This window comes from Mucilaginibacter sp. (assembly GCF_041660805.1).
Taxonomy (GTDB): Bacteria; Bacteroidota; Bacteroidia; order Sphingobacteriales; family Sphingobacteriaceae; genus Mucilaginibacter.
In genome coordinates, this window is record NZ_JBAZVP010000006.1 from 171,842 (window position 1) to 229,512 (window position 57,671).

Sequence of the window (57,671 nt, forward strand, 5' to 3'; positions counted from 1 at the left end):
GAAGCATACCGGCGTAAAGGCCAACACCTATACGCAATACCAGCGCTGGGGCTCATATGTGAATCCATGGCGTGCTATTTTATCATGGGTGTTCAACTGGTCATTCTGGTATTTAGTTTTTTACCTGATAGGCGGTCATGCGCTGGCTTTTTGTTTGTTCGGCGCTGCAGGTTTCTGGGCAGTTGGCGTTCGTACCTTTAATTATGAGGGGCATGCCAAGGGTAAGGACAAACAAAATGCAAGTACAGATTATAACCAAAAGGATAAATCCATTAACCAGCTATGGCCGGGTATTGTTGCCGGGGAGTGGCATAATAACCATCACCTGTTTCCAAAGAGCGCCAGAAGCGGTTTTAAGCCTTTCCAAATTGATTTTGCCTGGTATTACATTAAATTGATGAACTGGCTGGGCGCGATAAGCCATTACAGGGATGCAAAAAAGCAGTTCTATGAAATATATTACCGGCCTTATTTGCAAAGTAAAAGACAATTAAAGAGCTAATTAAAAACGGCAGCGGTATAAGACCACTGCCGTTTTTTGTTCATTTACTTTTGCCGCTTTCCCTGTTTTTAAGCTCAGCAGCTACACTGGATTCGGCCTGTTCCGGTGATATCGTTGTTTTTTCTTCCGTTCGTTTTACTGCGGTTTCGTCTTCAGTTACAGGGAGTTCTGTATAAAGGTTCTTTTTCTTGCCCGCACCGCTTTCCGCCGGTCGCTTTTCTTTGAGGCTATTCATAATTATATTTTTTAACAATTCAGGTTTTACAACAATCTGGAAAAGAGGACTGATGGAAAAACCGTTACTGCATGGTCATATGGTAAAAAACAACCATAATTAACCATGGTTTTAATTATTTTCTCGAAAGGTAGCCTAAGAAATGATTGACAAAAACGATCAGGCAAATGTGAACGGGCTTAATTAAATAGAAAGGTGTAAGGTTATTCCATGCTCATAGGAAAGGAATTTACCACCATTTAAGCGGGAATTCAATTTTATCAACCGAGCCTACAATCAGATCTGGCTTGAATGCATAATAACCCAAATGCTCTTTATCTGCTATTCCGGATAATACCAGGATCGTTTTATAGCCCATTTGAACACCTCCCTGTATATCTGTTTCCATTGTATCTCCAATAACAGTTGTCTCTGCAGTTTCTAACCCCAGGAACTTACGTGCCGACCGCATCATCACAGGGCTTGGCTTGCCGGTAACAAAAGCTTTTCTTCCGGTAGCTTCTTCAATCATTGCTGTAGTTGCAGCAATGCCTAAATTGTTCCAGCCCGGTTTTTTAGGCGATGGGTCCCTGTTGGTTGTAATAAATTTAGCACCAGCCAGGATCATATCTACAGCTCTCTGTACCATTTCTAAAGTAAAATTTCTTCCTTCGCCTAATACCACAAATTCCGGGTCGCTATCTACTAATGTGATGCCATTTTCATGCAGGCTGCTTAATAAACCGCCTTCTCCCAAAACGTATGCTGTGCCATTAGGGCTTTGGTCTCCTAAAAATTTTCCTGTAGCCATTGCGCTGGTATAAATATGCCTGGCTTCAACGGTTATGCCCAGTCTTTTTAGCTTCCTCACAACCTCTAAACTTGTTCGCTGGCTATTATTAGTCATGAAAGCAAATGGTATGTCTTTCTCAATTAAATGCTTTATAAATCTGTCGGCACCAAAAATCAGTTCTTCACCGCTATAAATAACGCCGTCCATATCAATCAAAAGTCCTTGTTTCATACTTTGTTTATTGTTGTTTAATCCCCAATACAATCTTATTAAAAAATAGTTTAATAAGATTAGGTATTGTCCTGTATTAAATGCCGGTAAAGAAACGGCATCTGGCAATCAGATCAGACGACCCTGGTACTTTCTTAAAACCTTTTGCAATCATTCCGCCCAAAATAAAAGAGGGTGCCATAAATGTTGGCACCCTCTTTTTAAATAGCCTATCTATTATATTGGGGCTACCCGTTATTAAGATGTTTTTTTAATTCGGCCGCCGCGTGTATGAATAAAGATTTAGTTTGTGGTATTTCTGCTAAAGCGTTCAGCAAGCCAAAATCATGAATAGTGCCATTGTAGCGTACAGTAGTTACAGGCACCCCAGCTTCATCTAATTTTCTGCCATATGCTTCGCCTGCATCCCTTAGTATATCGTTTTCTGATACTTGTATAAGTGCCGGCGGCAGCCCTTTCAACTGGTCAACCGTGGCCAGTAAAGGCGATGCATAGATCTCTCTTCGCTGGGCCGGATCAGTGGTGTATTTGTCATACATCCATTTCATTAGCGGAGTAGTTAAAAAACGCTGATCGCCAAATTTCTGATAAGAAACAGTTTCAAAATCGGCATCTACAAGCGGCCACATCAAAATTTGCAATTTAATTTTTGGTCCGTTATTCTCTTTAGCCAGCAGTGTTGTTACGGTAGACATATTGCCGCCAACGCTGTTGCCAACAATCGCCATGTTTTTGCCATCAACGTTAATTTCATCGCCATGCTCAGCCACCCATTTTGTGGCGGCATAAATTTCATGAATAGCTTGTGGGTACTGCGCTTCAGGAGAGGGTGTGTAATTGACAAAAACACCGGCAAAGCCAGAAAGCACAGCAAGGTCGCGCACCATGCGTTTGTGGGTAGGGTAATCACCCAGGATCCATCCCCCGCCATGAATAAATATAAAAACAGGCAGCTTTTCTTTAACACCTTCGGGGCGTACAATATTCAGTTTAATTGTAAAACCGTCGGCCGTTATGGTTTTCTCAGTTTCTTCAATCCCTGAAAGGTCAACGTTCACAGAAGCCTGCGCGTTAACTAACACATTCCTGGCATCCTGGTTAGCCATGGTTTCAAGCGGGGTACCTCCCGAATTTAGGGCTGTTAAAAATTCTTTAACTTCCCGGGACAAATTAGGGTCAACTTTAAAGTCTAAGACCTCTTCTTTTTCTTGATACGTTTCCATAGGTGAATTTTTAATAATTATGAATAGATTGTTTTTTACGGAACCGGATTAGATGGAGTTTCAATCATACCACAAATGGCTCGTGGTTGCGACTGGAAATTCCTTTTAATAAAGTTATGAAGATCAAAATGAATTTAGTTACACAAAATGGAAATTTATTATACACTTTTATTGCAGGAGGGCCGTGTTAGGTGCAACAAAAAGCTGTTGCCAAAGGGACACTACTTCAACCAAAAAGTACTACTTTAGCCTGGTATCCCAAAATGTTTAATTTATGCTGAAACAAACCGCTAAACAGTTCCTTACAGTAATTACTTTTATTGTTATTCTATTTGCATCATCAATAGCTATCGCGCAAAAGTCAACTCCGGATACTGTTTACAGCGGCGTTTATATTACCAGCATACATGATATCAACTTTAAGGATAAAGAGTACAATGTTAGCCTGTGGCTGTGGCTAAAATACAAGAATAAAAAGTTCGATTTTCTGCATAATCTTGAAATACCGCAAGCTAAAACATTTACTACATCATACTCGACTGTTGACTCCAGCGATAACAAGATCTATATATTAATGAAGCTGCAATGTGTGATGAAGGATTCATGGGCGATAAATAATTTTCCGTTCGACCGGCAGAAGCTGCGTTTTTCTATTGAAAATTCTCAGTTTGATTCTAAATCACTGGTTTTTGCCGCTGATACGCTCGGTAAACATTTCGATCCGCGATTTACCCTCCGGGGATGGCGTATTGATAGCCTTGACATATCTACCGGCATTAAAATTTATGAAACGGGTTTTGGAGATGAAAGTTTAAAAAAACCACATACCGAGTATAGTAACTTTAAAGTAAGGTTACAAATTGACAGAGATGCAATGGGCTTGTTCTGGAAAATGTTTCTGGGAATGTATGTTGCTTTTTTAATTGCCTACATGTGTTTTTATATCCATACAGATAGCATTGATTCGCGGTTTGGACTAAGCGTTGGTGCTTTGTTTGCGGTTATTGGTAACAAGTACATTATAGACTCATCGCTACCAGAATCTACCACGTTTACACTGGTTGATACGTTGCATGGCATTACCTTGCTGTTTATCCTCACCGTTATCATTTGCACTTCGTATTCTCTAAAACTTGTTAAACAGGAAAAGATCGACAAGGCTAAAAGATTTGATTTAATTTGCGCGCAGGTTTTATTGGTTGTGTACCTGTCGCTAAACGCTTACTTTATTTATGCGGCAAGTAGAATTTAAAATTGCTTTTATTTATTAATGAGTAAAAACTCTTAAAACTTTTACAAGCACTTTCCTATTAGTATAATACCAAAATACTGTATGAAAGATATAATCAGCCTGTTTAAAATAAAGCCCGGAAAGTTTTCTCTTGATGATCATGACACTGCTTACACTGCCGATTATCAAAAGCAAGACGCAGAGGAGATTTTAGAAGATCTGATAAAACAAACCTCAATACTACAAACAGAACTTTATGCAGCCAATAGATATTCCCTGCTTATAATATTTCAGGCTATGGATGCTGCAGGTAAAGACAGTGCCATTGCCCATACCATGTCCGGGCTTAACCCGCAAGGTTGCCAGGTTTTTAGTTTTAAGCAGCCAAGCACTGAAGATTACGAGCACGACTTTTTATGGCGGCATTATAAAGCATTACCCGAACGAGGCCGTATTGGCATTCATAATCGATCGCACTACGAAAACGTCTTGATAGCCAAAGTACATCCCGAATTGATATTGAAGGAAAATATTCCAGGTATTACTGATGTAAACGATATAAGTAAAAAGTTTTGGGAGCAGCGCTATGTGAGCATTCATAATTTTGAAAAGCACTTGAATAGTAATGGAACTGTGATTATTAAGTTTTTCCTTCATCTTTCTAAAAAGGAACAAAAGGAACGTTTGTTAAAAAGAATAGAAGATCCTGAAAAGAACTGGAAATTTGCAGCAGACGATTTAAAAGAACGAGAACGATGGGGTGATTACATGGAAGCCTATGAAGCAGCGATAAAAGCAACAACAACAGATAACAGCCCCTGGTATGTAGTTCCCGCGGATAAGAAATGGTTTACGAGGATTGCAATCTCTACCATTATTTTGCAAACACTTAAAGATCTAAAACTAAGTTTCCCTATAATGCTAAAAGAAAAGGCAGAGGAACTGGAAGAAGCACGGAGAATTTTAGAAAAAGATTAGATTATTAAGATAAAAAGAAAGGCTGCAATTAATTGCAGCCTTTCTTTTTTAAGAACGAACCCTTATTGGTATTCGTTCTTTTTTTGTTGAACCTGATCTACGGCCATATCAACCTTGTCTGTGGCGTATTTTTTTGCTTTATCAAACCATTCAGGTGCATTCTCGGTCAAATCATCAAGTATCGATCTTCCATTCTCGCCTTTTTTGGTGATATAGTTTATTCCGTATCCAATGGCCGCGCCAACCGCTATAAATTTTAATAAGCCCATAATTTTAAGTTTTTAATTGTAACTGTGTATACTAACATTTACAACTATAATGCCAATAGTGATCAATTGGCATTGGCTTCATATTCTTTAATTAACTTTTTGGTAGCCCGGTTACTCCAGGCGGTAATAAGCAGTTCTTTCAATTCTGCAGGGTCAACCTTTTCGAGATTTATCAGCATGTAATCATAATTGCGGTAGTGGTCGGTAATGTAATAGGTGTCAGGATTGGCCCGCATCCATTTATCGCGTTCAAGTGTGCCGATGACAAGGTTTTCACCATCTTCTTTTATACGGGCGAATAGTTTACCACCTACATAAAAAGCGGGGGTATTAAAGCACATTTTTTCGGTAACACCCGGCATGCCCAACAGCACTTTACGCAGAAACTGCAGATATATAAATACATCGGTACCCATAACTGCAAGTTAATAAATTGTGATTGAAGCGAGAAGTGTTTACCGAGCGAATGATTTGCCTGATTTTTTTATATCGACGCACGCCCTAAACAGGTTTGTGGTTTAGCGCATAAATAATTACGCTTATATGGAAAATGATTGTTTTGATTAAAAAGAGTTCAGTGCGTATCAAATAAGGTACAAAACAGCGGTATATAAATGCAGCCGATAAAAATTGATGTGCCTTATATGTAGTCCGGTTAATGGCCGGGTCTGAGACTGAGTATATTGAAAATTTAAAATGACTGATTAAAATATTAAAACATGTAGTTTTTTCATTAAACATTTATATTTTTGCGTCAAATAAAAAACAGAATAATGGAATCAACAACTAAAGGCGCAAATTCAGAAAGTCACTATATATTTTTAGTTATTACAATTATTGCAGGTTTAGTAGGAGTATACTTACGCTTTGCAGATTTCCCTCATAGTACTTTAGTTTCAAATATTATATTGCTTATCGCATCAATAGTATGTTTAAAAGCTGTTTTCGGGATCCTGAAATAGTTTTTAATAAAATATAGAAAAGGCGCTCATGACATTCATGAGCGCCTTTTTTGTGAATAATTTATTGTATTTATTCGTCATCCTTTGGCCTGTATTTGGCCTCGTTCAAAATCTTTTGGGCATCAGTTTCGGCCATTAGCTGCGGCAAGGTAATGTTGGGATGTTTTTCCATGTATTGTTTAACAATCTGCCAGCCTGTCCAAATGGCCAGCTTTGGTGCCGATTCATTGTCTTGCCCAAGACCGGGGGTAAACGGGGCCTCGGTTAAATATTTCTGGATCTTTTGATAATCACTTTCATACAGCAGGTTCTCTTCTAAAAAGAAACGCCAGATGTTGCTTTTATAATCTGCACACCATTTAATTTGCTGGTTGGTATAACCTATTTTGGTTGAATCGGGCACATCAGGCAATACCTGATCCATAAAATACATGATCTTACCGTTGTAGATCATTTTTGATAACAGGGTAGTGTTTTTATCATCTTCAGGGAACATGTCCTCGCGGGCTATGCCTTCAACCACCCGTGGCGTAATATTACCAGGCGTAAACCTGCGCGATATGTAAAGTGGAAAAGTCTCTATCAATGAGGGATAAAACCTGGAATCGGCACCCAAAAACAGATCGAGCCCAATGGCGAAATAGCCATCACCAATGGATGTTTGTGCCTGGAAACCTGATATGTAGGCATATACTTTTGGCAATCGCTTTTGCGGAAAGTAGTATTTAATACGCCTGAAAGCGTCAGTTAGTTCTGCATCCTGCTTATCGGTGTTTTTATAAACGGCATCAACGTCGTGCTTAAGATCTGTATAGGCTTTGCCCGCAAAAACATCATGCAGGTTTTTATAATAATTGGTGTCGGCTGTGCCGCCTATCTTAATTATGCGTTCAACAAAATCAGTATAAAAAACACCATACTTTTTTTGCAGCGCGGCTATATGCGGAGTAAGTGGTTTTGTACGCAGTAAATCAAAGTCATTATCAAAACGTTCTATCTTTACATTAACGGGTATGTTGCTCACATCCACCTTTTTATTATGTGTGCAGGCTGTAAATAACAGGCATGTGTAAAAACTTAGACAGATTAGTCGTGTTTTTAGGGAATATGACATCATTTTTAACGTTTTAGCAAAAATAATTTTTTTATTTGCATTACGCGTAAGCATTACCATTGTACCTATGAAGATCGCATTAGCCCAGCTTAATTATCATGTCGGCAATTTTGAATCAAATACCAATAAGATCATTGCTCATATTCATGAGGCAAAAGAAAAAGGTGCCGACCTGGTAGTGTTTTCTGAACTGTGTGTTTGCGGTTATCCGGCCCGTGATTTTTTAGAGTTTAAGGAGTTTATTAACCTTTGTGATGAGGCCGCCAAAAAAATAGCTGCAGAATGTATTGATATTGCCTGTATTATTGGCTTGCCAACATTCAATAACAATCCCGAAGGTAAGGACCTGAACAACTCCGCCTATTTTATTGAGAATGGTGAAGTAAAAGCTGTAGTAAACAAAGCGCTTTTACCAAATTACGATGTGTTTGATGAGTATCGGTATTTTGAACCATCAACATTATTTAATTGTATAGATTTTAAAGGTAAAAGGATTGCGCTCACCATTTGCGAGGATTTATGGAACACCATAGAAAACCCCTTGTACATTACGCGGCCAATGGATGTACTGATCAAACAGCAGCCCGATGTAATGATTAACATTGCGGCATCGCCATTTGCATATAACCACGACGAAGAGCGTATTAATATTTTAAGTGATAATGCCAGCCGGTACAAGCTGCCGCTGTTTTACGTAAACCACGTAGGCGCGCAAACCGAACTGATATTTGACGGCGGATCATTAGTGTTTGATAATACCGGCAAGCTGGCCGATGAAATGCTTTATTTTACGGAGCAGATGGCTTATTATACTTTGGATGATAACGCGCAAATTACCTTTGAGCACACATCAACCCTAAGGACCGAAAGGCAAAGTGATATTGAACAGATACACCAGGGGCTGATATTGGGCATCCGCGATTATTTTTATAAGTCGGGATTTAAACAGGCGATATTGGGTTTATCCGGAGGGATAGATTCTGCCGTGGTATGTGCCCTGGCTGCCGAAGCTTTGGGTGCCGCAAATGTGATGGCAGTGTTGTTACCGTCAAAATTTTCAAGCGACCACTCTATTAAAGATGCCGAAGACCTGGTGAATAATTTAGGTTGTATGAGCCAAACGGTTGCAATAGCTAAAATAACCGAAGCATTTGAAGAACAGTTGCACCCGCAATTTCAAAACCTTCCGTTTAATATAGCCGAAGAGAATATACAATCGCGCAGCAGGGCTGTTGTATTAATGGCTATGTGCAACAAGTTTGGTTACATTTTATTAAATACATCAAACAAAAGCGAGGCCGCGGTTGGGTACGGAACACTTTACGGTGATATGTGTGGCGGTATATCTGTTTTAGGTGATGTTTACAAAACACAGGTATTTGAGCTGGCCAGATATATTAACAGAGATAATGAGATCATCCCTGTCAATTCTATTATTAAACCACCATCTGCCGAATTAAGGCCTGGTCAAAAGGATACGGATTCGTTGCCGGAATATGATATACTTGACAAAATAATTGAAGAGTATGTGGAGCGCCGCTGCTCATCTGCCGAGATTGTGAAATTAGGATATGACGAACATACCGTTCAGCGTGTAATAAAACTGGTGAATCTGGCCGAACATAAACGCTATCAAACACCACCAATTTTGCGTGTATCGCCAAAGGCATTTGGGATGGGCAGGCGTATGCCAATTGTAGGGAAGTATCTATCGTAAATTTAACTTCGATAATTGTTGTTCCGTTCCGCTAAAAGCGGAACAGAGCGGATCAAACCGGAACAAGGTGCTAAACATTATGCATATTGGTGGGTTAATTCTTATTGTTTTTAAGGGCTTATATTCTTAATAATCCTAAATTTCTTTTTAAAATTATTCTGGTTAAACCTTTGTAGATTGCATAGTCTAAGTCTATATAATTTATATCTGACGTCATGAAAAAGTATGTTCATTTAATGCTGGCGGTAATGTTTATATCTGCACTGTCTGCCTGCAGTAGTTACAATTACTACACAGCTGCTGCTAATAAAACTAATTTAACCAAATACCGCACGTTTGCATGGGCGGCTCAAAAAACTAACCCAAACAAGCAATGGCGACCGCTGAATGAAATAGGTAACGGTAAAATACAGGAAGCTGTAAAAGTGGCCCTTACACAAAAGGGATTAACCCTAGAACAGCAAAATCCCGATTTATTAGTTAGCTATGCTACAGTTACCGGCCGGGGTACAAAAACCGAATACTATTCACCTTATTATGGTTATGGTGGTTTTGGTGGCTGGGGATTTGGATATGGTGGTTTTTACCGCCCCTGGGGCTTCGGCTGGGGTTGGGGCTGGCCCGGATATTACGGAGGTGGATACGGATATGGTTATGGACAGAAAGTACACTACAAAGAAGGTACAATTATTATTGACCTGATAGATACCAAAACCAATACGATTGTATGGCGCGGTTACGGTGTAGGTGAACTGCATAACCCAAAACAAACTATGAAAGACATCCCTAAAGTGGTTGATGGTATTTTAAAGCAACTGGAGTTAACCCCTACAACAAAAAGATCATAAATGGCAAAGGCCAGCATTATCTGGCCTTTACTATTATATAAAGCCTTTTCTGATTTAAGCAGAAAGGGCTTTATGCTTTTTGTATAAATGGTAAGCGCCAAAAATAATGGCAACTATAACTAATACATGTAACCAGTTATCGAGCGGGACGTAGCATGGAGGGTCCTCCGGATCAATAGGGATTCCGGGATCATTTGGATCACCGGTACATTGACTAAATACATTTAAGCTGAATATTTGTAAAGCCCCCAGCACTACCACCCTTGTTTTAAATTTCATTATCTTAAATCCTTTAATTATTTTTTTGTGAACTTATTAGTGCCCATAACGGCTTTTGTAGTATTATTAATAACTTGTATAAAGTAGGTTCCCGGTTTTAAATTACTAACATCATCTTGCCAGGTAGGTTGTTTTGAATTAACTGATTTAACTAAAACGCCAATACTATTAATGATTTTTATAGTGTAAGATACCGTACTTGAATCGGGCGTAATAGCCACATTAATAAGGCTATTTGTTGGATTCGGAAATATGCTTATGTTATTTATAATAACGTTACTTGCGTTTTGTGAGTACATCAGATTAACAATGCTGGAATAAGTAATTAGTCCATTTTTATCTTGCTTTAAGCGGTATTGATTTAGCCCCATTACCGGTAATGGATCTAACAGATCATATTTGCCTAAACCATTTGATTGAAAACCACCAATTACTTCAAAGCTTTTGCCGTTATTTATGCTTCGTTCAACGGTAAAATTTAAGTAGCTTTTTTCATTTTCCATTATCCAGGTTAGCATTGATCCTTTGGTTACTTTTTTAGCATCAAAATCCAACAAGCGTATTTTCATTGCCGGATCTTGTTTTATTATCAAGCTGAATCTGTTTGCTCCGTAAGTAGCGGCATTACTCCTGATAATATTGAAATTATAAGTTGGATTTGCAGTAATTTCAAGGGAATCTTTAGTGAAGCTATCCTTTAAAAAGATACGATAAAGTTTATCAATAGAATTCATACCAGTGAATTCCATTTTATATATTCCGGTTATTCCGCCCTCTGCAAATAAATTGACAGGAGCAGTGATCTTGTCCAAACTGCTCATCCTGTTAATTATACATGGTATTCCTTCTGCTGTAGTGCTATACATAAATATTTGCTGGCCCGCGCCATTTAAATATGATGCGTCATCATTATCAAATTCATTTTTATGTTTACTACTGAAAGAAAGTATGCTTTCATTATAATACGTACTGTCCTGAATCAGCTTAATTTTAATCGAAGAAATATTACTACTTAAAGAATCAGAAGTACTTGTTGAGGAAAAGACCGTAGGGATTGTAGAGGGTGCCGTGCCTGTAGGATAAGTGGTTTTTGCACTTTCCGGGAAAGTAACCGTCCTAACGCCGGTGGATAATGCTTTTACAAAAAAGCCTTGTCCTGATAATGCAAATCTGCTCGCACCATTAGTTACAGATTGGTCTGTACGGCTATAGGTACCGTAGGTTTGCAAAGTGCTGTTTAAAATATAAATCACAGGAGATATGCCAGTGCCAAAAGTAACTGATTGCAAGTCAATAGTTGACGGGAAAGGGTTGCCAACAAGATTAAACCCGTCTGTGGCAGCGCTATTATTAGTATAAGATAATGTTGAAGAAAATGCAGTAACAGTTTTTGTATTGCCTGGTGTTAAAGCAGCATTCCTTACATTATAATAGGTTGCAGAGCTTGTGAATACCGGAACAGATACAGCAACAGGCCCGGCTATTATATTTCCTGAAAATTTAAGTGTAGTAGCCTTCGCATACGGGTAAGGAGATGTAAATACGTTACCACTATTATTGCCTGATTGCGCCATAGTCCTGTCTCCTCTAAAAAAATACAGTATGCCATTTCCCATTGGTATATATTCGCTCTTATTTGCGAAACCTTTATAATCGCTTATAGTAACATTTCTGTTTGCCGGCGGAAGATCAGATTCTTTATAGACAAAAACAGATGGATTGTTAGGAATAACTGTAGTAGATGTAACATCAAAGCCATTTGAATTGGCTGTTGTACCAACAGTGCCGCCAGTACCCGGCCCGCTAATGTATGTACTGGTAATCAACGTGTTTAAATCATAGCTATTTAACCCGGCCGGGGTTGCAGGTGATGCTGATACAACGTTTGATACCGGTGAAGACAGTAATCTGTAGCCGCGGGAGGTGGAAACACCGCCAGGAACATACCTTTCTGCATTTACAGTACCCGTAATACTTGTTGCAGTTATTGGGCCTACAGTTGCAGTTAGCGAAGATGTACTTTTTAAGGTTAAAGCACCATTGCCGGCGTTATCAATGTTCAGGCTTCCTGCGGTTAAAGTTAGGGTGTTATACACGTCAACAGGGCCGCCGGTTATATTGACCTGGCCGGATGACGCTGTGTTATTTACTTTAAAATTACCAAACTGCGCGGTATTTGCTGCATTGGTACCTGTGTATAATTGCGGGGTAAATGTTCCCTTCCATTCAATGGTTGATGCGTTGGTAACACCGGCTGCATTTATACGCCCACTATTATAAACATTACAACCAACGGTAAGTTTCTTTCCATTTAAATCAATATTGGCGCCCGGTTCTATGGTTATGCCATAAAAAGCGGCATCTGCGGCTAACGCAGGATAATTGGCTAAGCCGGCGGGAATTACAATGCTGGTGGTGCCATCAAACGGAGGGGCAACGGCAAGGCCCCCGGATGCGGGTGAGGCCCAGTTTTCCGCTAAGGTAGAAACAGTTGACGCGGCCCCTGTCCACATGTATGCAAGCGATCCACCTATCGCGGCTACATTAGCAGGAACAGCTGTAATGGTTGAACTGCTGATTGTAAATGTAAGCGGGTTATTTTGGTTGTAATATTCCGCTTTAATCCAATCGGCCGTTTTAACGGTATTAGATACACGTACCTCATCCAAAACTCCATTTAAAAAATTACCCGCCCCGAAATCAGAACCCAAATAAATATTTTGCCCTGTAGTACCTGAAACAATGGCGCCTGTCATGGTGAAATTTTGTTTGCCATCTAAATAGGTATAAAATATGCCCGTGGCGTTATTATAAACGCCCTGTACATAATGCCATCCATTTACTGTAACTGCGGTTTGCAAAGTAGATGTATTTCTGGTGGTGCTTGCCGGGTCCCCGGTGTTAGGGCGTGTCTCTACTTCGGGGTATACAGTTGTTGGGGTACTTCCGTATAATCCTAACTTGTAACCTCCGGTGGTATAATTGAGGGCCTCATTTGTAATTAATTTATAATCATACCCACCTGATGATGATAAGGTATAGGCCGTAGGTTTTACCCAGGCAGACAAGGTAAAAGAACCGGTTATATTGTTTGCCGTACTGGTACTAATAATTTTACTGCTTGAACCATTAAACTGATAAGCACCGCCTATTTGACCGGCAGCAAAAGTTGTATTTGTTTGAGCCGCGTTTTTACTATTGCTTGTGGCATCTATAACAGTAGTGGCTGCCGAGCCTTCATTTAAATGATAAACGGTCTGGTAATCACTGGTCCAGGTGGCTTTGGCAAAACCGGCTGTATGGTTAGGTGATAATGAACCAAAATAAAATGTTAAAGCAGTATTGGTAGATGTTAACGCGGGTATTTGTACCCACGCCAGCAGTGTACCCGTTGCAGGGTCATAATTTTCTACCTGGTAAAATAATTCTGTGGTGTTGCCATTTAGTGTAAATGCGAAATCATAGCCGTTAACCCCGCCTGAAGTGTAACTAACATTGTTGGCGCAGCCAAGGCCTATTTTTAAAGCATCCTCTTTTATATAAACCAACGCCGGGAAATTGTTTAACGTAGTTGTTATGCCCCCGGTTATTGCCGATGTATTTAATGTAACCTGCTGGCTAAAAGCGTAACTGGCTGGCACAGCCTGGCTAACCAGTATGGTTTTTGTAGATGAGGTACTACAGCCGGTTGTTGTGTTTGTAGCCGTACAGGTTATTGTTTTTATACCGCCCGATGCCCATGTTATGCCAATAGAACTTCCTGTTGCAGTTGCAGGGGTGCCTCCATCGGTATCCCAGCTATAGGAAATACCGGCTACCAAGGCTACCGATACAGGGGCATTTACGCCGGTAGCAACCGTAGCCGGTGCCGTAATTACCGGCGCCGTGGGTGCCGCGGTAATTGTTACAGCAACCGACCTTCGGGTGCTTTCAACACCATTTGCGGTATAAGCAACATAATAGGTGGTGGTGGCAGTAATTACAGGTGTTGTAAGTGTACTGCCTGTTGTAGTTGATAATGCCGTACCACCTGTAGCTGCAGTATATAAACCATAAGTGCCCCCGGCGGGTAAACTGCCCGAAACATTAATTGTTGCAGTAGTATTAATACAAGTGGATGTAGCAGGCGCAGTTGGGGTGGTTGGCACAATGTTTATTGTTATTTGATCCGATACAAATCCGGCCGGAACAAAGAAGCCTGCCGTATAATTATTAGTTGCTTTTAATATGTAAATTCCGGCAGCCAACGTACTTATTGATATGCCGCCAGCTGGTGTGTAAGGCGACGTATTATCGGTTACGGTAACTATAGGAGTATTAGGGGTAGCCGCCAATGCTAATGTAAAAACAACATTAGTTACACTACCACCAAATGCAGGGGCCGCAGTTGCTGTTACCGGATTTATACTGGCTGTACTCACCGGAAATAGAGCAGGATCAGTGGCAGGGGCGGTAATATTTACAGTCTGCGCCATGCCGGTATTAACCATCAAAACAAATAAAACAAATACGCTTAGCCTTTTTATTGATTTTTTTATGCTAATAATATCGCCCATATATATTAATATGCTGATTGTTGTAACAAACCATGTATTAGGCTATAGATATATAAATATCTGATCCTGTTTGAGCAAACGGACGTATTGCTAAAATGTACAAAACTGCTTTAAATGAAAAAGGTGTGTAAATAGTGTTCAAGTTGCGGATATGTATGATACAAAATATAATGTACTGTTGCCTTATACGAATAAAGTAATAAAAGGTTGTTTAATAGTTAATTAAATAATTAACATTTTAGCGGTTCCCAAAGAGAAGATTATATGGAAGAGAATAATTGCTGACAAAAGGGATCTATGCTTTTATGCATATGGATAAGCACTAAAAACAACAGGAGGTATTTGGTTAAAGAACCCTATAAACTACTTATACAGAAGAGGCTTCTGTTTCTTGTAAAGATGATAAACGCCAAAAATTACAGCGGCTATTACTAAGATGTACACCCAGGTATCAAGGGGGACCTCGCACGGAGTTGTGGTAATATCCGGGTCACCATTACCGCCACAAGGGAGCTCAATATCGTCGTCCTGGGCATAGCAGATTGCTATATTAACAAATAGCAACACGCACAATGAAAAAAACTTTTTTATCACGCTCACTATCTTTTAGGTTTATAGTTTTATAAACTTTCCATTGCCAACAATGGCTTTTGTGCTGTTATTAATTACCTGTACAAAATATGTCCCGGGCCTTAAACCGCTCACATTATCCTGCCATGTGGGTTGGGTAGAAGTAGCCGATTTTACCAGCGTGCCAACATCACCGGTTATCTTAATAGTATAAGATGCAGCGTCGCTTTGTGGTGTAATAGCAATATTTACGGTGCTGTTTACCGGGTTGGGGTATACACTTAAATTATTTATAGTAATGTTGTCTGTAGCTTTTGAGTACGTTAAGTTCACCACCTTTGAGTAGGTTATAGTGCCGTTAATATCATCCTGTTTTAACCGGTACTGGTTAAGGCCCTTAACCGGCGCGTTATCTAACATGCTGTATTTGCCAAGTTCACTTGATTTAAAGCCGCCAATCACTTCAAATGCTTTGCCGCCATTTGTGCTTCTTTCAACTGTAAAGTTTGTGTAATTGCTTTCATTCTCGGTAATCCATGATAGCAGTACACCTTCGGTAGTTTTGGTAGCTGAAAAGTCAAGCAGGCGTAATGCAATGGCAGGGTTTTGGCGTATAACTATTTGGAAGCGGTTTTTACCAAATGTTGTAGTTTTTGTCTTGTCAATATTGAAATTATAGGATGGATGGATACGGAGGTCAAGTGAATCTTTCTTAAAATTATCTTTAAGCCATACTTCATAAACAGGAGCCAGGTTTTTCAACTCATTCAGGCTTAGTGAATATAAACCGGATGCGGTTGCATTAACCATTAACCCAATTGCCTGTTGTTTTTTTACAAATGGTGTTGAGCTAATAGCTAAAGCCACACTGTCGCTTGATAAAACCGACAAACTTTCATAGGCACCGCTTCCGCCTAAATCAGTAGCATCTTCCTGAGTATTAAATTTTTCACTCGCGCCATCTCTAAAAGCTATAACTACATTGTCGTGATTTAAACTATCTAATGATAGTCTTAGTCTGATGAACCCAGCTGCTTGTTCTGAAGCAACAGGCATGCCTAAAAGTAAATTCAGACCTGATAGTTGTGAGGAAGATTTTGCAGATTCATTAAATGTAAGTGTCCCGGTAGTTGGCGTTGTTGCGGGTGTTGCTGTGTTTTCAACCTTTACAAAAAAGCCTTGTCCGCTTGCAATAATATTTTGAGAACTGCCCCCTGTACCTACTCCGTTATTTCCCCTTACATATGTATCAAATTGATTTGTAACCGGGTTAAACAAGTATATAGTACTTGATATATTAGTAGTTGTAAAACCTGCTGTATTATCCCAATTTATTGATGAAGCATATGGGTTACCCAATAAATTTATACCATACGAAACAGATGCAGCTGTTGCAGTACGTAACAATGTTGTACTGCCGGTTTGCCAGTTTTTTGCAGCAATTGATCCCTGGTTTAAAGTGCCTGTATTAGCAAATACAACACTTTCTGGTGCAGTAAAAGGAGTAGTAGTTTTGACGGTGAGGTTGTTTAGTTTATCACCCCTGAAATAAAATAAGAAACCCGTACCTGGGTATGTATTGGTAGAAACATCTGTTACCGCCCTGAAATTTCCGGATGTAAAAGATGTGCTTGTGCCTGCAAAATCCTCACGATATAAATATAAAGTTGGGTTTGCGGTAGTTGGCCCGTAACCGCCCGTAGCCCCTGTTACAATAGCGCTGTTATTTATATAATTAAAATTATAAACATTAGGGCTTGAACCTGTTGTATACACAGGAGAAGACATTACCCTATAATTCCTGTAAGTGTAATTTGACCTGGCTTGATTGTAGCCCGAGCCACCCGTAACATAGCGTTCTGCAATAACATTACCTGTAATTGCAGCGTCAATGGTACCTTCAGTTGTTTGGTCAAGCCTTGAAACACTTGCTGTAGCCGTGGGCGATGATTTTAATGTGAGCAGGCCGGCTGTAGCTAAAGTAGCGTTCTGTAAATTTAGGGTGCCCGTTAAATTTAATTTTGACGAATTACTTGAGGCTAAAGTTAAAGTGGTGCTTTTAACTGTTTTTATAATACTAAGATTAGCCAAATTGGTATATGCACCCGCATTAATAGTAAAAGTATTAGGCACACTTCCCGTAAATGCAATAGTACCGCTGCTACTTAACAGGTTAGAGACTGTAAGATTAACATCAGATAAGGTAAGGGATTTGCCCGCATCAATTGTTAACCCCGCTATATTAACATCTGATAATGAAGCTGTCGGGTTATTAATTGCTGTACCTGGTATATAAACATAATTGCTTGCACCCGGGGCTAAAGCTGGTGTAACTGCATTATTATTTATTTGCAATAACCTCCAATTTGAAGCGGTATTAAAACTGGTACTTGTTCCCCCGGCCCACGTGTAAGCTTGCGCGATAGTGTAAGCAGTACCATCTGTTGCAGGAGATACCGCTGTTACATAACCATTATTGTTATCATATTGTACTTCCAGGTCTTTAAATTGGAGAGAAGTGATTTTGGCATTTGGTAAAAGATCTATCGTATAAAAAAAATTATACACTGTGCCTGCTTGGTCTGTACCCCCTAAGTTTAAAGTAGTTGTAGCATAATTTAATGCCCCGCTTGAAGGTACTGTATAGGTATTAAGAGGCAGATCGGCAGTTGTAGAAAAGTTATTATCCGCTGATGAATATAGTTTAGCCCCGGAAAGAATCAACAGTGAATTGCTTAAGTCGTTATCTATATCAATTTCCTTAATGTTAAAAGCGCCTCTTGATACAATACTAAAACCATAAACGATGGCATCATCTTGCCCCTGAGATAATGTGCTGTTACTTAAGCCGTTTGATGGCGCTGTAATTGAGTTAACTGTAAATGTTGGAATATAAAGTTTAATATCGTCCCATTGGCAGTGATAAGTAGCAGACCGGGCTTCATTCGCTTCTAATACGGTATAACTATAATTACTCATTGTTATACCAAAGTTTGTTTGCAAAACTTTGGTGGATGCTTCCGTTTTCAAAGGCGAATAAGCATTCATATAAACAACAACCCGGGCACCACTAATAATTTTTAATTTAATGCTATAGGTTATATTAGGTTCAACTGTTGTAGTATAAATTACCCCCTGGCTTGGAGCGCTAATTCTCAATTCTTTACCCACCTGTGTCATAAAAAAGCCATCGTTTTGAACACTTGGTGTTGAGGTTTTTGCCGCAAACCAATACCGCCAGCCACACTTGCCGGCAACAACACTTGGATAATCGACTATATCGCTTGAGTTAGCTGCATCACTTGTTGAATACTTATAAAGAATAGCCCATTCGTAAGTTGTGCTGCCGTTGTAGCTAACACCGGTACCAAGTAATTGCTTTGAAATACCGTTTGCTACTGTCGCCACATTGCGGTTAACGGTTGATAGCGAATAAGAACCATTTAGTGCGGTTTGTGAATTGGTAGAGGTGAAAGTATAATTAGATGCGGTTGTATTTCTGTAAACAAAAGATCCAATATCACTGGCTGGTGTTGCTGTTTCAAATGGGTTCCAGTAATAGTTTAGCCCGCCGTTTGAATAGGGTACCTCCTGCCCAAATCCCTTTACAAAAGGGAAAAAGCATATAAGGATAAAAAAAATATATTTTAGTAAACGTGTTTTCAAATTAATGGGGGAAGTGTTATATCACTTACCCAGGTAATACAAGAATTATGCAAATAGTATAAAAGGAGAAGCTTGTACTATTATTATATGTTGCCACACGGAAATGGGTTTAAATAAATGTTTAGGCGTCACAACGAAAATATTCTTAATAATTAAACGCCTGAAATGTGTGGAATTATTTACACAAATAGGGCAATTTATTGCTCGTTTTTTATTGATAGATTTAATGCCAGAAATTGTAAATCAGAGAGTTATAGGAGATAGGAGCAATTGTGGGGTGCAAGATCTGTAGCTCTGCTTAATCACACAAAATCCACACCAGAGTATTTTTATTTATGCTATTTAATGCTGAACTTGCTTGGACTGATTTTCTATCAATTTATGGGTAAATTCTACACAGCGGTTCTATTTAATTTCTTTTTAATTTGCTGTGTATCACAAGTGTTTGCCCAACGGCAACTGGTTGATGCAGTTAAAAAAAAAGAGCTTGATCAGCTTGCCATAAGTGCCGGTCAAAGCTTCACATCGGGCTACCAAAAAGCGCTGGCACTGGCACCATCCCGGGGATGGGCTATCCGCAGAAAAACAAAAACAGGTAACCTGGTTTCTTTACAAGGTATAAATAGGTTGGGTTTCCCGGTTTATCTTATCACACACAATAACACCATTGCTGCAGCTACTGTGGGTACTAATACAGTACAGCCGGGTGGCGCTTTAGGTTTAAATCTTTCAGGATCAAGTACTTTATTAAATAGTAAATTAGGTATTTGGGATGGTGGGCAGGTATACAGTCTTCATCAGGAGTTTGCAGGTAAAACTATTACGGCTAAAGATGTCGCGTCTGTGCTTGATCACTCAACGCATGTTGCGGGCACTATGCTTGCCAAAGGCGTGTACGCCCCGGCCCGGGGAATGGCATTTAATGCAGGAACCCTATCAGCCTGGGATTTTGAAAACGATGTGGCCGAAATGAGTGCCGCAGCATCGGGATTGCTGCTTTCAAACCATTCTTACGGAGACGTGGCCGGCTGGGATTATAACAGCGGTTCTTCCCGGTGGGAGTGGTATGGTTTACCCGGCGATACGGTAGACTATAATTTCGGCTTTTATGATGAGCGTGTACAGTCATGGGATAAAATAGCCTACAGCGCGCCATATTACCTGATAGTAGAATCGGCCGGTAACAGCCGCAGCAGTAACGGTCCGGCAATTGGGGATACCTACTATGGTTATCAAAGCCGTACAAACCCTACAATTGTAAACAAAGGGGCAAGGCCGGCTAACATTAGCAACAACAATGGTTATGACGTTATCAGCACAACGGGTAATGCAAAAAATATACTTACAGTAGGCTCTGTAGCCGCACTGCCAAATGGCCCGGTAAACCGGGAAGATGTAGCCATATCGTTTTTTAGTAGTTGGGGCCCTACGGATGACGGCCGTATAAAACCAGATCTTGTGGGCGATGGAGAGAATGTGCTTTCAACCGGGGTTACAAGTACAAACTCATATCTCACCCTATCAGGGACATCAATGGCGGCACCAGGCATTACAGGTTCTTTGTATTTACTGCAGGAATACTATTCGCAAAAAAACGCGGGCAGCTTTATGCGGGCTGCAACTTTAAAAGGCCTGGCATGCCACACTGCTTTTGATGCAGGCAGGATAGGCCCTGATTATATTTATGGGTGGGGATTATTGAACACGCGTACTGCCGCCCAGGCTATTACTGATAATGGTGCAAAAAGCATGATCAATGAGAGCACACTGCAACAAGGCCAAAGCAGAATGTTTGATATTATAGCTTCGGGGAACGGGCCTTTGGCCATAAGTATCAGTTGGACAGACCCGGCAGGAGCCATCACTGCTGATGGTGTGGTAAACAGTCGCACGCCCAAACTGGTGAATGATCTGGATATCCGCGTAAGCGACGGCGCAACTACCTTTAATCCCTGGGTGCTCACACCTGATAATCCATCGGCAGCGGCAACAACGGGCGATAATATCCGTGATAATATGGAGCAGGTTTATATAGCCAATGCTATCCCCGGTAAAAAATATACCGTTACTATTACCCATAAAGGTACGTTATCGTCAGGCAGTCAGGATTATTCGCTTATAGCTACCGGCATAGGCGGGTCGGCATATTGTGCATCAGCCCCTTCATCAACTGCCGATTCACGCATTAATAACTTTACTATCTCCAACGTTAATTATACACCCGCTGCCGGTTGCACGGCTTATACTGATAATACCGGCACAACCATACAGTTCCAGCAGGCAAAAAGCTATCCTTTTAGCATTACATTAGGCACCTGCGGAAACAATTTTAACAAAGCTGCCAAAGTATATGTAGACTGGAATGGTAACGGTGTTTTCGATAATAATGAACTGGCTGCTACAACCAGCGTTATAAACGGCACTGGTACGTATACCGGTAATATTACTGTACCGCTATCTGTAATAGCCGGTAACTTTGGTTTGTTAAGGGTTGTACTTACAGAAACTGCCGATACAGCAGCCATAACCCCCTGCGGAACTTACAGCAAAGGTGAAACCCAGGATTACCGCGTTCAGTTTTTGAAACCAACTGCCGATGCGGGTATTACAAATATTGTTAATGACGATGCCGGTGCATCATGTGCCGTTGCAACCGCGGTTACCGTTAGGATAAAAAATTATGGAAGCGCGGCCATAACCAATGTGCCGGTTACTGTAACCGTAATTTTGCCTGCCGGTACAATAGTCACCTTCAATGAAATATATACCGGCACTTTACAGCCGCAGGAAGAAACAGATTTTACCCTGAGCGGGAAATTCAACACTACACCGGGCGCCACTTATGCAATTAGCGCCCAAACAGCATTAGCAGGCGACCCCATTTCCTCAAATGATAAAGCAACAGGTTCAATTATAATCAGCCAGCCGCCTGTGGCGAACGACCTATCAGCGTTTTACTGTACCAATAATAACCAGTACTTATTATCAGGCAATGGCGATGGGCAGTTGCTTTGGTATAAATCGCCAACGGATGCCCTTCCGTTTGCTTATGGTACAAGTATATCAGTAACTGATGCCCCGGCGAACAATACCTTTTACGCCGGGTTAAATGATTTTAACGGCAATGTTGGTCCGGCTACTAAAAATGCATTTCCCGCAGGTGGATACAACCAGTTTACCCCTGATGTGAAAGTACACACCAACATCCCTGTAATTATTGAAACAGCACGTTTATATATTGGAAACCACGGTAAAATAACTTTTACAGTAAAGGCAGACAACGGGCAGGTGGTATCATCAACCACCCTTAACGTGGCGGCAACCCGCAGCAACCCGCAACCCGGTGCGCAAGATGATGATCCCACAGATCAGGGTAGGGTTTATGCGCTTAATTTATTGCTGCCCGCAGCCGGCAATTACACCATAACACCATCATATGAAAACGACGCTACCTTATATCGTAACAACAGTGGCGTTACCGGGTATCCGTTTAAATTAGGTAACATTTTTAGCATAACAGGTAATACGGCAATATCGCCCACAAATGAAAGTGATACCACGTATTATAAAAACTTCTATTACTTTTTTTATGATGTACATGTAAAGAGTACAGGTTGCCCATCCGCAGGCAGACAAGCGGTTGGATTAAACAAACCGGTGATAACCCAAAATGGTGAAGTCCTTAATTCCAGCTTTACTACAGGTAACCAGTGGTTTTTAAACGATAAAGAGATTGAAGGTGCAACAGGGCCAACCTACGCGCCGTTACAAAGCGGCAACTACCAGGTTGGTGTTACGCTTGAAACTGGCTGTATCACTAAATCAGACGTGTATACTTATGCTTTAATAGCAAAGAACCCTGATAGATCTACAGATATTGGGTTGGCCATTTTCCCGGTACCTGTAGTAGACAACCTGAATGTGGTTTTTGTGGCCCCAGCAGCGGGCAATTTAACCTTATCGTTAGTAAATACCGCCGGGCAAACTATATACCAGCAACAGCAAGTAATTACCGCGGGCAATTTTAGTACGGTAATAAACATAGGCACTCAGTTGCCGGGCACTTACCTGCTAAAAGTAATGCTGGGAAAAAAGGTGTACTCCAAGAAAATAATTATAGCTAAGTAAAGCGCTGCAATTTTTACTTAAAAATAAACTCCTTCCCTTGGGAAGGGTGCGGAGACTGTGAAGTGGCGGGTAGGGGTTACTACGCTATTGCCTTATCTCATAAACCCCTCCCTGGAGCCTCCCGTGGGGAGGAAGTCGCACATAGGCATCGCTTTTTAAAAACAAAACAGGCCGTGCATTTTTGCACGGCCTGTTTTGTTTGGATTCTTCTTTTATGAAGAGTAGAGCAAGGCTAAAACGTATACTTTAACCCCAGGCCCGGTGCAAGGTCAAAGAACGGACCGGTGGCCAGTTCAACACGTGGGTTAAGGTCAAGGCTAATGGCTATTGGAGCATCGGCAATTTTATATTCAAGCCCTAAAACACCGTCGGCACCTAACAGGATGCGGTTGTCGTTATAATACTGGTCGCCGCCATAGGTTTTGTAAACACCACTGCCTACAGAGCCTACGTGGGCACCAAAGCCATAATAAAACTTTAAACCAGCTGTTTTAAACGCTTCCTGATGCACCTCATATAAACCGGTGATAACTATGCCGTGGTTACGGATACCCAATATACCTTCGAGCGCGGTGGTTGAATTAGTAAAGTATTTTACAGAAAATCCATTTTCATATCCGCCAAATTTTACACCTGCAGCTATTGGATAATCCTGTGCTACCGATTTTTTAGATATCAATAAAAATGAAGTTAAAAATAGTGCGATGAAGGTAAGTTTTTTCATGTTCGATAGTCGTTTTTAGTCGTTCTTCTGCCCATGGCAGATAATGCGAATTAATAAAAAATTAAAGGTTAGTGATTATTGTTACAAACGAATAACGATAAAATAGGCATTTTATGCAATCTCTATTAAATATTACGCCCATTTCGTATTACCATTTATGTATTTTGAACACAAAGGCATTGTATTTATAATACTAAATAGATTAAATTGCTCAAAAATTGTAACCTTATACCCATGAAATATCCGTTCCGTTTAAATACAAAAGTATTGTTGTTTGTTGTGTTAACTTGTTTATGGGCAAGTTGTGTAAGAGGGCAGCTGGGCCAGAATGTTAGCGGGCAATACAAAAACGGAATGGTGGTATGTGCCTACCCGGATGCCGCGAATGCAGGGCTGGAGGTGTTAAAAAAAGGGGGCAACGCTGTTGACGCGGCAGTGGCGGTACATTTCGCACTGGCGGTAACCCACCCGCAGGCAGGTAATATTGGCGGCGGCGGTTTTATGGTGTACCGCTCTGCATCGGGTAGTACCAATACACTGGATTTTAGGGAGAAGGCGCCTGCAACCGCCAGCACCAATATGTATCTGGATTCGGCGGGTAATGTGATACCTAAGATGAGCCTATATACCCATAAGGCATCGGGTATACCGGGTTCTGTTGATGGGATATTTGAGGCCCACAAAAAGTACGGTAAGCTAAAATGGGCCGACCTGTTAGAGCCAGCGGTTAAGCTTGCGCTTAACGGATTTAAAATGACCAAACGACTGGCAAACGATATTAACCGCAATGCCGCAGAATTTAAAAATAGCAACCCCGGCAGCAATTACCTAACCGCTAAAGAATGGCAGGAGGGCGATGTGTTGGTGCAGGAAGATCTGGGCCACACGCTGGAGCAGATCCGCGATAAAGGCCGCGCCGGTTTTTATGAAGGCACAGTGGCCGATATGGTTGTGGCCGAAATGAAACAAGGCAACGGTTTAATTACTAAAGCCGACCTGCAAAATTACCATTCGGTTTGGCGCAAACCGATCATTGGTAATTATAAAGAATATAAGATCATTACCATGCCGCCGCCATCAAGCGGGGGGATAGCACTGGTGCAGCTGCTTAAAGCTGTAGAGAAATATCCGTTGCATCAATGGGGTTTTAATAAAGATTCTACCGTGCAGTTAATGGTTGAGGCCGAGCGCCGCGTATATGCCGACCGCTCTAAATACCTGGGCGACCCGGATTTTTATAAGGTGCCCGTTAGCAACCTGCTCGATACAAAATATATCCTGTCGCGCATGCAGAACTTTAGCTGGGAGGCAGCCACACCAAGCACCAGCATACAGCCGGGTGCAATTGCCGGGTATGAGAGTGAGCAAACCACCCATTTTTCTATAGTGGATAAAGACGGCAACGCGGTAGCTATCACCACTACCTTGAACGACACCTTCGGCTCAAAAATATTTGTGAAAGGCGCAGGCTTTTTGCTGAACAATGAGATGGACGATTTTAGCTCAAAACCGGGCGTGCCTAATATGTACGGCCTGCTAGGTGGCAAAGCCAACAGCATACAGCCGAATAAGCGCATGCTATCGGCCATGACACCTACTATTGTGGAGAAGGATGGTAAGCTGTTTATGATAGTAGGCACACCGGGCGGATCTACCATTATAACATCGGTATTTCAAACGATATTGAATGTAATAGAGTTTAATAAGAGTATGCAGGGGGCGGTATCGGCCAAACGTTTCCATCATCAATGGATGCCGGATGAAGTTACATCTGAAAAAGAGGCGTTGGATAGCCTCACCACCGAAAAATTGAAGCAAAAAGGATATAAAATGACCACCCGCGGAGCGATAGGCCGTGTGGATGGGATCCTGAAAACCAAATGGGGTTATTATGAAGGCGGTGCAGACCCGCGTGGGGATGATACTAAAGTGGGGTGGTAAGGAGAAGTTGGTAGTTTTGAGTGCGCAGTTTGCAGGAAATTACAATTGCAAATGCGTTAGGGACAGAAGTGGATACCGGCCATGCGGCTAAGGCATGTGCAGTATAAGCGGATGGCCCGGCCGCAGGCAACGCCCAATAATGATCTAATAATCAACCATGAACTATAATAAAAAGTATTATGTTTGTCAGCTATGCGAGGGAGTGTAAAACACCAGGAAACTATTGATTACTTTTTAAAGATTGTTTGGCAAACAGTTGCTAACCGCTATAACCAGTTAGTTACCGAATTTGGCATTACACAGTCTATTGGCTATTTACTTATCAATATTGATGAGGAGGGTACTACCGTATCGCAGGCAGCCGCTTTGCTGGGTTTAAAATCAACCAGTTTATCGCGGATGCTTAACCAGTTGGAGAAAACAGGCCTTATTTACCGCGAATCAAACCAGGGGGATAAGCGCTCTGTAAAAATTTATTTGACAGACCTGGGTAAAGAAAAGCGCCAGCTGGCAAAAAACGTGGTTAAGGAGTTCAATAACTATTTAAACGCCCATATAAGCGATGCCGACAAGCAATATTTGACGGATATGCTCAAGAAAATAAACCAGCTTACGGTTAATTACAAACCCTGAACCGGCCTTTTTATAAACCTCCAATTGTTAAAAAGTGTTAAGCTGCTGTTTTTGAATTATAAAACAATAAATTTGCCCTTTGAAAACGGTATGAACAGGTTATTGCTCATCTTATTGGTATTTATTATTGGTTTTGCCTCCTGTAAAAAAAGTGAGAGCGAACTTGATAAGATAAATAGACAGGCCGAGGTTGATAATGGAATTATAACAGATTATATATCAGCCAATGGTTTAAGCACTACTGCCAAACAGGTGGATAGCGCCGGCGTGGCTACGGGTATTTATTACGTAATAATTAAGCCGGGCGAAGGGAACGCCTTGTTTACCAACTCAACCAATATTACGGTTGATTTTACCGGCAAAATACTAACTAGCGGCCAAACGTTTACCAACAGCAATAACTTTCACCCCACTTTTGCGCTGGGCTCGGTGATAAGGGCCTGGAAATTAGCAATTCCGTTAATTAAAAAAGGTGGCCAGATACGAATATTATCACCATCACGTTATGCATACGGCGCATTTGACCAGCTTGAAATTGGCCTGCCTGCAAACTCTGTGGTGGATTTTGATATAAAACTTTTAGATGTAACGAACTGATTTAGATGAAACAAAAAATTTTTACTTTTTTATTGATTGCCGCAGCAGGTTTTACAGCATGCAGAAAAAACAGCGATGCTGACCCGGATATTAAACAATACGACGAACAACAGATACAGGCTTACATGTCTGCCAATGGCTTAACCGACTTTAGCAAGGACACTACCGGTGGCGATACTACCGGAATGTATTACAAGATATTTAACAAGGGTGTTGGTGTACCGCTGGAATATTCAGACCAGGTATCATTAGTGTTTACGCTGAAATCTTTTGATGGTAAGTATATTTCAACAGATACCATTACCAATCATATTTTTAATTACCTGGGCCACCTTAACACTAAGGACCCGCAAACATCTGCCAACCTGCCTAAGGGCTTAATGCTGGGGATTAAAAATTTATTAAAATACAGGGATGGCAGCATGCGCCTGTTAATACCATCGCGCTTAGCGTACGGAAAAGCAGGTACAGGTACAGGTAGCGTAAGTAATACAAACACCCGTATAGCAGGTAACCAATCGCTTGATTATTATGTGCATGTTATAAACGACCAACAGGTATACGATGACCTGGTGATCCGTAGTTATATGACAGCAAATGGTTTAAGCGGGTACACCAAAACAGCTACAGGCTTATACTATAAAATTATAAAAGATGGTACTGCCGGCAGTTTTATAAATGATCAATCTACTATTACAACAACATATACCGGAACTCTTTTAAATAATGTAGTTTTTGATGGAACCGCATCGACTACAGCTACATCTTTTGCACCAGACCAGGTAACAACATTTGTAGATGGCGTTAAAGAGGCACTGTTTACTTACGCAAAAGAGGGTACTTCAATTTCTATGTTAATACCATCGAGATTGGGATATGGTGTCGGAGGATCTTCTACAGGTGCAATACCTTCAAATGCTCCGTTAAGATTTGAATGGCAAATAGTAACCGTTACACACTAACTATTTACTCAACGCAGCCTTAAAAGCTTTCAAGCATCTTTCGCGGGCGAAAGAATGATCTATAATGGGTTTTGGATATTTGCTGAAGTCGGCATATTCCGGAACCCATTTTTTTACGTATTCTAATTTGGGATCAAACTTTTTCAGCTGACTATCCGGGTTAAAAATACGGAAGTAGGGTGCAGCATCTGTACCACTGCCTGCTGCCCATTGCCAGCCGCCTACATTGCTTGCCATTTCATAATCTAACAGCTTACGGGCAAAGTAGCGCTCACCCCAGCGCCAGTCAATCAGCAGGTCCTTACTTAAAAAGCTGGCAACCACCATCCGCACGCGGTTATGCATATACCCCGTAGCATTTAGCTCCCGCATCCCGGCATCCACCAACGGGAAACCGGTTTCGCCTTTGCACCAGTCCTCAAACTGCGCCTCGTCATTGATCCATTTAATACGGTCATATTCCGGCCTAAAGGCATGGTCCATAGTCTGCGGGAAATGATATAATATCATCATATAAAACTCCCGCCATATCAATTCATTCAGCCATGTTTTCTCGTCGGCTTCATAAGCATCCCTCGCGCACCTGCGGATACTCACCGTACCAAAACGTAAATGCACCCCCACATGCGATGTGCCCGTTACAGCCGGAAAATCGCGGTTTTTGGCGTAATCTGCTATTACCTTGTCGTATTCTTTCCCGAGGTAAGTGATAGTGCTTTTTACAAAGCCCATCTCCGTTAAAGTTGGCATGGCAGGCGCCTCAAATTTCAGCAGGTTCTTAAAATATTTTTCGTTGGGGTAGGCCTTCAGGTAAAATGGCTTTAGCTTTTGGTACCATTTGTTTTTGTAGGGGGTGTAAACGGTGTACGGCTTGCCATCATCCTTAAGCACCTCGTTCTTTTCAAGAATTACCTGGTCCTTATAAGTTTTAAAATCGATGCCATGTTTGGCCAGCAGACTTTTTATCGCAACATCCCGCTCTTTTGCATAAGGCTCATAATCATGATTGGTGTAAACCGCAGCAATATTATACTGGCTGATTAATTTTTTCCAGGCGTGGTCGGGCTTATCATAAACTACCAGCAGGCTGCTATGGTGCTTTTGACATTCTTTATTAACTTCTTCAATGGCTTTATAAATAAAGCTTACACGGGCGTCGTCCTCATCTTCCAGTTCATCTAAGATCTCTTTGTCGAAAATAAAGAACGGGAGCACGGGATTGCCGCTTTTAAGGGCATGGTACAGTCCTGCGTTATCCGTAAGCCGCAGATCGCGCCTAAACCAAAAAACGCTTACGGGCGTATCCTTATCCATAAATTTCTTTTAGTGCCGATGTAATGTCGGGGTATTTGAATTTGAAACCGGCATCCTCCATTTTTTGTGCCGATACCCTGGTGCTTCCCAATACCACTGTAGCCATTTCGCCAAGTAATAATTTTATTAAAAACGCGGGAACGTTTGGCGCCCAAAAAGGCCGGTGCAATTGTTTTGCCACGGCCTGGCTTAGTTGCGCATTAGTGACGGGCTGCGGGGCAACCATGTTAAATACTCCGGTTAAGGCTTCGTTATTAATACCATCAATATACATAGCCACCACATCGATGTGATGAATCCAGGGGATCCATTGTTTACCACTACCAATTGGCGAACCTACACCAAGCTTTACCGGCAAAGCCAGCTGCGGCAAAGCGCCGCCATCTTTAGTAAGCACTACACCTGTACGGTATTTTAAAATGCGTAAACCCAATTTTTCGCCTGCATCAACAGCCTGTTCCCATTCAATACAGCAGGTGCCTAAAAAATCATGTGCGGGCGGGCTCTCCTCGGTAAGCAGTTCATCTCCCCGGTCGCTGTAATACCCTGTAGCAGATGCGGAGATGATGGACTTAACCTGGTTAGGCTTTTTTTTGATCAGCTCATATATCAATCCTATTGACTGCGTGCGGCTCTCTATTAATAATTTTTTACGCGCGTTGGTCCAGCGTTTATCAGCAATGCCCGCGCCTGCCAAATGAATGATGGTATCTACACCTTCTAAACAATTTTCATCAATCTGCCCCTGCTCTACATTCCACAAAAAAGTTTTTACCTGCGGATTCTTCCCCCGGCTGCGGCTTAAATGACTAACCGTATAACCCTTGGCTAATAAAGTATTGGTCAGCTCTTTTCCTAACAGCCCCGAGCCGCCGGTAATTAATATGCTTTTGTTGTTACCCATTAAAACTATTGTTTTTTAAAAGCTGTTTCTCACTACTCACTACTCACTACTCACTACTCACTACTCACTACTTGTAAAGCTTACAATTTTACGCGCCATCCCCTTAAATATAAACAGGTGGAAAGGCCACATTGCATACCAGTACATGCGCCCCCATAAACCCCGTGGCCTAAAAGTGGCTACCTGGCTTAAATATAGTTTATTGTTGTGTTCCACAATTTTAAATTCCAGCCATGCCTCTCCGGGGAGTTTCATTTCGGCATATAATAATAAGCGCTTGTTTATTTTATCGGCAAGCAGTACCCTCCAAAAGTCAATCACATCGCCGGGCGCAATATTTACGTTACTTGTGCGTCCGCGCCTTGAGCCAACCCCGCCAAAAAGTTTATCCAAAAATCCCCGGATGCTCCAGATCCAATCCCAATAATACCAGCCGCGGTTGCCGCCAATGGCCATGATGTTTTTAAGCACTTCGGCACTGTCGCGTTTAAAGGGTTGTTTTATTTTATATTCCAGCGTGCCGTTCTGCGGCACCTTTATCTGGTCCATAAATCCCGAAGTAAGGTAGCCATTATTCAGTGCATCCTTCCAGCTGCTCACAATAGAGTTTTGCTCTATCTTTTTAAAAGCCAGTTTTAAAGCTTCCTCATAAGTGATGCATTCCCGCTTTACCACATCATCAATATCATGATTTTTCATAATGGTTTCGTTCTTCATACTATCTACCAGGCTTTGAGCAAGCGAGTAGCTGGCAGACGTAACAAAGTATAACCAGTACGATGATATTCTGGGCGACAGGAAAGGAATTGTAATAATATACCGCTTAAGCCTGCGTACTTTGGCATAAGTAAGTATCATCTGCTTAAAGGTGAGTATATCCGGCCCGCCAATATCAAATGTTTTGTTAAACGATCCCTGGTTCAGCAGCGTGTCCTTCAGGTAACCCAATACATCACGAATGGCAATGGGCTGGCATTTGGTGTTCACCCAGCGGGGCACCGTCATAACAGGGAGCTTCTCGGTAAGGTCGCGGATTATCTCGAAAGATGAACTCCCGGAGCCAATGATAATAGCAGCCCTCAGAACGGTCAATGCAGCCTTAGCTTCTTTCAGCACATCTTCGACATGCCTGCGCGAAAGCAGGTGATTTGATAATTTGGGAGCGTTGGTAATACCGCTTAAATAAATAAGCTGCCGGCAATTGGTTTTATTAATGGCCAATGTAAAGTTATGTGCCGACAATGCCTCAAGGGCGGCAAAATCTTCGGCCTGCGCCATAGAATGTACCAGGTAATAGGCCGCATCAATATCGGCAGGCAGTTGTTCAATACTGCTTTCTTTTAGCAGATCGGCGGTGAGGAGGGTTACCCGGTCGCTGTAATCGCTTTGTTCATGAAAGCGCCGCTTATCGCGTACAAGGCAAACCACTGTGTGGCCCTCCTCCAGCAAAACCGGGATGAGCCGCGTACCTATATATCCGTTGGCACCGGCAAGCAATACTTTCATTGTAAAAGTGCAACAACAGAAAACGCAGGCTGTTTTAAACAGAGGAAAGAAAGGGGCAAGAACTAAGAGGAAAGAATTAAGATAAATTAGTAAAAAACAAAGCCGATTAAACCCAATAAACGAACACTACTTAGTGTTTAAAGTTATGGTATCATTATTGGATGTATATAGTGTTCATTTATGATTATTGCACGCCTAGCCGCACTACAAGCCAAGCGGTACAATAACTTGTTTTTATACGGGGAAATATCGCTCAATACAAGCAAAATCATTCACAAGGTTTAAGATGAACGCATCCTGTAAATAATAGAGATTAGCCGATTAATATTGAGATGATAACACCCGCCTTCCACAGAATTCTAATTTATTCCCTTGCATTTGTTATCGTTCTGTTTATTGTTCTCGGAATATATTGCGTGCGTAAATCACACTCTTATATTGGTACCGGCAAAGTAGCCGAAATTGAGGGATGGTCATTAAAAGCTACCGCGAGTTGGATAACTACAGGCACTTTAACGTTATTAATGGTAATGGAATTGATATAGGTGGGTCCTGCTTAACGTTTAAACCATTACCTCTACATGTGGCTTATAAGTATCTGTTTTAACACGGGCCTTTAACTCGTGCAGGATATTGTATAACCCAAAATTGGTGCGGTTTACATAAATGAAATGCTTTACTCCGCGGGCCTGTTTAAACTCGGGCATCTTAGATACTTTTTCACCAAAACCAAACAGCTCATCAAAAAAAACTGTTTGGCCAAAATCAAAATGATCGGTAATGTAAGGTTTGGCAAACAGGCCTATCATCTGCTTAAACATGGTGTAATAAAACTCTATTTGTGAGGGGGTATCATTAGGTAATATCATTTCCAGCTTGCGGAAAGCCTTAATAGTTTCTTGCTTATCATCAAATAAGTTGGTTGAGGTAAGCGAGAAGAAAGGATAATAAAAATCCTCCGGCATCTCTTTAATACATCCAAAATCAATAACACCCAATTTACCATCCGGAGTGATCATAAAATTACCGGGATGCGGGTCGGCATGTACTGCACGGAGCTCGTGCTGCTGAAAATTGTAAAAGTCCCAAAGTGCCTGGCCTATCAGGTCACGGCTTTCCTGTGATGGGTTTGTTGCCAAAAACTCACGCAGGTGCTTGCCTTCCAGCCAGTCCATAGTGATGATGCGTTTGCTGGAAAGTTCAGGATAGTACTTAGGGAAAACAACGTTATCCAGGTTGGCACACGCCTCAGAAAATTCTATTGAACGGCGTACTTCCAGTTCATAATCGGTTTCTTCCAGCAGTCGTTCCTCTACCTCGCGCATGTAAATATCCAGTTCTTTCTCACTCATGCCCAGCATCCGGAAGGCAAAGGGTTTAACAAGTTTCAAATCGGATGAAATAGAATCGCCCACACCGGGGTATTGAATTTTAACAGCCAGTTTTTTACCGTTCAGCTCTGCCTGGTGCACCTGGCCGATTGACGCGGCGTTGGAGGAGCGAATGTTAAACTTGTCATAGATCTGGTCGGGGTTTTTGCCAAAGTATTTTTTGAATGTTTGTACAATCAGTGGCCCGGAAAGTGGGGGCGCGTTATATTGCGATTGTGTGAATTTGTCGACATAAGCCTGCGGAAGCAGGTTTTTATCCATGCTTAGCATTTGCGCTACTTTAAGGGCGCTGCCTTTTAGCTCGCTTAATGATTTATAAATGTCTGTCGCGTTATCCTCGTTCAGCTCGGATTTATCCATATCCGGGTTAAACAGTTTTTTGGAATAGTGCTTTATGTAGTTGCCGCCAATTTTGAAGCCTGTTTTTACAAACTTCGCGCTGCGCTCAACCTTGGTAGTGGGGATGCTATTTTGTTCTTTTGAAGTGTTATCACTCATAAAATTATTGCTCAAATAATGCGGCCAGCTTTTGCAAGGTTATGTCTGCATAGTCATTTATTACCAGGCTGGCTACCTGGCTTATCACCGCCGCCGGGTGGCTGGTAGTAATACCTACAACCTTCATGCCTGCGTTGTTGCCTGCTTTTAGGCCCGATGTTGAATCCTCAAACACCACACATTTTTCGGGCCGGATGTTTAGCTGCTCGGCGGCTTTTAAAAATATCAGCGGACTTGGTTTAGGTTCGCTCACCATGCTGCCAATAATAATGGCATCAAAGTACTGCCGTATTGGTACAGTGTTAAAAATAAACTCCACATCATGTATGTCTGATGAGGTGGCTAAAGCCATTTTTATACCTGCATCTTTTAATTCTGCCAGGAAATTCTCCAGTCCGTTTATTGGCCTTAAATAAGGTTGAAACGCCTGCCGGTACAGCTCTTGCTTTTCATTAACCAGTACATCTAAACCGGCATCATCATATTGGCTGCCAAAATGTTTTTTAACTGTATTGAGGATGGGTACACCGCTTATTTCGCTTTGATAGGTTTGCTTGCTTAACTCACCCATATTATGAAGCTTAAAAAGCGCTTGCCAAGCCCTGAAATGAAATGGTGTATTGTCAACCAATGTGCCATCCATATCAAAGATAACAGCAAAACCATGTCCCTCGAATGTTGTTGGTGGTTGATCTTTATATACTGCCAAAGCCCATTTTTTCTTTTATGCCACCATTTTTAGCCAGGAACTTACCATATTCAAATAAGTTATCAATAGGCGAGCGTTGAAACAGATCGAATGTTACGTTTACGCCCTTTTCTATAGCTTCGTCGGTTTTTTCAAAACCGGCCGAATTGTCGTTTATCCAAAAGTTAAGTACAAAACCAAACTGTATCCACAGCGCATCTTTATAACGCTTGCTGAAAAATTTACGGTCTGATAGTTCTGAGGTTTCAATGCCTTCATTCAAAATGGTTTCGGCAAAATCTTCAAACACCTCTTTAAAGCCATCCAACACGCGTGGCGAGCTTAAAGCGCGGGGCTGTTTTTTGATGCTGTAAACGGCAAAACTGCGACTGCTTTTCAGTAATTCAAAAAAGCTGTAAAAAAAAGATAATGCTTTTTCCCGGGCAGTGTATTGTGCCCAAATTTCCTGTGCCTTTATTTCAACTAAGGCCTTATTAGCCAGATCTGTCCAAACGCTTTGCTCAATAGCATCAAACGATCCAAAAAAGTGGTAAAATTCTTCTTCGGCCATTTTGTTCTTTTTGGCAAAAACGTAAACCGATTTTGGTTGCTCCCCTTCGGTTAAAACAAAATCTATATATGCTTTCTGTATGCTTTCGGTAGTAGCCATATGATGTGGATTTTATGAATTAAAGTTACGATAAATAGCAAATGCAAATATCATGCTTATGTATTATTAACGTGAGGATGAATAGTTTGTTATTAAGATTTAACCACAGCATGCAGGGGATTTTTCACAGCGATCATAAAGGATTATTAATTACAAAAACCGCTTTGTAGTTTTTTCTTTACGCACGCTGTGGTTAAATAATAAAAGCAAATGAACCGTTCTTCCTTAAATTGCTGATGAAAAATGTTAGGGTGATGTCAAATATTACAGCGAAAACGTGCAGAAGATAGAAATAATCACCATTTTTGTAATTAATCTAAATAAGTTTAGATTAGTTGTTCATATGAGTGAAAAAACAATACTGGTTTGGTTTAGGAATGATTTGCGTATACACGATAATGAAATATTATCTGAAGCGGTACGCAAAGCAGATAAAGTTTTGCCGGTGTTTATTTTTGATCCTTTCTACTTTAAAACCAGCGCGACAGGGGCCTTAAAAACAGGCAGCTTTCGTGCGCGTTTTCTTTTACAATCAGTTGCCGACCTGCGTAAAAACCTGCAGGCATTTGGTGCCGATTTGATTATCCGCACAGGAGAACCAGCTGAGGTACTGACCGAACTGGCCGAACAATACCACATTAACGAAGTATACCATCACCGCGAGGTAGCGCCGGATGAAACCGAAGTATCTGAAAGGGTAGAGGCCGCTTTATGGAAAATGCAGCTGAACCTTAAACACTTTATAGGGCATACCATGTACCATAAAGAGGATCTGCCTTTCCCTATTAAAGATATCCCCGACAGCTTTATTACCTTTAAAAAGAAGGTTGAACGTGATAGCACCGTAAGGCCTTGCACTGTTAGTCCTGACCATGTTACCACCCCGGAAATTACCGATGCAGGTGAAATACCAACATTGGTAGAACTGGGCGTGCCCGAGCCTATTGATGACCCACGTGCGGTAAACACATTTACAGGTGGCGAAACCGCAGCTTTGAACCAATTGCACCAATACCTGGCAAATAACCAGCAAAATAACCAGGGTAAAAACAGAGTTGTACAATCATCAGGTTTATCGCCATGGCTGGCATTGGGTTGTATATCTCCGCGGCAGGTTTATTGGGAAGTTGTAAATCACCAGCGCGAAAATCACCTACACGGTGCCGAGCCGTTAATGCTTGAGTTGCTTTGGCGCGATTATTTTAGGTTTATGTTTAAAAAACATGGCCAAAAGTTTTTCAGGTCCGAAGGATTTAACAGCGAGGCCCCCGATGTAGCTACCAACCAGAACGATTTGTTTGAGCACTGGAAACACGGTGAAACAGGTGTGCCTTATATTGATGCCGCTATGCATGAGTTAAACGCTACCGGGTACATCAGCAACTACAGCAGGCAGGCTGTGGCAACCTACCTTACTAAAGACCTGCAGGTTGATTGGACAAAAGGCGCTTTATATTTTGAAGAAAAGCTAATAGATTATTCGCCGGCAAGTAACTGGGGTAACTGGGCATTTGTGGCGGGTGTGGGTAACGATACCAAAAGCAACCGCTATTTTAATGCTGCCAAACCAACCGTTCAGCTGGAGAGCAAAAGCGATTTCATAACCACCTGGCTTGCTACAGACGAGGGTGCAAGTACAATACCAGCTTAATTACACAACAAAATATAATAAAAAACGTATATATTTGTATATGAACCCTTTTGAACAATTCACAATAATTATTGGCCTGCTCGCCGTACTGTTGGAAGGGTTAAGCTATCTGCGCGGTTTCCTGCACAAGCTTCTTCATTAATTAGTAGTAGTAATAGTATCTTTTTTTCCGGGCTCTTTATCCGTAAATTTTATCGCGTCGGCTTTTTGCACAGCCGATGATTCTTTACCACCGGTAAACGCTATATCATTAAAAATAACGGCATCGGCACCAACCATAATAGCCCGGTTTACTATGTTTTGCTTTGTTTTTTCCTGGTCGGCAGTTACAGCCCCGGTTATGTGGCCAATTACTTTGTATTCCCGCTTGATATCGCGTGCATTATAAAAAATTTTAACGTCGCGGTTGGGGGTGTACGTGTCGCCTAAATAATAAGTGGTTTCACATGCGGTCATAAAAAAACACATTACCAGTGCAAAAAACAAATAGATTTTGGTGGTTTTCATATTGGATAAGATATAGGGTTTTATAATTGGGGTATTGCTTTTTATGACCCGGTTTGTTGTTGATGGTTTAAGCCCTTTAGCAAATTTTTGTCAAAAAATTGATACCTCATTCAAAACCCTTAAACATTGGTAGCTTTGCCATATGATAAAGTTGAGGTGCTTGTTAATAGCCATACTGTTATTGCCAATTGTGCAACATGTGGTGGCCCAGTCTGCCGGGGATAAATTTAGGGTGATAGGCTATATGCGTAACCAACGTGGATTAGCTAATTCTATTAAGAATGTTGACCTGGATAAGATAACACATCTCAATATCGCGTTTATCAACCCCGATTCATCAGGTAATTTGATAGTTGCATCCGGCTTAAAGGACGTAGCAACATTAGCGCACAAAAACGGAGTTAAGGTATTTCTTTCTATCGGTGGCGGGACACCACCTAAATACCTGCCCGATTTTATTTATGGCGGTAAGCAAGACCTGTTGATCTCGGCCCTGACAAAAATTACTGTTGATTATAATTTGGATGGTATAGACGTAGACCTGGAAGGCCGACTGATAGATAAAAATTACGAAGGTTTTGTGCTTAAGCTGGCATCGGCACTAAAAGAAAAAAGCAAACTTATTACCGCGGCTATTGCAACAGTTTATGCTGATAGATATACCGATAAAGCTTTGGCACAATTCAATTTTATTAATGTGATGTGTTACGATAAAACCGGGCCATGGAACCCAAATAAACCCGGCCAGCATGCACCTTTTGACATGGCCGCCGATGATATGGACTATTGGAGCAACAAGCGCGGTATTGCCAAACAAAAGTTAAGTTTAGGGGTGCCTTTTTATGGATACGGTTTTGGCACTAATGCGCCCGAGAGCCTGCCATATAAAGATATCATAGCCCAATACCCCGGAGCAGAAAATACCGATCAGGTCACTGTGCCTGGCGGAGGCATAGTTTATTACAATGGCGCGCCAACTATTAAAGCCAAAACGCTGCTGGCGCTTGAAAAAGCAGGCGGGGTTATGATATGGCAATTATTACAGGATACCGGAGGCGAAAAATCATTATTACGCGTTATTGATGACACAATTACGTCACAAAAGAAATAAACTTGGTTTAGTTAAAAAGTTATACCATATAATTTTCGGCATATTGTACTATTATGCTTAATTTTGTGCCGTTTAAATATTGGTTTCATGGATCGCCTCAATTATCTAAATAGCGGAAACGCTGCCTACATTAGTTCATTATACGAAGCATATCAACAAGACCCTGAGTCAGTGGAATTTGGCTGGCAAAAGTTTTTTGAAGGCTTTGATTTCGGTAAGGATTCTCAGGCTGCACCGGCCGCGGCAAGCATCGGTACGCCCGATAAACTGCTTAAAGAAATAAATGTAATGAACATGATAGATGGCTACCGTAACCGTGGCCATTTATTCACCAAAACAAACCCTGTACGCGAGCGCCGCAAATATTTCCCGGGTAAAGAGCTGGAAACATTTGGCTTAAGCGAAGCCGATATGGACACTGTGTTTAACGCCGGTGTTGAAATTGGTATTGGCCCCGCAAAGCTGCGTGATATCCGCCAGTTATTAGAAGATACTTACTGCCAGGCAATTGGCGCCGAATACCGCTACATCCGCAATCCTATAAAACTGAAATGGTTTGAGGACAGGATGGAGGCTAAACGCAATACACCATCATTTACGGTTGATGAAAAGAAACTGATGCTGGCTAAGCTGAACGAAGCGGTTGTTTTTGAAAATTTTCTGGGGACGAAGTTCCTGGGTCAAAAGCGCTTTTCGTTAGAAGGTGCCGAAGCATTGATCCCTGCACTGGATTCGGTTATCAAAAAAGGATCAGAGCTTGGTATCGAGGAATTCATTATTGGTATGGCTCATCGTGGCCGCTTAAACGTGCTTACCAACATAATGGAGAAAACTTATAAAGAAGTATTCTCTGAGTTTGAAGGCAAAAACTATGATTCTGAATCGCCATTTGGTGGCGACGTAAAATATCACCTGGGTTTCTCAACTGATATAAAAACTAAGGAAGGTAAGAACGTTCACTTAAGCCTATGCCCAAATCCATCGCACTTAGAGGCAGTTGACCCGGTTGTTGAAGGTATTACCCGTTCAAAAATTGACTTTAAATACAACGGCGATCATTCTAAAATAGCGCCGATACTAATACATGGTGATGCATCTGTAGCCGGACAAGGAATTGTTTACGAGGTTTTACAGATGGAAAAACTTGATGGTTACCGTACCGGTGGTACTGTGCATTTGGTTATAAACAACCAGATAGGTTTTACCACTAACTATAAAGACGCCCGCTCAAGTACTTATTGTACCGATGTGGCTAAAACTGTGCTTTCGCCCGTTTTCCACGTGAATGGCGATGATGTTGAGGCATTGGTATACGTTATTAACCTGGCAATGGAATACCGCCAGGTGTTTAATGAGGATGTATTTATTGATATCCTGTGTTACCGCCGCTATGGCCACAACGAGGCTGATGAGCCTAAGTTTACCCAGCCGGTATTATACAAGGCTATTGAGGCACACCCTAACCCATTGCAGATCTACAACAAAAAGTTGATTGCAGAGGGCAGCATCGATGAAAAATATGCTAAACAGCTGGAGAAAGATTTCCGTGCCGAGTTACAGCAAATGCTGGATGAATCAAAGGCCGAAGACAGGTTTACCGATACCATCGCCATGTTTGAAGGCGCCTGGAGCGGATTGCATTTAGCTAATCACAAAGAACTGATAAGCGCTATTGATACTTCTGTTAAAGAAGAAGATATAACTGAAATAGGGAACAAATTAACCACCCTGCCTGCAGGTAAAGCATTCTTCAAAAAAATTGAAAAATTATTTGAAGACCGTAATGCCATGGTAAACAAAACCAAAGTATTTGACTGGGCCATGGGAGAGTTACTTGCCTACGGTACTTTGTTAAAAGATGGTTTCCCGGTTAGGCTAAGCGGCGAGGATGTTAAACGGGGTACCTTCTCGCATCGCCACGCGGTATTAACGCTGGTTGATTCTGAAGATGAGTACACACCGCTTGAAACTATCGAGACTAAAGCTAAACTGAGCATATTTAATTCCCTGCTATCAGAGTATGGTGTTTTAGGTTTTGAATACGGTTATGCTTTGGCTAACCCTAATGCGCTAACCATTTGGGAAGCCCAGTTTGGTGATTTCTTTAATGGTGCGCAAATTATTGTTGACCAGTATATTGCCAGTGCCGAAACTAAATGGCAGCGTGGTAATGGCCTTGTGATGCTGTTACCTCATGGTTATGAAGGCCAGGGCCCTGAGCATTCATCAGCACGTGTAGAGCGCTTTTTAGAGCTTTGTGCTGATGATAATATTCAGGTAGCTAATTGCTCAACCCCTGCAAACTTCTTTCATATACTAAGAAGGCAAATGCACCGCGATTTCCGCAAGCCGCTTATTATATTTACCCCTAAGAGCTTATTGCGCAGCCCTAAATGCGTATCGCCTATTGAAGACTTTACCAATGGTAAATTCCATGAAGTAATAGATGATACTTATGCTGATCCTAAAAAGGTAAAACGCGTATTGCTTTGCACCGGTAAGGTTTATTATGATCTGTTAGAGAAACAACAGGTTGATAAACGTAAAGATGTAGCCATTGTACGTGTGGAGCAATTGTATCCAACACCAATACAGCAGATCTTGAAAATGAAATACCGGTACGAAAAAGCTACCGAGTTTGTATGGGTGCAGGAAGAACCTGAGAATATGGGTGCATGGCCGTACATTTGCCGCAAGTTTCATAATGACAGACATTTGAATTTACAGGTAATATCACGCCTGGAAGGTGCAAGTACAGCAACCGGTTTTGCAAAACAGCATGCCGCGCAACAAGCACATATTGTTGCCAAGGCATTTGAAGCACCTATAGGCAGAACGGTTAAAGCAACTATAAAAAAAACAGCTGAAAAAATGGCTAATGCCGGGGCGGATTGATGAACAGAGTTAAAAGTTTAAAGTAGAAAGTGAAAAGTTTTAACCGATTGCTTTCTTAGCTTTATACTTTCAACCTTTAACTTTCAACTTAATTAAAATATACAACTACTTATAATATGAGTTTAGAAATAAAAGTTCCGCCGGTAGGCGAATCCATTACCGAAGTAACCCTGTCAGCCTGGAAAAAAAAGGATGGCGATCATGTAGAAATGGACGAAGTAATAGCCGAGCTGGAATCAGACAAGGCAACTTTTGAGCTTACTGCCGAAAAGGCCGGAACTTTAAAAACTGTAGCCGGCGAAGGCGATACTTTAGCCATAGGCGCGGTTGTAGCAACTATTGAAGATGGTGGCGCACCTGCTGTAGCTGCAGAAAAAGCACCCGCTGCACCTGTTGCTGCTAAGGATGAACCGGCTAAGGCTGTTAGTCCTGAGGCACCTGCAAACGCACCGGCTCCTGCGCCGGCACAAGGCGGTTCTTCGTTAGAGATAAAAGTACCTGCTGTAGGTGAATCTATCACCGAGGTTACTTTATCACGCTGGATCAAAAAGGACGGCGATGCTGTTGAAATGGACGAAGCCATTGCCGAGCTTGAATCAGACAAAGCAACATTTGAATTAACTGCCGAAAAAGCAGGTATATTAAAAACCATAGCCAAAGAAGGCGATACTTTACCTATTGGCGCGGTAGTTTGTACTATTGAAGGTGGCTCCGGCGCACCTGCAGCTGCACCATCACCTGTAATTACCAACGTGGCAGATGCGGCAAACGAATCGCCACAGGTTGCCCCATCAAAAGGAACAACTTATGCATCGGGCACGCCGTCGCCTGCTGCTGCAAAAATATTAGCCGAAAAAGGTATTAACGTTGCTTCAGTAAGTGGTACCGGTGTTGACGGGCGTATTACCAAAGGTGATGCCCTTAATGCTCAAAACCAACCTGCTGCACAGCCTGCAGCGCCAAAACCGGCTGCTACTGCAACTCCGGCTGCTGCACCTGCACCACTGGGCGCAAGAAGCGACCGCAGGGAAAAGATGTCGTCGTTACGTAAAACAGTTGCCAAGCGTTTGGTAGCCGTTAAAAACGAAACTGCAATGCTAACCACGTTTAACGAAGTGGACATGGCGCCAATAATGGAATTGCGTGGTAAATACAAAGATAAATTTAAAGAGAAACACGGCGTAGGCTTAGGTTTTATGTCGTTCTTCACCAAAGCGGTTACTGAGGCTTTAAAAGAATGGCCTGCTGTTGGTGCACGCATTGAAGGCGAAGAAGTAGTTTACAGCAATTTTGCTGATATCTCTATCGCTGTATCTGCACCAAAAGGCTTGGTGGTTCCCGTTATCCGTAATGCGGAGAGCATGAGCCTTGCCGAAATTGAGAAAGCTATTGTTGTATTAGCAGGTAAAGCCCGCGAAAGCAAATTAACCATTGAAGAAATGACTGGCGGAACATTTACCATCACCAATGGTGGCGTATTTGGTTCCATGATGTCGACCCCTATAATCAACTCACCGCAGTCGGCTATATTAGGTATGCACAATATTATTGAGCGCCCTGTTGCCATAAACGGACAAGTGGTTATCCGCCCAATGATGTACCTGGCCCTGTCATATGATCACCGCATTATTGATGGCCGCGAATCAGTAAGCTTCCTGGTACGTGTAAAACAATTACTGGAAGACCCTGCAAGGTTGTTGTTAGGAGTATAAACTCTTTAATTATAAATATTTAAGGCCTGGCGTATGCCGGGCCTTTGTTGTTTTAAAACAATTTTCGGTCGCTCGGCTCCAGCCGAGTGACGACTATTTAGCGGCGTCCCGCCGCCGGGGATGACTGCGGCCAGAGGCCTAATAATAACAGTCACTCGGCTGGAGCCGAGCGACTGCATAAGGTTTGAAAAAAATAGTGAAAGATCTAAAAGGCGGTCTGCTTCATTTAAGCTAGGAAAGTCTGGCAGAAGCCGGACTTTTTTGTTTGATGATTAGAATCAGCTGAAGGTATATGATGAGATAGCATTAATAAAACTCAGCGTTATCTTTAAATTGATTTAGTTGGTTGTTCAACGTTTGTAAATCTAACGTCAGTTTTACGTTTTTGGATAAGTCAATTAGTGTTTTGCAATATTGATATTTGAGCCAATCTGTATCTTCATTTTCAATTCCTTCTAAAATACTTTCATAAGCATTTTCACATATTGAAGCAGCTTCGAAGTAATTACCAGCGTAAATCAACAAGTCTATTCTCGTTTTTAACACGCAAAAAGTATAGCGTAATGGCCCAATGATCAATTTAAAAAATGATTGCAATGATAATTCTAAGGCTTTGTTACTTTCTACGTCGTCTCCCGTCTCGCCTTTTATGCCAATAACAATAGCAATAAATCTATATAGTTCTGAGGCGGGCTCTATAGACGTTATAAGTTCGAAAACTGTTTTAGTATAACTTTCGTTATTTTTTGCTAATTGATATTTAAAATTCTCGAATCTATCAATGTAGTCGTTTTGAAAGAACAAAGTATTAAATCTCTGGCTGAGTTTATCGATATAGGGATTGTTGTGTTGTAGTTGTGTAAATATTGTTAAGGCCCAAGCTTGTTGCTCAATCTCTAAATTGAAGAAAGGTGTAGTAAGTAAAGCATTTTTGATTCTATCTTTGTCCATTTTACAATTAATAATATATATTCAAATCTTTTGCAGTCAGCGACCCGACTGAAGCCAAGCGACTTCCAGAATTATCTACACCAATCTCTTCAACGCCATTACATATCCAATATGCATCCCATCATGAAATGGTAAAAGGTTTATAGCATCTTCTATACTGGTTATTTTCATGCCATAGCGGGTTACCCATTCAGAATAGTTTTTAAAAACGTTGTTTTTGTAGTCGGTTTCCAATTGGTGGTCAATAGCGGTGATGAGCAGTTCTTTTATCACTTCTATTTCTGCGCTGTCAATAAAGCCATTTGGTTTAGTATCCGGGCGGTAAGGGCTGTAAAATTTGTCATCAACAGTAATAGGGGCACCGGCACGTGTATAGCAAATGCCTTGCTGTGCCGATATTAAATGCGCCACATTCCAGATAATGTTATTATTAAAACCAGTTGGGACGTGGTTTAACTGTTCGGTGGTTAAACCTTCTATTAAGTGCAGCAGGTGCTTACGGGTTACTATTATAGTGTTTAAAGTGTTGGTTATCATAAGCCAAATATTGAATTTTTAAATGGATTCTAAAACTCTAATATCTCTTGGCCGGGCATATTATAAGCGGTTTTTTGCTTATCGCTTTTATTTTAACTTTGCAGCTTATACATCATCTTAAATGCCGGAGAATACTGTGAGCAATTCTGTTCAGTCTGATAAACCTATATGGTATTTCATTTTATGTTGGACGGTGTTAAACGCTATACAGGCCTATACTTTAGAGCTGCATGCTGATGAGGCGTATTACTGGCTGTTCTCACAAAAGCTGGACTGGGGGTATTTCTACCACCCGCCCATGGTTGCCATCTTCATCAAAATAGGAGACAGCTTACTACATAATGAATTGGGCCTGCGGCTGATGACCGTGTTGAGCAACAGCCTGGCTATTTATCTGCTTTGGCTTATTGTAAAGAAATACGCGGTTAGTGCAAAGTGGTTTATATTACTGGTTTCGGGGGTATTGGTGTTCCATGTTTATGGCTTTACAAGTACGCCAGATGCGCCGTTGTTCTTTTTCGCGGTGCTGTTCTATTATTTTTATCAGCGATATTTAGATAAGGATACCTGGCTTACCGCCTTTATCATTGGTATAATTACAGCGTGTTTGCTTTATAGTAAGTACCACGGCGTTTTGTTGATAGGCTTTACGGTGCTATCAAACCCGAAGCTTTTCACCCGCAAATCATTTTATTTGGCCATAATAACCGGGGTTGTTTTATACATCCCCCACATTCTATGGCAAATGCACCGCGATTTCCCGGCGGTAAATTACCAGTTGTTTGAACGCTCGGCCAGTGGTGGCTATGATCTTTCTTTTAGCTACGTGTATCTGGGAGGGCAATTGGCTTTAGGCGGCGTATTAATTAGCTGGTACCTGTTTTATCGTGGCTTTACCACCAAAATAACCGATATTTTTACCCGCACGCTTTTAGTTAATGCCATAGGTACATTTGGGTTTTTCTTACTGAATACCTTAAAGGTAAATGTGCAGCCGCATTATACGCTTATTGCTTTCGCACCATTACTTTGCCTGGTACTTATCGGCCTAAAACAAAAAAACACTTACCCGGTATGGCTATACCGGCTGGCTGTTATAAACATCATAGTTATTTTGTTTATCAGGGTAGCGCTTATGAGCGCCTTGCCTTTTGTAAAAAAAGTAGAGGCATTAAAAAGTTATTTCGGTTTTCGTGAATGGGCTAACCTGGTACATCAAAAAGCCGGAGATGCTTTTGTAGTGATGGAAGAAGGTTTTCAAAATCCATCTAAATACGATTATTACAACCGTACATTAAAAGGTTTTGCGTACGATTCCAGGTTTTACGGGCGTACCATGTTTGATATTTGGCCAATGGAGGATAGCCTGCAGCACAAAAGGGTTTATTATCTGTTAAGATTTAAGCTTGAAGGCATTACAACTGATAGTATTAAATGCGAAGCAGGCACCTGGTACAGCGGCTGGATCAATGATGTTCGTACCTATCAAAAGATAGCTATCGATACCAAAAGTTATAATATTAAGGCTAAACCTGGGCAAAAAGTACAATTTGACCTTAACATAACCAACCCTTACCCAATTGCTGTTAATTTTACCAACCAGGGTTACACGCATCCGGTGGTATTAGAAGGTTGTTTTTTTAGCGATACACAACTGATTGATGTACAAAAGGCCGATAGTACTTTTAATGCTATCACTTTAGAAAAGGGTAAAAGTACCGGATATAAGTTCACATTAACCGCTCCGGCAAAAAAAGGAATCTACAGCCTGTTCTTCTCATTACGTACCGAACCATTTTCGGGGAGTAAGAATAGCAGGCTGATAAAATTTATTGTTGAATAAGAATTTATAAGCATGATCAAAAAAATTTACTTCGTTATAATAGTTTCAGTATTAACCGCAGGTTCAGTTAGCGCGCAAACCGTCGACGTCCATTTTAACGGAATGGGTTTTTTTGATAACCGGGAATACAAGGAGTTTGTGTTACGTTCACGCACCTATTCGGGCACCCGTTTGGCGCTTGATGTGGGGTTGAACCTTGATAGCGTACACCATTTTATTGTAGGTGTGAATGCTTTGCATGAGTTTGGCGCTAATCCGTTTTTTGGTAAAGTGAACCCAGTGGCGTACTATAGTTTTACAGGCAAAAAATGGCTTTTTAATGCAGGTGAGTTCCCGCGCGAAGGTTTGCTTACTGATTATCCGCGTGCCATGCTGAACGATACACTGCGTTACTACCGGCCAAACGTGGAAGGTTTGCTAACCAAATTTCATAGCGACCACGTTTCTGAAACGATTTGGATTGACTGGGTAAGCCGCCAAACCAATACCGACCGTGAACAATTTCTTTTCGGTTTCTCGGGTAAGTATAAGCCATCATTGAAAGGGCCTTTTTACCTGTCGCATTATTTCTTTTTGCTGCATGATGCTGGTCCGGGTATAGCCATCCCTAATGATCACATACAGGATAACGGTGCCGCACAGGTAAGGTTAGGCGTGGATTTGAGCCACAAAACAGTGCTGGACTCCTTAAGCTTTGAAGCTGGCGGGATGCTGTCATTAGAGCGTACCCGCGGTATCGATGGTTTCCAGAAACCAACTGGCTTTGTTGCCAGCGCGTTTTTAAGCTACAAACGATTTGCGTTATTTGATGAGTTTTACAAAGGCCAGGGACACAACGTTACTTTTGGTGATGCCTATTATCAGAAAAAAACTTACAACCGCCTGGATATCATATATACGCCATTCCTATATAAAGGCCTGCGGGGTCAGTTTGTATTAAGCCTGCATCAAACACCGGGCTTTAGCAGTAACCAGGAAGCATTCAGGCTTACCTATGATATTGGCCGTAAACGGTTAGCAAAGTTTAAAGATTAAGATAAAACTTTTAATTTAGCGCCTTCGCCGTTGCAATATCTGCCCCCATGCAATACGGCCTGGAGTTTTATTTCTTTTTCACCCGTTTACTTTTTATGAAAAACAAAGTACTATCATTACTGCTATTTATTGCTTTTTTAGCACCCTGCAAACTATTAGCGCAGGAAAATCAATTTTCTGGATGGACAGCCGTATTTCATACGCAGCGGTTCTCTAAGCACTGGGGGGCATCTTTCGACGGGCAATTCCGGTCGGCAAACCATTTCGATTATCTGCGAAATATCTTGCTGCGCCCGTCCATCAATTATTATTTCGACAAAAATAAAATGGCGGCTTTGGGCTATGCATACGTCACTACCAACGGCCGTACCGCCACCGGTGAAAAAACTTTCCGCCCCGAAAGCCGTATCTGGGAGCAATTGATCATCAATACTAAAATTGGTAAGATCAGCACATTACAACACCGTTTTAGGTTAGAACAGCGTTTTTTAGGCAATACCACCAACCTAAACAATCATTACTTTTCGCAGCGTTTACGGTACTTTGCACGGGCTGTGCTCCCCTTTAAGCATGATTCTACTTTTACCCAGGGCCCTTTCATTGCCTTGCAGAACGAGGTGTTTGTAAATGTCCAGAATAAGGACAAGGTGAATAAGCATTTCTTTGATCAGAACCGGGCTTATGTAGCTTTTGGTTACCGTATCCGCAAGGAAATTGATGTTGACCTGGGCTATATGAACCAGTATACCAAACAGGCCGAAGCTTATACCATAAACCATATTTTACAATTAGCTTTTTATACCAGGTTTTAAAAATCATCGAAATAAGCACGATAAATAAGCGTTAAAGATTTTTATTAACTTGGCATTATGCCCACACTCAGTAATGATCAGCATATAAGGCAACTGGCCAGTTTAGAACTGCTTGCGCGGCAAGTGGTGGAGGGGTTTATAACCGGTCTGCATCAAAGTCCGTTTCATGGGTTTTCGGTAGAGTTTGCCGAGCACAGGTTGTATAACAATGGCGAATCGGTTAAGAATATCGACTGGAAACTGCTGGCCCGTACCGATAAACTTTTTGTAAAACAGTTTGAGGAGGAAACTAACCTGCGCTGTTATCTGCTGCTGGATACCTCGTCATCCATGAACTTTCCCGAAACGGGGATGAACAAGCTGCAATTTTCGGTTTATGCCATTGCATCCTTAATGTATCTTTTCAAAAAACAGCGGGATGCATTTGGGTTATGCCTGTTCTCTGATAAAATGGACTGGATGAGCCCTGCCCGCTCTACATCGGCCCATTTATTTTACCTGTATGCCGAGCTGGAAAAAATGTATAACAACCCGAAAGAAAATACGGGGACAAATATATCGCAGGTATTGCACCACATAGCCGGCGAGATCCATCAGCGATCGATGGTGATCATATTTAGTGATATGCTGGAGAATAGTTTAAATGCCGATAAAATGCAGGCTTTATTTGCTGCCATACAGCACTTGAAATATAAAAAACATGAGGTAGTAATTTTTAATGTCACCAGTAAACAACAGGAACTCGATTTTAACTTTGATAACCGCCCGCACCATTTTGTTGATATGGAAACCGGTGAGCAGGTGAGGGTACATCCCAATAAAATAAGAGATAGTTACCGTGCATCATTACAGGAATATCGCCACCAGTTGGAACTTAAATGCGCCCAATATCATATTGATATTATTGATGCTGATATTAACCAGGGCTACAATGAAATTTTAAGGGAATATCTTATAAAACGAAACAGGATGATCTAAGCATCCGTATTAATTTTGTTTATACCAGATCAATATTAAACAGCAATTTTAAGAGGTCAACTGTAAAGCTGATTTCTTAAAGACATAACGACAACTAATTATACCTTGCAAAAGGTTTATTAAATAATAAAAATCAATTCACCTATAATGGTGTTAATGAATTAAACGTATTTTATACAGTATGAGACTTTCCATTGAAAGAAAACCCATAAGAGTAAATCCAGATCCTAAACGTGTTATTGCAAGATTTTTTTTCAACGGAAATGAGCGCGCCAAGGAGGTTTTACAACGTGTAATGAGTATAAGCGAAGAGACTGCATTTGGCATTGTATCGCCGTTATTGCAGGAATATTCTAAGCGTCACCGTAATATAACCCGGGTTTTAAACCGTCATTGCAGCAAGCTAAAACCCTTATTTGCCGAACTTGAAATTGATTTTGACACCCTTACAGTTAATCGTAAGCTGCTTATAGGCTCCTACTTTACACATGAGTACTCTATTGAGTCGGCCGCGTTCTTTAACCCCTCAATAATTGAAGATCCTGACCAAACCGAACTGGAAGAAGGACAAAGGCGTGTGGTTATCAGTTTCCGCGCAGTGGGCGAAGGGCACATTTCATCTATTACCTTTCGCAGGGCTTTAATTGATAAATTTAATAACATTACTGTACTGCCTGCCGGTAATTATATTGATGAGGCCGAGATTGTACGCAACGCGGTTTACAATAAAAAACTGTTTTTTGATAAGGCAGCTATCACCCAGATCAATATTGATGTATTAAGCGAACTGGAAGCGAAGCTTGATCATCATTTTGAGTACTCAAACCTGCGCCGCATTATTCTTGATTCGCAAAAGCTGCAGGAAAGCGATATGAAAAAGCTGGAGTACGATAAGGTACTTTGGCTGGCCGATTCATACTACGAAATTGTGTTTTCACTGGATACCGATATATCTGACAGGGTTATTTTCCCTATATCTGAATACGAGCGCAAGGGTATTGAGGATGCCCGTTTTGTACAGTTTGTTAATGACGATGGCAGCTCGGTTTACTACGCTACCTATACAGCTTACGATGGCTCATTAATAATGCCCAAGCTGTTGCAGACTAACGATTTTTACAACTTTAAAATAATGCCTTTATACGGGGCAGGGGCGCAGAACAAGAACCTGGCGCTGTTCCCGCGTAAAATAAATGGTAAGTATGTGATGATATCCCGTATTGACGGGTGCAATAACTACATTATGTACTCTGATAAAATAAATATCTGGGAAAAACCCGAACTGTTACAACAGCCAAAGTTTACCTGGGAATTTGTACAGATAGGTAACTGCGGTTCGCCAATTGAAACTAAGGATGGCTGGATAGTGATTACCCACGGTGTAGGCCCAATGCGCCGTTATGTGCTGGGTGCAAGTCTGCTAAAGCTTGATGACCCTGCTATAGAGATTGGCCGCCTTAAAGAGCCGCTATTGATCCCTAACAGCGATGAACGCGAGGGCTACGTGCCAAACGTATTATATTCCTGCGGATCTATTGTGCATAACAATAAGCTTATTATTCCTTACGGAGTATCAGATTCATCAACCGCATTTGCCGAAGTTGACCTGGATGAGCTTTTAGCCAAGTTTAAAGAAGACGGGATAGATTAATTTATTGTTTTGGAGCAGCGTGATCAGGGCGGATATTAAAAATATTTTTTTCAAAAAAGTCGTTTTATAAAATTCTTATCGATTACAAATGCAGCCTGTAGTCAGTGTTATCACAGCACTACTATTTGCATGCAAAGGTTGGTGATAACACCGACTTCGGGCTAATTAATAATTAATTACCGGGCCATCTAAATTAAAGAAGGCCCGGTAAGCAACTATTTTGTAAACCGGATATTATTTAAAACATCATTTAATAGTGCTTCAGCTTTTGATCGGTCTGCAATATTATATTCCATTTCACCCGCCTGTGTAAGTGTCTTTGACTCATTCTGATAGTAAAAACGGTAGTAGCCTTTATCATTAATCTTATAATTAATAATTAGTACCTGATTTTTACCCATGTTCTTAATGCTTGAAGTATAGCTGTTATTTCCATGCCGTTTAAGTAATGAATAAAGCTCATCCAAGAAATTCTTTTTCCTTGGGAAATCGTTATTCATAGCGTCAGTATTTACAATAAATAGCCCGATTGAAATGTTTTCTGTTTTGTAAACGTCCGGGGGGCCTGTATATTTAAGAGGCCGGTTTGTTACTTTAAATTGTGGTATCGCCTCAACTTGCTGTTTAGATAGTTTATAAACGCCATCTGGCAAGGCAATTTTCACGAAATCACGGGTATGAATTAGCTGCGCATCGCAGTTGATAGCACTAATTATAAATAACGCGAATAATACAAATGTTTTTTTCATTTTTTAATTAATTATGGACAATTAATGACAATAATATTTCCGTTGGCATCAACGCCAACTATAGCAAAACCTGTAGATCCAGCCGGTGCTTGGTATAAAGTAACAGCTCCTTCAAAGATATCCTCAAACGCTTGGATGCTTGCTGAACTTTCGCTTAAACCATTATCCATATATCGAGCAACTTCTGCCAAAAATGTATTGTCGTAAGCATCTTTATCATTGTTAAATTGATCATGCATTTGGCCTAATATTCCCCAATTACTAACGGTTACCACATATGTGGCAGTGCCCGAAACTATAGTTGAATATGCATTGTTCAGATAAAAGCTTTTACTGGATGCGCTTGCTGAAATAAAATCTGAATTATTCAAATTACTTACTAGCTTAAACACATCATCAGGAGATGGGCCGGCAGCCTGGTGACGATGGACTGAGCCTATAGCGTAACCATCGATATCGTTCCATGTGAAATTTGGCTGCCAGGAATCAGATCCTCCTCCTGAGATTGATGTGGATTTAGAATTGCTTGACAATGATGGGGAATTTAACTTTATATCTGATCCCCATTCGTTTGTACCTGGTTTAGCTAATACATCGGCATTTTTTGTTTGGTTATTAGCATCTGCAAATTCTTGCTTTCGCCGTTTCATTTTAGCGCAAGGATCTTCTGGCGGTGCCGGAACGGCACAAGGGCTGGTGCCACCGCCTCCGCCACCATCGCCGGGCAACAAATTAATTTGTTTACCATTAACAGATTCTACAGTTAAAGGTGGGCAATCTGGCGGTGGTGGAGGTGGGGGGAAAGTTTCTCCGCCGCCACCACCACTACCACCACTACCGGTACCGCCGCCACCTGTGGCGATACACTCAATTGTGTAGCTTACACTATAACTGTAAGTACAGGTAGTACTCGCGTTTGCACCTTCTCCGGCCGTTACACATTGAACGGTTACAGCTGTAATAGGGTAAGAATAACAGTTTATATCTACAAGGTTTACTTTTGGGGTATTTACTGATTGTATACCAATTGTTGTTTCCTTATTAATGGATATTGTTTTTGTAATTACACCTTTGTTATATCTCCATCCGGCTAAAAACTCTCCTTTAGGGGTAAAATAAAGCAGCCTGCCACTAAAATTTGGATCTTTATTTTTATAGGTATTGATGGCTACTTTAGAAAAATTGCCATTTACATAGTTAGTGTCTGCTATTATCACCATAAACCAGGAGCGGAATTTTCCGGTACTATCTTTAGATACTACGTAAGATGTTTTGGTGTAATTGCTTGCCAGGTTAATTTTTGTTGTATCAATAACATTTACTACAAAAGCTATTATTGAATTTGCTAAAGGCATTTCAATAATAGATTCTTTGTTCTTTTTATATATGGCAGCTTTACTCCAATCGGGCCCAACACCATCACTCCACTTTCTTTTATTACCGGTTGAAGCAGGTTTAATTGTGTTGTTGGTTAATGCGGTTACAGGATAAGTGGCTTCAAACCAGTTTTTCGCTTCAGATAAAACAGGGTCGTTTTCTCCCGGTTGTACAATTGATTGAGCAAGTTCTTTTTTGCAGCTATAAATTATTAATGCAGAAAGAAATAAAAGTAATACAGAACGTAAATTTACTTTTGATAGTTGAGGCAACTTAATTTTCATTGTAGATTGTGGTGGTTGAGGTTGCAGTTAAACTTTTTTACAATGTTTAACCACGGCGCAATATACAACAATACCATATGCAGAACCATACGTATAACTACCTGTTTTTAAAAATAGGTAGTTATACGTATGTATGTCATCTGAAGGGAATAAGCAGTAACTGCCTAACCCAATATCCGCTTATACAATTCAAAGTAATCGGCTGCCATTTTTTCTTTGGAGAATTGTGAGTTTGCCCATTCAAAGCAATCTTTCCGGTTTATGCTTTTAAGCTGATCAATAGCATCAACAGCTTCATCAACCGTGTTCACTAAAAAGCCGGTTTTCTCCTGCTTAATTAGCTCAGGCATCGAACCTCTGTTAAAGGCGATAACAGGTGTACCGCAAAGCATAGATTCGGCTACGCTCATGCCAAATGGCTCGTTAAAATTGATGGGGTGCAGCAATGCAGTGGCATTACCTAAAAGGTCGTTGCGTTTTTCTGGTCCGGCATGGCCAATGTATTGGATCTGGTCATCTAAAAAGGGTTCAACCTTTTCTTTCCAGTAATTTTCATCCTGGATGATACCGGCTATTAATAATTTTCGTTTGCTTTTTTTAGCTATCTCAATGGCTTCGGCCGGGCCTTTATCATGGTGGATACGGCCAAAATAAACCAGGTAATCGTCAGGTGTTTCGGTGAAGGTAAAATCATTGGTATCCAGCCCATTGTAAACCGTCGCCATATAATCTAACTCCGGACTGCGGTCGGCATTACTGATGGATACATAATGCCCGCGTGAATTGTACTTTTTGTAAACAGGTATGATCCTTGGCGATGAGAAACCATGAATTGTAGTTATCATCGGCGTTTTTATGAGCCCGGTATAAGTAAGCGGTAAAAAATCGAAGTTATTATGGATAATGTCAAAATCGCCCGCCTGTTCCATCAGGTTACTGATGTGCAGGCACTCCAGTACTTTCGCGTCCTGGCTGCGGTCTTCTTCGTAACCTTGTTTACATATAAACTTTAAAGCACCTGCGGTAATGGAATCGCCGGTGGCAAATAGGGTAACATCAACCCCCAGTTTAATCAGGCCTTCTGCAATGTTTGATGATACCTGTTCCCACGGGCCGTAATGCCTGGGCGGTGTGCGCCAGGCAACGGGTGCTAATATGGCTGCCCTCATCTTAGCACAATTTTATCTGTTGATCCATTTTGTTGTACTCGTATTCCAGCTCAAATGCTTTTAAAACAGTTAAGTGTGATATGAGATAGGCCAGCGTACTTTCGGCACCCTGGTTACGGTTAATGCCTGTTGGCAGCAACCCGTCACAGCAACCCTTGGTTTCGTGATCATACAATGGTGCACGCAGTGTATTTTCGCCCAGGAACCATTTATAGCTCAGGAACATTTTCTCAATATACTGTGGCTTGCGGAAGATCTGGTATGCTTGATAATGCATCAGCACCATGGCCATTGTCTCTATTGCCTGCTGATCATATACCGGGTATTTACCACCGCGATGATACCAGCCATCATTACCAACCGGACTTAAATATCCATTAGATAAAGTGAGCTTATCCAGGAAAGCCATTGTGTTTAAAGCGATCTCCTTGGCTCTTTCATTGCCGGTAATTTCGCAGGAGTGCAACAAGGCTAACGGTAGTATGGCATTATCATAGGTCATTTTATCCTCAAACCATTGCCAATCTTCAGATTGGTTGTTTTCATATGCATCAATAAGCGGCTGGGTTAACATTACCAGTTCCTGCACCATTCCTTCATCAGTGGGGAAAACCTGGAGATACAGGCTTACGCCAATTATGGTATTACCAACTCCCCTAAGGTATTTAAGCGCTTTAAAATGTTTTACAGATTTGTGGAAGATCTCTAAAGCAAATTCCCGGTACGAATTGCTTGCCGCGCAGCTTATCAAATGTCCTAACGACCAAATGGTACGACCAAAAGAATCTTCAGAACCTACTTCATCCAGGTATTGCCTGCTAAAGCTTAAAAAGTTACGGAAGTTGCCATCCTCCGTTTGCATATAGTGGATATAGCTTAAGTATATGGGCAATAACCTGAATGCATCTTCGCTTTTATTACGCTGGTAGGCCATTAAAGCCATAATTAGCGCGCGGGCATTATCATCAAGGCAATAGCCCTCTTTTAAGTTTGGTATACCATATTTAGCATGCTGAACAATCCCGGTATCATCTGTTAAACGCAGAACGTGTGTAAGGCTGAATTTTGGCAGTATCTCCGGGTCAACAATGCTGTTCTTTAATATCTTATCGCTAAAATCGTGGCTGTCAGTGGCTTCCTGCGCTACTTTAATATATTCGGCGCCAATAACCGGCCAGCGCAAATGCAGGCCGTATTCATATGCGTTCTCTTTTAACTCATCAAGCACAGCTTCATTATCTAACAGGTCGTTTACAATATCAGCAAGGCCATCAGAATCTTTAAAATCGAATAAACGGCCGCGGCCATTGTCTAATAGTTCGGTAGCATGCCAGTATGGGGTTGAAACTACAGCAGCACCTGCACCAATGGCGTATGATAATGTACCACTGGTTATTTGCGCCTCATTTAAATAAGGGGTTACGTAAATTTCAGTTGCAGTAAGGTAGTCTATCAATTCATTCTCGGCTACAAACTGATTAATGAACGATAAATGCTGCGAAACCTTTAGCTGTGCGGCCAGGCTCTTTAAATGATCGCGGTATTCTTCACCTGAACTTTTAATAACACCGGGATGGGTGTTGCCCAATACAACATACATTACATCCGGGTGCTTCGCAACAATCTTAGGCAGTGCCATAATAACGGTTTCTAATCCTTTGTTACGGCTTAGCAACCCGAAGGTTAATAGTACCCGGTGGTTTTTGAATTGGCTTAAGCTTTTAACCGGGTTAACTTCTGGTGCTTCTAAATCGGGTACGCCATGTTCTATGATCTGTATCTTTTCGGCAGGGACATCGTAAATGCTGGTTAAAAAATCAACTGCCCGCTTGCTCATCACTATTATTTTTGATGATTGTTCGGCAATTTCGCGTATAATAATGCGCTGTACGTAGCTTGGGTCTTTTAAAATGGTATGTAAAATAGATATTAAAGGTTTCTCTAACCTATTAATGAGCGGTAAAATATAAATGCCGCTTTCGCCGCCAAAAATTCCAAATTCATGCTCCAAAATACAAGCGTCTACATTGCTGGTATTAATATAATTTGCAGCATGTATATAATCTTTTTGATGGTTTTGGCGAATAACATACTTAACATCCGCAGGGTACTCATACTCCTGCATATTTTCAGAATCATTTAATGCCACCACAAAACCACCATCGAGCAGGTTCTTTCTGTTGGGAAAATTGGCGTCAATAGCAAGTTTAAGGTTGGTATTAAATGTAGCGATTCCGCATTCGCGGGGAGGGTAAGTTGAAATATAAGCTATTTTCATGTTTGAGTGCAAACTGTTATTAATATTATAACGTATGATAATTACGTATCAGCATCTTAACATGACTTTAAAACTATGCAGTATTGACCTGTTAAATGATATTTACAGGTTTAAAAGACATGTTAAGATGCAGGTACGTACTATATGCATAAACTATACCAATTAACTTTTGTAAGCGTGTAAGGAACTTATTACACAAGAATTACGCAAATGAAACGTGGGAGATGTTGTTTCCGCTAAAAAGAAGTGTTGGTTTCAATAGCCTCTGTTATTACGCGGCAGGCAGATATAATTTCCTCATTGGTAATAATAAGCGGGGGAGCTAAACGCATAGCATTGCTGCAATGCAGGAACCAATCGGTAATTACACCATTGGCTATACAGGTATCAATTATTTTTTTGTTAAGATCGAAGCTTTCAAACTCCAATGCCAGCATTAAACCTTTGCCCCGGATCTCTTTAATGGCAGGATGGATGAGGTGCTGCCTGATAAGTGTTTCTTTTGCCGCTACTTTTTCTACCAGCTGTTCGTTCAGTAAAACTTCTAAAGCTGCAAGGCCGGCCGCACAACAAACCGGATGGCCGCCAAAGGTAGTAATGTGCCCCAGGATAGGGTTTTCTTTTAAAGCCGACATGATAGCCGTTGAAGCTATAAAAGCCCCCACAGGCATGCCGCCGCCAAGTGCCTTGGCCAGCAACAAAATATCAGGCACAATATCAAAATGCTCAAAAGCGAATAGTTTACCCGTACGGCCAAATGCGGCCTGTATCTCGTCAAGTATCAGTAAGGTTCCCGTTTCGGTGCAGCGGTTGCGTAAGGCCTGCATATAAGCAACATCCGGAACACGTATCCCTGCTTCTCCCTGTACGGTCTCGATGATAACACATGCCGTTTTATCCGTGATCAGTTGCAGGTCATCATAATTGTTAAGGCTTATAAAATTTACACCGGGTAACAAAGGGCGATAAGCCTGTTTAAAGTCCTCATTGCCCATAACGCTCAAAGCACCGTGCGTGCTGCC

General features: G+C 41.3%; 46 protein-coding genes (2 of these 46 running past the window's edge). 22 read left to right on the forward strand and 24 right to left on the reverse strand.

What is annotated here, in order from left to right:
* Nucleotides 1-502, forward strand: the 3' portion of a protein-coding gene (locus WC743_RS11120; RefSeq protein ID WP_373012052.1) for a fatty acid desaturase. It extends 542 nt beyond the left edge of the window; 502 of the gene's 1,044 nt are visible here — the last part of the coding sequence; the start codon falls outside the window, past its left edge; it ends in the stop codon at nucleotides 500-502.
* A 40-nt stretch (nucleotides 503-542) separates the two neighbouring features.
* Here WC743_RS11120 and WC743_RS11125 read toward each other — a convergent pair whose 3' ends face one another.
* From WC743_RS11125 to WC743_RS11135, 3 genes are all read right to left on the reverse strand, one after another.
* Nucleotides 543-737, reverse strand: a complete 195-nt coding sequence (locus WC743_RS11125; protein WP_373012053.1) for a hypothetical protein — start codon at nucleotides 735-737, stop codon at nucleotides 543-545.
* A 229-nt stretch (nucleotides 738-966) separates the two neighbouring features.
* Nucleotides 967-1,740: an HAD-IIA family hydrolase gene (locus WC743_RS11130; protein WP_373012054.1), complete on the reverse strand. Its 774-nt coding sequence runs from the start codon at nucleotides 1,738-1,740 to the stop codon at nucleotides 967-969.
* A 227-nt stretch (nucleotides 1,741-1,967) separates the two neighbouring features.
* Nucleotides 1,968-2,963, reverse strand: a complete 996-nt coding sequence (locus tag WC743_RS11135) for an alpha/beta hydrolase (protein ID WP_373012055.1) — start codon at nucleotides 2,961-2,963, stop codon at nucleotides 1,968-1,970.
* Between the two features lie 274 nt (nucleotides 2,964-3,237).
* Here WC743_RS11135 and WC743_RS11140 point away from each other — a divergent pair, with 274 nt between their 5' ends.
* Together WC743_RS11140 and WC743_RS11145 are read left to right on the forward strand one after the other, a co-directional pair.
* Nucleotides 3,238-4,215: a hypothetical protein gene (locus WC743_RS11140; protein WP_373012056.1), complete on the forward strand. Its 978-nt coding sequence runs from the start codon at nucleotides 3,238-3,240 to the stop codon at nucleotides 4,213-4,215.
* Nucleotides 4,216-4,296: 81 nt separating this feature from the next.
* Nucleotides 4,297-5,172: a polyphosphate kinase 2 family protein gene (locus WC743_RS11145; RefSeq protein ID WP_373012057.1), complete on the forward strand. Its 876-nt coding sequence runs from the start codon at nucleotides 4,297-4,299 to the stop codon at nucleotides 5,170-5,172.
* Nucleotides 5,173-5,234: 62 nt separating this feature from the next.
* On the opposite strand, the gene WC743_RS11150 is transcribed toward WC743_RS11145, so the two are convergent.
* Both WC743_RS11150 and WC743_RS11155 read right to left on the reverse strand, forming a co-directional pair.
* Entirely contained in the window at nucleotides 5,235-5,441 is a 207-nt protein-coding gene (locus WC743_RS11150; RefSeq protein WP_373012058.1) for a YtxH domain-containing protein, read from the reverse strand.
* A 62-nt stretch (nucleotides 5,442-5,503) separates the two neighbouring features.
* Nucleotides 5,504-5,857 carry an MmcQ/YjbR family DNA-binding protein gene (locus WC743_RS11155; RefSeq protein ID WP_373012059.1) on the reverse strand — a complete coding sequence of 118 codons (354 nt, stop codon included), beginning with the start codon at nucleotides 5,855-5,857 and terminating at the stop codon, nucleotides 5,504-5,506.
* Between the two features lie 357 nt (nucleotides 5,858-6,214).
* Between WC743_RS11155 and WC743_RS11160 the strand changes: the two genes are divergently transcribed.
* Nucleotides 6,215-6,403 carry a hypothetical protein gene (locus WC743_RS11160; protein ID WP_373012060.1) on the forward strand — a complete coding sequence of 63 codons (189 nt, stop codon included), beginning with the start codon at nucleotides 6,215-6,217 and terminating at the stop codon, nucleotides 6,401-6,403.
* A 70-nt stretch (nucleotides 6,404-6,473) separates the two neighbouring features.
* On the opposite strand, the gene gldB is transcribed toward WC743_RS11160, so the two are convergent.
* The gene (gene gldB, locus WC743_RS11165) at nucleotides 6,474-7,577 is read right to left on the reverse strand and encodes a gliding motility lipoprotein GldB (protein ID WP_373012061.1); all 1,104 of its coding nucleotides are present in this window, start codon (nucleotides 7,575-7,577) and stop codon (nucleotides 6,474-6,476) included.
* 7 nt (nucleotides 7,578-7,584) lie between these two features.
* Here gldB and WC743_RS11170 point away from each other — a divergent pair, with 7 nt between their 5' ends.
* The gene (locus WC743_RS11170; RefSeq protein ID WP_373012062.1) at nucleotides 7,585-9,234 is read left to right on the forward strand and encodes an NAD+ synthase; all 1,650 of its coding nucleotides are present in this window, start codon (nucleotides 7,585-7,587) and stop codon (nucleotides 9,232-9,234) included.
* 215 nt (nucleotides 9,235-9,449) lie between these two features.
* Nucleotides 9,450-10,082, forward strand: a complete 633-nt coding sequence (locus WC743_RS11175; protein ID WP_373012063.1) for a DUF4136 domain-containing protein — start codon at nucleotides 9,450-9,452, stop codon at nucleotides 10,080-10,082.
* Nucleotides 10,083-10,136: 54 nt separating this feature from the next.
* Here WC743_RS11175 and WC743_RS11180 read toward each other — a convergent pair whose 3' ends face one another.
* The 3 genes from WC743_RS11180 to WC743_RS11190 form a co-directional block, all read right to left on the reverse strand.
* Nucleotides 10,137-10,361 carry a hypothetical protein gene (locus WC743_RS11180; RefSeq protein WP_373012064.1) on the reverse strand — a complete coding sequence of 75 codons (225 nt, stop codon included), beginning with the start codon at nucleotides 10,359-10,361 and terminating at the stop codon, nucleotides 10,137-10,139.
* A gap of 17 nt (nucleotides 10,362-10,378) precedes the next feature.
* Nucleotides 10,379-14,917: a LamG-like jellyroll fold domain-containing protein gene (locus WC743_RS11185; RefSeq protein ID WP_373012065.1), complete on the reverse strand. Its 4,539-nt coding sequence runs from the start codon at nucleotides 14,915-14,917 to the stop codon at nucleotides 10,379-10,381.
* 612 nt (nucleotides 14,918-15,529) lie between these two features.
* Nucleotides 15,530-19,153 carry a T9SS type A sorting domain-containing protein gene (locus tag WC743_RS11190; RefSeq protein ID WP_373012066.1) on the reverse strand — a complete coding sequence of 1,208 codons (3,624 nt, stop codon included), beginning with the start codon at nucleotides 19,151-19,153 and terminating at the stop codon, nucleotides 15,530-15,532.
* A 381-nt stretch (nucleotides 19,154-19,534) separates the two neighbouring features.
* On the opposite strand from WC743_RS11190, the gene WC743_RS11195 reads away from it, so the two are divergent.
* A complete protein-coding gene (locus WC743_RS11195) occupies nucleotides 19,535-23,281 on the forward strand; it encodes a S8 family serine peptidase (RefSeq protein ID WP_373012067.1) in 3,747 nt (1,248 codons plus the stop codon).
* Nucleotides 23,282-23,513: 232 nt separating this feature from the next.
* Here the strand turns inward: WC743_RS11195 and WC743_RS11200 are convergent, their stop codons facing one another.
* Nucleotides 23,514-24,005, reverse strand: a complete 492-nt coding sequence (locus WC743_RS11200) for a hypothetical protein (RefSeq protein ID WP_373012068.1) — start codon at nucleotides 24,003-24,005, stop codon at nucleotides 23,514-23,516.
* A 234-nt stretch (nucleotides 24,006-24,239) separates the two neighbouring features.
* On the opposite strand from WC743_RS11200, the gene ggt reads away from it, so the two are divergent.
* The 4 genes from ggt to WC743_RS11220 all read left to right on the forward strand — a co-directional run bounded on the left by ggt (nucleotide 24,240) and on the right by WC743_RS11220 (nucleotide 28,138).
* Nucleotides 24,240-25,946, forward strand: coding sequence for a gamma-glutamyltransferase (gene ggt, locus WC743_RS11205; protein ID WP_373012069.1), 1,707 nt, complete (start codon nucleotides 24,240-24,242; stop codon nucleotides 25,944-25,946).
* A 192-nt stretch (nucleotides 25,947-26,138) separates the two neighbouring features.
* Nucleotides 26,139-26,579 carry a MarR family winged helix-turn-helix transcriptional regulator gene (locus WC743_RS11210; RefSeq protein WP_373012071.1) on the forward strand — a complete coding sequence of 147 codons (441 nt, stop codon included), beginning with the start codon at nucleotides 26,139-26,141 and terminating at the stop codon, nucleotides 26,577-26,579.
* Between the two features lie 90 nt (nucleotides 26,580-26,669).
* Nucleotides 26,670-27,176 (forward strand): FKBP-type peptidyl-prolyl cis-trans isomerase, encoded by a 507-nt coding sequence (locus WC743_RS11215; protein ID WP_373012072.1) that lies wholly within the window; start codon nucleotides 26,670-26,672, stop codon nucleotides 27,174-27,176.
* 5 nt (nucleotides 27,177-27,181) lie between these two features.
* The gene (locus tag WC743_RS11220; protein ID WP_373012073.1) at nucleotides 27,182-28,138 is read left to right on the forward strand and encodes an FKBP-type peptidyl-prolyl cis-trans isomerase; all 957 of its coding nucleotides are present in this window, start codon (nucleotides 27,182-27,184) and stop codon (nucleotides 28,136-28,138) included.
* Here the strand turns inward: WC743_RS11220 and WC743_RS11225 are convergent, their stop codons facing one another.
* Genes WC743_RS11225 through WC743_RS11235 form a run of 3 tightly spaced genes read right to left on the reverse strand, consistent with a single transcriptional unit; the run spans nucleotide 28,139 to nucleotide 31,862 of the window.
* A complete protein-coding gene (locus WC743_RS11225; RefSeq protein WP_373012074.1) occupies nucleotides 28,139-29,452 on the reverse strand; it encodes a deoxyribodipyrimidine photo-lyase in 1,314 nt (437 codons plus the stop codon).
* Nucleotides 29,445-30,356 carry a TIGR01777 family oxidoreductase gene (locus WC743_RS11230; protein ID WP_373012075.1) on the reverse strand — a complete coding sequence of 304 codons (912 nt, stop codon included), beginning with the start codon at nucleotides 30,354-30,356 and terminating at the stop codon, nucleotides 29,445-29,447. Before WC743_RS11230 ends, WC743_RS11225 begins: the two co-directional genes overlap by 8 nt.
* Before the next feature lie 60 nt (nucleotides 30,357-30,416).
* Nucleotides 30,417-31,862, reverse strand: coding sequence for an SDR family oxidoreductase (locus tag WC743_RS11235; protein WP_373012076.1), 1,446 nt, complete (start codon nucleotides 31,860-31,862; stop codon nucleotides 30,417-30,419).
* Nucleotides 31,863-32,278: 416 nt separating this feature from the next.
* Here WC743_RS11235 and WC743_RS11240 point away from each other — a divergent pair, with 416 nt between their 5' ends.
* On the forward strand, nucleotides 32,279-32,407 hold the full coding sequence (locus WC743_RS11240; RefSeq protein WP_373012077.1) for a hypothetical protein: 129 nt from the start codon (nucleotides 32,279-32,281) through the stop codon (nucleotides 32,405-32,407).
* A gap of 18 nt (nucleotides 32,408-32,425) precedes the next feature.
* Here WC743_RS11240 and WC743_RS11245 read toward each other — a convergent pair whose 3' ends face one another.
* From WC743_RS11245 to WC743_RS11255, 3 genes are read right to left on the reverse strand one after another with little or no spacing between them, the layout of a single operon-like run.
* The gene (locus WC743_RS11245) at nucleotides 32,426-33,751 is read right to left on the reverse strand and encodes an ABC1 kinase family protein (protein WP_373012078.1); all 1,326 of its coding nucleotides are present in this window, start codon (nucleotides 33,749-33,751) and stop codon (nucleotides 32,426-32,428) included.
* 4 nt (nucleotides 33,752-33,755) lie between these two features.
* Nucleotides 33,756-34,460: an HAD family hydrolase gene (locus WC743_RS11250; RefSeq protein ID WP_373012079.1), complete on the reverse strand. Its 705-nt coding sequence runs from the start codon at nucleotides 34,458-34,460 to the stop codon at nucleotides 33,756-33,758.
* Nucleotides 34,447-35,109: a TetR family transcriptional regulator C-terminal domain-containing protein gene (locus tag WC743_RS11255; RefSeq protein ID WP_373012080.1), complete on the reverse strand. Its 663-nt coding sequence runs from the start codon at nucleotides 35,107-35,109 to the stop codon at nucleotides 34,447-34,449. The genes WC743_RS11250 and WC743_RS11255 overlap by 14 nt, the downstream gene beginning before the upstream one ends.
* A 343-nt stretch (nucleotides 35,110-35,452) precedes the next feature.
* On the opposite strand from WC743_RS11255, the gene WC743_RS11260 reads away from it, so the two are divergent.
* Nucleotides 35,453-36,760, forward strand: a complete 1,308-nt coding sequence (locus WC743_RS11260; protein WP_373012081.1) for a DASH family cryptochrome — start codon at nucleotides 35,453-35,455, stop codon at nucleotides 36,758-36,760.
* Between the two features lie 138 nt (nucleotides 36,761-36,898).
* On the opposite strand, the gene WC743_RS11265 is transcribed toward WC743_RS11260, so the two are convergent.
* Nucleotides 36,899-37,267, reverse strand: coding sequence for a hypothetical protein (locus WC743_RS11265; protein WP_373012082.1), 369 nt, complete (start codon nucleotides 37,265-37,267; stop codon nucleotides 36,899-36,901).
* A 142-nt stretch (nucleotides 37,268-37,409) separates the two neighbouring features.
* Here WC743_RS11265 and WC743_RS11270 point away from each other — a divergent pair, with 142 nt between their 5' ends.
* The 3 genes from WC743_RS11270 (at nucleotide 37,410) to odhB (ending at nucleotide 42,985) form a co-directional block, all read left to right on the forward strand.
* The gene (locus WC743_RS11270) at nucleotides 37,410-38,378 is read left to right on the forward strand and encodes a glycosyl hydrolase family 18 protein (protein ID WP_373012083.1); all 969 of its coding nucleotides are present in this window, start codon (nucleotides 37,410-37,412) and stop codon (nucleotides 38,376-38,378) included.
* 87 nt (nucleotides 38,379-38,465) lie between these two features.
* Nucleotides 38,466-41,273, forward strand: coding sequence for a 2-oxoglutarate dehydrogenase E1 component (locus WC743_RS11275; protein WP_373012084.1), 2,808 nt, complete (start codon nucleotides 38,466-38,468; stop codon nucleotides 41,271-41,273).
* A 116-nt stretch (nucleotides 41,274-41,389) separates the two neighbouring features.
* Nucleotides 41,390-42,985, forward strand: coding sequence for a 2-oxoglutarate dehydrogenase complex dihydrolipoyllysine-residue succinyltransferase (gene odhB, locus WC743_RS11280; RefSeq protein WP_373012085.1), 1,596 nt, complete (start codon nucleotides 41,390-41,392; stop codon nucleotides 42,983-42,985).
* 306 nt (nucleotides 42,986-43,291) lie between these two features.
* Here odhB and WC743_RS11285 read toward each other — a convergent pair whose 3' ends face one another.
* Both WC743_RS11285 and WC743_RS11290 read right to left on the reverse strand, forming a co-directional pair.
* Nucleotides 43,292-43,936, reverse strand: a complete 645-nt coding sequence (locus WC743_RS11285; protein ID WP_373012086.1) for a hypothetical protein — start codon at nucleotides 43,934-43,936, stop codon at nucleotides 43,292-43,294.
* 75 nt (nucleotides 43,937-44,011) lie between these two features.
* Nucleotides 44,012-44,473, reverse strand: coding sequence for a DinB family protein (locus WC743_RS11290; protein ID WP_373012087.1), 462 nt, complete (start codon nucleotides 44,471-44,473; stop codon nucleotides 44,012-44,014).
* Nucleotides 44,474-44,594: 121 nt separating this feature from the next.
* Between WC743_RS11290 and WC743_RS11295 the strand changes: the two genes are divergently transcribed.
* The 5 genes from WC743_RS11295 (at nucleotide 44,595) to WC743_RS11315 (ending at nucleotide 50,792) form a co-directional block, all read left to right on the forward strand.
* A complete protein-coding gene (locus WC743_RS11295) occupies nucleotides 44,595-46,316 on the forward strand; it encodes an ArnT family glycosyltransferase (RefSeq protein ID WP_373012088.1) in 1,722 nt (573 codons plus the stop codon).
* A gap of 12 nt (nucleotides 46,317-46,328) precedes the next feature.
* Entirely contained in the window at nucleotides 46,329-47,351 is a 1,023-nt protein-coding gene (locus WC743_RS11300; RefSeq protein ID WP_373012089.1) for a hypothetical protein, read from the forward strand.
* A gap of 95 nt (nucleotides 47,352-47,446) precedes the next feature.
* Nucleotides 47,447-48,163, forward strand: a complete 717-nt coding sequence (locus tag WC743_RS11305) for a DUF2490 domain-containing protein (protein WP_373012090.1) — start codon at nucleotides 47,447-47,449, stop codon at nucleotides 48,161-48,163.
* Between the two features lie 57 nt (nucleotides 48,164-48,220).
* Nucleotides 48,221-49,141: a DUF58 domain-containing protein gene (locus WC743_RS11310; RefSeq protein WP_373012091.1), complete on the forward strand. Its 921-nt coding sequence runs from the start codon at nucleotides 48,221-48,223 to the stop codon at nucleotides 49,139-49,141.
* 181 nt (nucleotides 49,142-49,322) lie between these two features.
* The gene (locus WC743_RS11315; RefSeq protein WP_373012092.1) at nucleotides 49,323-50,792 is read left to right on the forward strand and encodes a glycoside hydrolase family 130 protein; all 1,470 of its coding nucleotides are present in this window, start codon (nucleotides 49,323-49,325) and stop codon (nucleotides 50,790-50,792) included.
* A gap of 215 nt (nucleotides 50,793-51,007) precedes the next feature.
* On the opposite strand, the gene WC743_RS11320 is transcribed toward WC743_RS11315, so the two are convergent.
* The 4 genes from WC743_RS11320 to WC743_RS11335 form a co-directional block, all read right to left on the reverse strand.
* On the reverse strand, nucleotides 51,008-51,541 hold the full coding sequence (locus tag WC743_RS11320; RefSeq protein WP_373012093.1) for a hypothetical protein: 534 nt from the start codon (nucleotides 51,539-51,541) through the stop codon (nucleotides 51,008-51,010).
* A gap of 11 nt (nucleotides 51,542-51,552) precedes the next feature.
* Nucleotides 51,553-53,202, reverse strand: a complete 1,650-nt coding sequence (locus tag WC743_RS11325; RefSeq protein ID WP_373012094.1) for a hypothetical protein — start codon at nucleotides 53,200-53,202, stop codon at nucleotides 51,553-51,555.
* Between the two features lie 164 nt (nucleotides 53,203-53,366).
* Nucleotides 53,367-54,371: a glycosyltransferase family 4 protein gene (locus WC743_RS11330; protein ID WP_373012095.1), complete on the reverse strand. Its 1,005-nt coding sequence runs from the start codon at nucleotides 54,369-54,371 to the stop codon at nucleotides 53,367-53,369.
* Between the two features lies 1 nt (nucleotide 54,372).
* A complete protein-coding gene (locus WC743_RS11335) occupies nucleotides 54,373-56,649 on the reverse strand; it encodes a glycosyltransferase (protein ID WP_373012096.1) in 2,277 nt (758 codons plus the stop codon).
* Between the two features lie 34 nt (nucleotides 56,650-56,683).
* Between WC743_RS11335 and WC743_RS11340 the strand changes: the two genes are divergently transcribed.
* Nucleotides 56,684-56,815, forward strand: a complete 132-nt coding sequence (locus WC743_RS11340; RefSeq protein ID WP_373012097.1) for a hypothetical protein — start codon at nucleotides 56,684-56,686, stop codon at nucleotides 56,813-56,815.
* 70 nt (nucleotides 56,816-56,885) lie between these two features.
* Here the strand turns inward: WC743_RS11340 and WC743_RS11345 are convergent, their stop codons facing one another.
* Nucleotides 56,886-57,671, reverse strand: the 3' portion of a protein-coding gene (locus WC743_RS11345) for an aspartate aminotransferase family protein (protein WP_373012098.1). It continues 408 nt past the right edge of the window; 786 of the gene's 1,194 nt are visible here — the last part of the coding sequence; the start codon falls outside the window, past its right edge — the gene reads right to left on this strand; its stop codon occupies nucleotides 56,886-56,888.

Excerpts from the sequence above, each read along its gene's own strand:
- WC743_RS11125 (WP_373012053.1), bottom strand. The coding sequence starts at position 737 with ATGAATAGCCTCAAAGAAAAGCGACCGGCGGAAAGCGGTGCGGGCAAG.
- WC743_RS11130 (WP_373012054.1), bottom strand. The coding sequence starts at position 1,740 with ATGAAACAAGGACTTTTGATTGATATGGACGGCGTTATTTATAGCGGT.
- WC743_RS11135 (WP_373012055.1), bottom strand. The coding sequence starts at position 2,963 with ATGGAAACGTATCAAGAAAAAGAAGAGGTCTTAGACTTTAAAGTTGAC.
- WC743_RS11140 (WP_373012056.1), top strand. The coding sequence starts at position 3,238 with ATGCTGAAACAAACCGCTAAACAGTTCCTTACAGTAATTACTTTTATT.
- WC743_RS11145 (WP_373012057.1), top strand. The coding sequence starts at position 4,297 with ATGAAAGATATAATCAGCCTGTTTAAAATAAAGCCCGGAAAGTTTTCT.
- WC743_RS11150 (WP_373012058.1), bottom strand. The coding sequence starts at position 5,441 with ATGGGCTTATTAAAATTTATAGCGGTTGGCGCGGCCATTGGATACGGA.
- WC743_RS11155 (WP_373012059.1), bottom strand. The coding sequence starts at position 5,857 with ATGGGTACCGATGTATTTATATATCTGCAGTTTCTGCGTAAAGTGCTG.
- WC743_RS11160 (WP_373012060.1), top strand. The coding sequence starts at position 6,215 with ATGGAATCAACAACTAAAGGCGCAAATTCAGAAAGTCACTATATATTT.
- gldB (WP_373012061.1), bottom strand. The coding sequence starts at position 7,577 with ATGGTAATGCTTACGCGTAATGCAAATAAAAAAATTATTTTTGCTAAA.
- WC743_RS11170 (WP_373012062.1), top strand. The coding sequence starts at position 7,585 with ATGAAGATCGCATTAGCCCAGCTTAATTATCATGTCGGCAATTTTGAA.
- WC743_RS11175 (WP_373012063.1), top strand. The coding sequence starts at position 9,450 with ATGAAAAAGTATGTTCATTTAATGCTGGCGGTAATGTTTATATCTGCA.
- WC743_RS11180 (WP_373012064.1), bottom strand. The coding sequence starts at position 10,361 with ATGAAATTTAAAACAAGGGTGGTAGTGCTGGGGGCTTTACAAATATTC.
- WC743_RS11185 (WP_373012065.1), bottom strand. The coding sequence starts at position 14,917 with ATGGGCGATATTATTAGCATAAAAAAATCAATAAAAAGGCTAAGCGTA.
- WC743_RS11195 (WP_373012067.1), top strand. The coding sequence starts at position 19,535 with ATGGGTAAATTCTACACAGCGGTTCTATTTAATTTCTTTTTAATTTGC.
- WC743_RS11200 (WP_373012068.1), bottom strand. The coding sequence starts at position 24,005 with ATGAAAAAACTTACCTTCATCGCACTATTTTTAACTTCATTTTTATTG.
- ggt (WP_373012069.1), top strand. The coding sequence starts at position 24,240 with ATGAAATATCCGTTCCGTTTAAATACAAAAGTATTGTTGTTTGTTGTG.
- WC743_RS11210 (WP_373012071.1), top strand. The coding sequence starts at position 26,139 with ATGCGAGGGAGTGTAAAACACCAGGAAACTATTGATTACTTTTTAAAG.
- WC743_RS11215 (WP_373012072.1), top strand. The coding sequence starts at position 26,670 with ATGAACAGGTTATTGCTCATCTTATTGGTATTTATTATTGGTTTTGCC.
- WC743_RS11220 (WP_373012073.1), top strand. The coding sequence starts at position 27,182 with ATGAAACAAAAAATTTTTACTTTTTTATTGATTGCCGCAGCAGGTTTT.
- WC743_RS11225 (WP_373012074.1), bottom strand. The coding sequence starts at position 29,452 with ATGGATAAGGATACGCCCGTAAGCGTTTTTTGGTTTAGGCGCGATCTG.
- WC743_RS11230 (WP_373012075.1), bottom strand. The coding sequence starts at position 30,356 with ATGGGTAACAACAAAAGCATATTAATTACCGGCGGCTCGGGGCTGTTA.
- WC743_RS11235 (WP_373012076.1), bottom strand. The coding sequence starts at position 31,862 with ATGAAAGTATTGCTTGCCGGTGCCAACGGATATATAGGTACGCGGCTC.
- WC743_RS11245 (WP_373012078.1), bottom strand. The coding sequence starts at position 33,751 with ATGAGTGATAACACTTCAAAAGAACAAAATAGCATCCCCACTACCAAG.
- WC743_RS11255 (WP_373012080.1), bottom strand. The coding sequence starts at position 35,109 with ATGGCTACTACCGAAAGCATACAGAAAGCATATATAGATTTTGTTTTA.
- WC743_RS11260 (WP_373012081.1), top strand. The coding sequence starts at position 35,453 with ATGAGTGAAAAAACAATACTGGTTTGGTTTAGGAATGATTTGCGTATA.
- WC743_RS11265 (WP_373012082.1), bottom strand. The coding sequence starts at position 37,267 with ATGAAAACCACCAAAATCTATTTGTTTTTTGCACTGGTAATGTGTTTT.
- WC743_RS11270 (WP_373012083.1), top strand. The coding sequence starts at position 37,410 with ATGATAAAGTTGAGGTGCTTGTTAATAGCCATACTGTTATTGCCAATT.
- WC743_RS11275 (WP_373012084.1), top strand. The coding sequence starts at position 38,466 with ATGGATCGCCTCAATTATCTAAATAGCGGAAACGCTGCCTACATTAGT.
- odhB (WP_373012085.1), top strand. The coding sequence starts at position 41,390 with ATGAGTTTAGAAATAAAAGTTCCGCCGGTAGGCGAATCCATTACCGAA.
- WC743_RS11285 (WP_373012086.1), bottom strand. The coding sequence starts at position 43,936 with ATGGACAAAGATAGAATCAAAAATGCTTTACTTACTACACCTTTCTTC.
- WC743_RS11290 (WP_373012087.1), bottom strand. The coding sequence starts at position 44,473 with ATGATAACCAACACTTTAAACACTATAATAGTAACCCGTAAGCACCTG.
- WC743_RS11295 (WP_373012088.1), top strand. The coding sequence starts at position 44,595 with ATGCCGGAGAATACTGTGAGCAATTCTGTTCAGTCTGATAAACCTATA.
- WC743_RS11300 (WP_373012089.1), top strand. The coding sequence starts at position 46,329 with ATGATCAAAAAAATTTACTTCGTTATAATAGTTTCAGTATTAACCGCA.
- WC743_RS11305 (WP_373012090.1), top strand. The coding sequence starts at position 47,447 with ATGAAAAACAAAGTACTATCATTACTGCTATTTATTGCTTTTTTAGCA.
- WC743_RS11310 (WP_373012091.1), top strand. The coding sequence starts at position 48,221 with ATGCCCACACTCAGTAATGATCAGCATATAAGGCAACTGGCCAGTTTA.
- WC743_RS11315 (WP_373012092.1), top strand. The coding sequence starts at position 49,323 with ATGAGACTTTCCATTGAAAGAAAACCCATAAGAGTAAATCCAGATCCT.
- WC743_RS11320 (WP_373012093.1), bottom strand. The coding sequence starts at position 51,541 with ATGAAAAAAACATTTGTATTATTCGCGTTATTTATAATTAGTGCTATC.
- WC743_RS11325 (WP_373012094.1), bottom strand. The coding sequence starts at position 53,202 with ATGAAAATTAAGTTGCCTCAACTATCAAAAGTAAATTTACGTTCTGTA.
- WC743_RS11330 (WP_373012095.1), bottom strand. The coding sequence starts at position 54,371 with ATGAGGGCAGCCATATTAGCACCCGTTGCCTGGCGCACACCGCCCAGG.
- WC743_RS11335 (WP_373012096.1), bottom strand. The coding sequence starts at position 56,649 with ATGAAAATAGCTTATATTTCAACTTACCCTCCCCGCGAATGCGGAATC.
- WC743_RS11340 (WP_373012097.1), top strand. The coding sequence starts at position 56,684 with ATGATAATTACGTATCAGCATCTTAACATGACTTTAAAACTATGCAGT.